Source organism: Bacillus sp. lyk4-R2A-2, assembly GCF_030209735.1.
GTDB lineage: Bacteria > Bacillota > Bacilli > Bacillales > Bacillaceae > Bacillus > Bacillus pumilus.
In genome coordinates this window covers 115,344-173,014 of record NZ_JARVRK010000001.1, presented here as the reverse complement: position 1 = coordinate 173,014, position 57,671 = coordinate 115,344, and the positions used below count along the sequence as shown (strand labels likewise).

Below are 57,671 nucleotides of genomic sequence, written 5' to 3'. Positions count from 1 at the left end.
GAACGTGGTGACGTCGCAGCAGTTCCATATTGGGATGGACGAGCATTTGCACTTGAAGAAGAAGGAATGAATATTGGTTTCTCATATCCGAAAGAAGGCGCTGTTGCAGCAGTTGCGAGCTGGGCTTTAACGAAGGGAAGTCAGCATGAAGAAGCGGCTTACAAACTATTAAACTATTTAAGTGGAAAAGAAGCTCAAGAGGCTTTCTCGGCAGTATCTTATTATGGCATGTCGAATTCTGATGTGAAATACGGTGACAAGATTAAGGGGAAGGTCAAGGTTGGAGAGAATTATTATAGCAAGCTGACTTGGGTAGATTACGAAACAGCAACTTCGGAGCTGGGCAATTGGACAAATCGATGGAACGAAGTATTAGGCGGAGGAAAATAGGTGATCGTATGAGTGGAATCCATTTAGAACATATTAGCCAGCATTTCGGCGAGCAGATTGCTCTTAACGATGTCAGTCTTACGGTGAATGAGGGAGAGTTTTTCTCCCTTCTTGGTCCTAGTGGCTGCGGGAAATCAACGTTATTAAACATCATTGGCGGTTTTTTAGAGTCAACAAAAGGTGTCGTCTATATTGGTGATCAGAATGTGACGAATTTACCGCCTTATCAAAGAAAAACGGGTATGGTTTTTCAAAGCTATGCACTCTTTCCGCATCTGACCGTATTTGATAATGTGGCGTATGGGTTAAAGGTTCAAAAGAAAAAGAAGGCAGAAATTAAAGAGAAGGTAATGGAGAGTTTGTCTCTTGTGCAATTAGAAGCGTTTGCGAAACGTATGCCGCATCAATTAAGTGGTGGACAGCAGCAGCGGGTAGCGATTGCAAGGGCGCTTGCGATTCAGCCATCTGTTCTTCTTCTTGATGAACCGCTCAGCAACCTAGATGCAAAACTAAGAAAAAATATGCAGACAGAGCTTCGAAATATTCAAAGGAATGTCGGAATTACCACCATTCTCGTGACCCATGATCAAGAGGAAGCATTAAGTCTTTCTGATCGGGTTGGGATTTTAGGAGAGGGGAAAATCCAGCAGATTGGGACGCCTTTAGAGGTGTACCGCCAGCCGAACAATCGATTTGTTGCTGAATTTATCGGACAAGTGAACCTATTTGAGGCGGTCTATGATGAAGCGAAAGCTGCATTTATCGTTCCTCATTTAATCCAGTCAAACGGGCAGGAAGTTCAATTAAAGGCAGCGGCACACCAAGAGAAGAAGGAGAAGCATTTACTCATGCTCCGTCCGGAAAGAATCAACATATCTTCTGAGCGGGAAGACATTCAGTCCAACCATGTATCAGGTGTGCTGACTGATGTCAGTTATATTGGTCACTCATTACGTTTGGTGGTGGGGCTCGATAGCGGTGAAATGATTGTTCATGCTTCTGATGCAGCATTTCCAGAGCTGCCGAAAGCTGGAGAAGCTATTCATATCAATTGGCAGCCTGAAGATATCGTTTTCCTAGATTCGAAGGTGCATACGTGATGCGTATCAAGAAAAAGAATCAGCGATTTCATTGGTTCATGCTGCTGCCGGCGTGTTTGTTTCTTGTTGTATTTCTTCTAGCGCCGCTTGTGATGATGTTCGTGCTCAGTTTTCGTGATGTGGATTCAATGATGAACACATTACAAACGTATAGCTTTTCTCAATATATTCATGTGTTCACGACAGATGCGTATGTGAAGGCGATTGGAAGTACAGTGTGGGTAGCCTTACAGACAACGGTGATTTGTTTATTGATGGCATACCCTGCAGCATACGTGCTCGTCAAGGCACCTCATCCGCGTCTGCGGGCATTTTTCTATATCCTACTTGTCTCGCCGCTTTTGACAAGCGTTGTGATTCGGACATTTGCATGGATTGTCCTTCTTTCACAAAATGGTCTGATCAATGGCATGTTATTAGATTTACATGTGATTGAGAAGCCGCTCTCTATGCTGTGGAATATGAATGCGGTGATTATTGCTTATGTCCAGGTCATGCTGCCTTTTGCAGTGCTGCCTATTGCGACGAGCTTAACTGATATGGATCGTCATTTACGATCGGCTTCTATGAGTCTAGGAGCTGGACGAATTCGAACCTTCTTTCATGTGACCTTTCCATTGACCATTCCAGGGATGGTGACTGGGGCTATTATTGTCTTTTCGCTGGCGGCTGGGAGCTATATCACTCCGCTCTTAGTCGGCGGAAGAATGCAGCCGCTGCTACCGCTGTCTATTTATCAGCAGGTCATGCAGGTGTATAACTTGCCTCTTGCTGCAGCGATGTCCTTTACGTTATTGGTTTGTGTGCTTGTGGTGGTCAGTTTATTAAGCTATCTATTGAAGCGCTGGGAGGCGAGGATGCATGCGTAAAAAATCATTAGGTGATCGCTTGCTTTCCATCCTGATTTGGACTGCTGGGTCATTGGTTTATCTCTTTTTGACCATACCTGTTCTTGTCATTGTCCTATCTGCTTTTAGTCCAAATGCCTTTCCTGAATTTCCGCCGACTTCGTTCTCTGTTCGTTGGTTTCAAGAGGTCGTGTCGAATCCAGAATGGATGGAGTCTCTGCGTATCAGTGTGATTTTGCTATTCATCGTAACGCCTCTCACGGTTCTTTTAGGCACGATGGCTTCGTATGCTTTAGCAAGGCTTTCCTTTAAGGGAAAAGAGGCGATTCAAGCCTTCATTTTGTCACCTCTTATGATTCCTCAAGTAGTGTTAGGGATTGCCATGCTCTATTTGTTTACGGCTATGGGGTTTACGGGATCTTTGTGGGCGCTTGTCATAGGTCATGTCATCATTGGCTTTCCCTATGTGGTTCGAACAGTAGGTGTCAGTGTCTCGAATTTGGATCCGCGGCTTGAGCTAGCTTCAATGAATCTTGGCGCAGGACCCATTCGCACATTCTTTCGAGTGACGCTGCCTTTGATAAAGCCAGGAATTATTGCAGGTGGGGTATTTTCTGCCGTGACGTCATTTGGGGAAATATCGATCAGTTTGTTCGTTTCCTCTCCCCAAACGATTACGATTCCCGTCAGGACGTTTAATTACATTGAGCAAACCTTTGATCCGAGTGTCAATGCGATATCTGTCATATTTATTATCATTTCTATCATTGCGTTGCTCATTATTGAAAAAACAATTGGCTTGTCTAAGGTGATGTAAATATAATGAAGAAACAAGGGAGCTGTCATTTGAAATGGCAGCTCTTTTTGTGTTGTTTTTACGGTAAATATTTTCAATTTTTTAGGGAATATAGTTCTTAAGATTTAAGAAATTGTGGAGGGTGGAAGGAGACCTCTATCCTACATTTTCGGTCATATTTGCAAAATTTAAGGGAAAACATGAAATTTTTGCGGTATTTAGTCGATTCTTTTCGGTTGAACGCAACTATTATTAGTTATTTTCGGTAAATATCGTAAATTATTATGTGATTCATTCGGCATAACGCATGAATCTTTACACCCATTTTTCGGTGAAAAAAACAATAATTTCATATAAAGTGGACGTAATATAGAAAATATTTAAAAAGAAGAAAAAGGCAAATCTATGGAAACGTAGAGACGCAAAGCCATGTCCTAAGGTAAATGTTGCTTTTTTACTAAGGTCGCCAGGTTACCGAATCAAAATGGGAGTCCCTCCGTTTTATTCGGGGTGGGCTTCTTTCCGTATTCTGTCTATTTTAATGAAATAGACTTGGTTCTTTTGATATAGAGGGTGCAGGGTTGTCACATTGGTGGAAAAAACATAGAAGAGGCGGAGGATGAAAATGAATACAGTTTATTACCCCTTAACACATGCGCAAAAGCGAGTATTCTACACGGAAAGATTTTATCCAGGTACAAGTATTTCTAATTTGGGTGGATTCGCCAGATTGAGATCGGTATCAGGTTTAGATCCATCTTTGGTCGTTGACGTGCTTCAAGCGTACATTCGCCAAACTGACTCCCTTCGGTTGAGGCTGGTGTATCGACATGAGCAGGAGGAGCCTGTTCAATATATCAAGCCTTATGAAGAACAGCCGATTCGCATGGAAAAGGGCTGGAGTGAAGAAAAAGTGAGGGCTTGGGCGAATGAGCAAATCCGTGAGCCGATGCCGTTGATTGACAGTCCCTTGATTGAATTTACGGTCTTTCAAATCAGTGATCAAGAGTGCTGGCTGTTTTGTAAAGCACATCATATTGTGGCGGATGGCATCTCCATTATCTTAATGGGAAATCGCATCATCGACTTATACCAGGACATGCTGCAGGAGGTAGACATCTCACCGGTTGAGGAGATTTCCTTCGTTGACCACATCATGAGTGAGCAAAGCTATGAAACTTCTAAACGATTTCAAAAAGACCAAGCTTTTTGGAATGAGCAATTTGCCAATATTCCAGATTTCGCTTCATTAAAACCGCATAAGGGATACGAGATGAGTTTACATGCGGAGCGATTTTCAGGGGATATTCCAGATTCTTTGAAGGAGAAACTTCGTGCGTTTTGTGAGGAGCAGAAAGTCAGTATGCTCTCGATGTTTATGTCCACTGTTTATGTATATTTACATCGTTTTAGCGGCATGGGGGATGTTGTTCTTGGAACCTTTATGGGCAACCGAACAAACGCCAAAGAAAAAAAGATGATTGGTATGTTTGTTTCCACGATTCCGATGCGTGCATCTGTTCAGGGGTCGCAAACATTTCTTGATTTTGTCAAACAGGTCATGGCGGATCAAATGAAGATCTTGCGTCACCAAAAGTACCCTTACAATCTCCTCATGAATGATTTGCGAGAAAGAGAAGGGTTTACAGGACGCCTTTTTGATATTTCTTTAGAATACCAGGTCATGCAGTGGCAGAAAAAAGAGAATCTGTCTTTCATTACTGAACCGATCTTTAGCGGGAGCGGAATGAATGATATTTCCATTCATGTAAAGGACCGCTGGGATACTGATACATTGACCATTGATTTGGACTACCGTACAGATGTATTCACCGAAGAAGAAATCAGTAAGATGTTTGATCGATTCTTAATCATACTAGAAGCGGCAGTCTCCCAGCCTGACCAGCTGATCGGGAAACTCCCTTTACTTCCACCAGATGAACAAAAGGAACTGCTTCAATTATCTGAGAGAAAACCTTTTGAAAAGCCAGCTGAAAAGCCGGTTCACCACCTGTTTGATGAGACAGCCAATAAGTATGCAGAGCGAACAGCTGTTGTAGCAGAAAATGGAGCATTTACTTATGGAGAACTGTTTCAAAAGGCAGAAAAGCTGGCGCGTTTTTTACAAATGAAAGGTGTCTCGCGTGATGTGCCTGTTGCTGTCCTAATGGATCGGAAGGCAGAGGCTATGGTGTCGATCTTCGGCATATTAAAGGCTGGCGGGGCGTATGTACCGATTGACCCGGCATTACCTGAGGAGCGTATTCAATATATTGTGGAGGATTCTGGTGCTTCCATTGTGTTAACTGAGGAATCGTTCGTTTCAACATACCGTGCTCTCTCGGAAAAAATGGTCGTGCAGCAGCAAATCGCATTAGATGATGAACTGCTGCCTCAGCTTGTAGATCAGTCGGTACCAGAGGATTTGGCTTATATGATTTATACATCGGGGACGACTGGAAAGCCGAAGGGCGTCATGATTGAGCATCTTCAGCTGCATCATTTGGTCCATGCCTTGCATCATGAGATTTATGAAGAGGCGAGTGAGCTTCAAATGGCGCTTCTTGCACCATTCCATTTTGATGCATCGGTGAAACAAATCTTTGCTGCGCTATTATTTGGGCATACGCTTCATATCATCCCGCGAGAAACAACGAGAAATGGTGTTCAATTAGCGGCTTATTATAAAAAACATCAAATTGAAGCAGCAGACGGAACACCGGCGCATGTGCAGCTTTTACTTGCAACGGAATTAGATGGGCTGTCCTTGAGGCATATGTTAGTTGGGGGAGAAGCATTGCCTGCGAAAGCAGCATATTCTCTTATCGAAGCGGTTCGGATGAGTGAGCCTGATTTTACTTTGTGGAATGTGTATGGTCCGACTGAGACGTGTGTCGATGCGGCGGTTCATCGCCTAGAACTAAGTGAGCTGCGCGAATCCTCTGAACAGCAGCGTTATGTGTCAATCGGAAAGCCGCTCGGTCATCACCGTCTTTACATTTTAAATGACCATGATCAATTACAGGTACAGGGGGCTGCTGGAGAACTGTGCGTTGCAGGGATAGGTGTTGGACGAGGCTATGTGAATCAGCCTGAATTGACGGAGAAAGTATTTACGGCAGATCCATTTTCTCCAGATGAGCGGATGTATCGAACAGGGGATCTAGTCAGATGGCTTCCTGATGGCACAATTGATTATCTTGGCAGAATGGATGATCAAGTGAAAATTAGGGGTTACCGCATAGAAACAGGCGAAATTGAAGCAGTGATGGAGCAGGTAGATGGAGTGGATCAAGCTGTCGTACTTGTTGTCGAAGAAGCGGACGGGGAAAAGGCGTTAAGTGCTTACTATCAAGCTCGTCATGAAAATGTGTCAGTTGACATACTTCAAGCCGCTATCAAACATCAGCTACCAGCTTACATGATGCCGCTCTATTTCAAAGAGCTCGATGCATTTCCACTCACAGTCAGTGGCAAAGTCGATCGTCGTGCGCTTGCTGCCTTAAAAGGTGATAAAGCCGTCCAAGCTGTTTATGCTGCGCCTAGAAACGGTCTCGAAACGAAGCTTGTACGTTTGTGGGAAGAAATTCTTGGTCAAGAGAAGATTGGTATATATGATTCCTTCTTCGAACGAGGGGGGCATTCACTGAAAGCAATGACTGTACTCACACATGTGCAGCGAGATTTTCAGGTGGAGGTGCCGCTGTCCGTTTTATTTGAACAGCAGACCATTGCCGCTTTGGCTGCCTACATTGAGCAAGCGGAAACATCTTCTGAAACGGTGATACCTAAAGCACCTGCCTTAGACCATTACCCATTGTCACCTCCACAGCAGCGTGTTTATATGGTGAGTCAATTAGAGCAAAGCACTGCATACCATATGCCAGCTGTTGTGAGGTTAAAAGGAACGCTGCATCAAGAGAAGCTGACGGAAGCCTTTGAAAAACTCATCACACGTCATGATATGCTGCGTACGTCTTTTCATACGTTGAAAGGTGTTCCGCGTCAACGGGTAGCTCCATCCGTGCCTTTTCAAATAGAGCAGCTAACAGGCGGTACGATGGAAGAAAATATGCAGCAATTTGTCAGACCCTTTGACCTTGAGTGTGCACCACTTCTTCGCATTGGGTTGAAGTCATTACATGATCAGGAGCACCTGCTCTTTTTCGATATGCATCACCTGATTTCAGATGGTCTTTCGATTGATTTGATGCTGCGTGAGCTGTCAGATGCTTACGAGGGATCGGTCAAAGACCCATTGAAGCTTCAATATCAGGACTATGCTGTTTGGCAAGAACAACAAGATTTTCAAAAAGAAGAAGCATTCTGGCTGCAGGAATTTTCGGGTGATCTTCCTGCTTTACAGCTGCTGACCGATTATCAGCGCCCAGCGGTCCAGTCGTTTGCAGGGGATCGTGTGATCAAAGAAATCAATGAAACGTTAAAGCGGCAATTACAGGAGCTAGCGGCAAAACACCATACGACACTGTATACGGTTCTGCTTTCTGCTTACTATACATTGCTTGCGAAGTACACGGGTCAAAAGGAATTCGTGGTTGGAACACCGGCGGCGGGGCGTGTGCATGCAGACTTGGATGACATGATTGGCATGTTTGTCCAGACACTTGCTTTGCGGTCCGAGGTTGATCCGAATGGAACCATGTCGCAGTTGATCGAGCAAGTGAAGGAAAAGACGATGCATGCATTTGAGCATCAGCAATATCCATTTGAACGACTGCTTGAAAAACTGAATGTGCCAAGGGATTTTAGCCGTCATCCATTATTCGATACCGTTTTTACACTCATGCCAGATCATGAATCAGCCCAGCATATAGGAGAAATGCAAGTTGAAATCGAAGAAACCAATTTCCATATTGCAAAGTTTGATTTAACGCTGCAAGCGATGGAGTCAGATCAAGGGTTATCCTTTGTCCTCGATTACAGTACGGCGCTATTTAAACGAAGTACAGCTGAGCAGATGCTACATCATTATATGTATTTGCTGAAGCAGATGGTTCAAGCGCCGGAGGAGGCGATTCGATCTTATCGATTACTCTCTGAACAAGAAGCAGAAGCTCAACTGAATCTGTGGAATCCGTTACCGACGCCTTATCCGTCAGAAGAAACCATTGTGACGCAGTTTGAAGCACAGGTGCAGGCGCACGGTCATAAGTCTGCCCTCCAATGTGAAGGTGTGATTCTTTCTTACCAAGAACTAAATGACCGTGTGAATCAGCTGGCTCATTATTTACGTGAACATGGGTTTGAAAGAGGGATGAAAGCAGCCTTATTCTTTGAACGATCTAATGAGATGGTACTCTCTGTTCTAGCTATACTTAAGGCGGGCGGCGTCTATGTACCAATTGATCCTGATTTCCCTGATGAACGCGTGAAGCACTTTTTAACAGACAGCGGTGCGCAATTCTTACTGACACATCAAGTGCTGCGCCATCGTTCGGTGCTTGCTTCTTTCGAGGGAACCATCATCGAAACAGAAGATCGTGGAATTGTTCAGCAATCAGACAGCAATATAGATATTCGGGTATTGCCAGAGGATTTGGCGAATTTGACCTATACATCTGGTACAACTGGAAAACCTAAAGGAAATATGGTGACACACCGGAACATTTTGAGAACAGTGAAGCAATCAAATTATCTTGCCATTCATCATGAAGACACGGTGATGAGCCTATCAAACTATGTATTTGATGCTTTTATGTTCGATGTGTTTGGTGCTTTATTAAACGGTGCGAAACTGATTGTTCTGCCAAAGGATCATATCTTAAACATGAATGAGCTTTCTGGAGCGATTGAGAAGGAGAAAGTCAGTATTTTAATGATCACGACAGCTCTTTTTCACTTACTTATCGATATGAAAAAAGACAGCCTAAAGAACGTCAGAAAAGTTCTATTTGGCGGAGAACGTGCTTCCGTACCTCATGTCATGACTGCACTTGAAACGGTAGGGGAAGGCAAGCTTGTTCATATGTACGGTCCTTCTGAAAGTACGATTTTCACTACGTATTATCCAGTGAATCACATTGAGGAGCAGGCGTTATCCATTCCAATCGGAAAGCCAGTGAGTCAAACGGCTGTTTATATTGTAGATGAATTTGGACAGCTGCAACCGCCAGGTGTAGCAGGAGAGCTATGTGTCGCTGGTGATGGACTGGTAAAAGGATATTATGGGCAGCCAAAACTCACAAGTGAAAAATTCGTGGAAAATCCTTTCCGCCCTGGTGAGGTCATGTATAAAACGGGTGATCTTGCCCGCTGGCTGTCAAATGGAGAGATTGAATTCATTGGACGAATCGATCATCAAGTGAAGATTCGTGGTCAGCGTATTGAACTTGGAGAAATTGAGCATCAGCTGCTGCGCCATCCGCAATTAAAGGAAGCCGTCGTCATTGCAGCCCCAAATGACACATTATGTGCATATTTTACAGCCGAAGGATCCGTCTCATTAACTGATTTGCGCGAGCAAGCAGGACGTGAACTGCCTGTGTATATGATGCCGTCATTCTTCATGCAATTAGACGAGCTTCCGTTGACGAATAACGGCAAGGTAGATAGGCGAGCGTTGCCGGTGCCTGACCTAAGTGAGCAGGGGATAAATGAGTATTTCCCTCCTCAAACCGAAACAGAGCATCACGTAGCGCGCATTTGGGAGGAAGTTCTTGAAGTGCCGCGAATCGGCAGGAACGATCATTTCTTTGAATGCGGCGGCCATTCGCTACGCGGCATGAAAATGCTGAACAAGCTGTATGAAGAGATGCATGTGGAGCTCACTTTGAAGTCTTTATTTGAATCACCAACATTAGAGGCGTTTGCCTTGGCGGTTGATCAAGCGGATCAAACGGAGATCAAGCGAGTGGAGATCGCAGAAGAAGCGGCCTATTATCCAGTGACATCTGCTCAGAAAAGACTGTTTGTATTGGAGAAAATGACCGATGCGGAGCAAAGCTATCATATGCCGGCTGCTTTAAAGCTAGAAGGTGCTTTTGATGAAAAACGATTTAAAAAAGCGATTGAACAGCTTGTCCATCGTCATGAAGCATTCCGAACGAGCTTTGATTTTGTTCAGAATGAACCTGTTCAACGGATTGAACCAAACATCTCCGTAGACATTGAGACAATCGAAGGGAACGGAAGAGACATACAGGAATTGATGAATGATTTTATCCGTCCTTTTGATATAGAAAAGGCGCCTCTACTCAGAGTAGGTCTAGTTTCTGCTTCCGTAAATGTCCATTATTTACTGATTGATATGCATCATATCATTTCAGATGGTGCATCTGTGGGCATTTTAATTGAAGAGCTTTCAGCCTTGTATCGAGGAGACAAGCTAGAGGAATTACCTGTTCAATATAAGGATTATGCGGTTTGGTCAAAAAGCGAGACGTTTGCTGCACAAAAAAGAGCTGAAGAGGCGTTTTGGCTGGAGCAATTAGAAGGAGAACTGCCTGTACTGGCACTCCCAGAAGATCTGCCAAGACCAAAAGTGCAAACATTCGCAGGAGATCGTGTCTCATTTACAATCAATGGGCCGCTTAAAGCGAAATTGGATGAGCTGGTCAGAGCACTCAACAGTACGACGTATACAGTGCTACTCACTTGCTACAGTACCCTTCTAAGCAAGCTATCAAGACAAGAAGATATCATCATCGGTTCGCCGATTGTAGGCAGAACTCATCCTGATATTCAATCTGTCATTGGTATGTTTGTGAACACGCTGGCACTTAGAACAAAGCCAGCAGGACATCTGACAGCCGCAGAATTTGCGTCAAATGTTCATCAGCTTGTGTTAGAGGCAAATGAGCATCAGTTGTACCCATTTGAAGAATTGGTAGACCGAGTACAAGCGGTTCGAGACACTAGCCGTCATCCAATCTTTGATGTGGTGTTCTCGATGGAAAATGCGGATATCCGTAATTTAACGATGGATGGACTTCATATTGTTCCGGAGCCATTCGAAGAGAATATCGCCAAATTTGATTTGACCTTAACTGGAAACGAATCGGCTGATCACATTGAGCTTGTGTTCGATTTTAATACTTCTATCTTTCAACAGTCGTCGATTGAAAAGTGGAAGGAGTTTTTCCTTCATTTATTAGAACAAATGGTATCAGCGCCAGAACAATCGCTAGATCAAATGCAGCTATTATCACCGAAGCAGCAGCAAAAAATGCTCAACGAATGGTCAGGTCCTGTCCTAGACGTTCCGTCAGATCAAACGGTTTATGAACTGATCGAGGCTAAGGCATTTGAAGCACCTCATCAAAAAGCGGCGACCTTCTGCGGAACGAGCTGGACGTATGAAGAGCTGAACAGCCGGGCGAATAGAGTCGCTTCAAGACTTATCTCAAGGGGCATAAAACGAGGAGATCGTGTCGGCATTCTCACCCGTCCGTCCCTTGACATGACGGCAGCCGTCCTTGGCGTCCTCAAGACAGGTGCGACATTCGTTCCAATTGATGCGGATTATCCGGATCAGCGTATTGCCTACATGCTGGAAGACTGCGGGGCAGAGGTTCTTCTCATGCAAAAAGGATTAACTGCACCAACTTCCTTTGCAGGTCATGTCCTGTTGATAGAAGATACCGTAGAAGGCGAAGCACAAGACATTCAGGTTCATGTCAAACCAACAGATCTCGCCTATATGATTTACACATCTGGAACGACAGGACAGCCGAAGGGTGTCATGGTTGAGCACCAGTCCCTTGTGAATCTTGCGTTCTGGCACAATGATGCCTTCCAAGTGACCAATGCGGATCGAACCGCTAAATATGCCGGCTTTGGCTTTGATGCTTCCATTTGGGAAATGTTCCCGACATGGATCGCCGGCGCAGAGCTGCACATCATTGATGAAGCGATTCGTCTCGATATGATCAAGCTCAATGCGTATTTCAATGACGAAAATATCACCATTGCATTCCTGCCGACTCAGCTATGCGAGCAGTTTATGTCGATGGACAATCACTCCTTGCGTTACTTACTAACAGGAGGAGACAAGCTGAAACAGGTAAAGCCTGTTCCATATCAACTCGTGAATAACTACGGTCCAACTGAAAACACAGTCGTAGCGACAAGCGGGATCATCGAGCCAGATCAAGGCACGCTTCCGATCGGAACAGCGATTGCCAATACTCGTTTTTACATTATGGGTTCGTTATATGATCTCTCGCCGCCAGGCGTACCGGGTGAGCTTGTGATCGCAGGAAAAGGACTGGCAAGAGGGTACTGGAATCTTCCAGAGGAAACAGAGAAAAGCTTTGTCCCAGATCCATTTTATCCAGGTGAGCGCATGTACCTGACAGGCGATTTAGTGAAATGGACGGAGGATGGTGAGCTGATCTATCTCGGCAGAAAAGACCATCAGGTCAACATCCGCGGCTTCCGGATTGAGCTGTCAGAAATTGAAGCGCAGCTTCTTGCACTTTCGGAAATCAAAGAAGCAGTCGTGACAACGGTCAAAGATGCCAGCGAACAGGATGCCCTTGCCGCTTACGTCATCACAGATGAAGAAACGACCGACCTGAAAGAAAGTCTAAAACGCACGTTGCCAGACTATATGGTGCCTTCTTGGATCATTAAGCTTGACCAACTGCCGATGACGGCAAATGGCAAGGTCGATCTGAAAGCATTGCCAGCACCAAATATGGAAGCGAACCAAACAGCATACGAAGCACCAAGAGACGAAGTGGAAACACTACTATGCGGCATTTGGGAAGACGTGCTTGGCGTCAGCCAAGTCGGCATTCACGATCACTTCTTCTTCCTTGGCGGAGATTCGATTAAAGGCATTCAAATGGCAAGCAGGCTCACACAAGCGGGCTGGAAGCTTGATATGAAACTGCTTTTCCAATACCCAACGATTGCGGAGCTGCGCCCATATATCGAAGAAGCTGATCAACTGACAGCCGACCAATCACCTGTCGAAGGGGAAGTCATTTTCACACCAATTCAGCGCTGGTTCTTTGAACGAAACTTTACGAGTCAGCACCATTGGAACCAATCAGTTATGCTCCAAGCGCCAAATGGCTTGGATGAAACCATCGTTCAGCAAGTGTTGGAGCAGCTCATGATCCATCATGATGCCTTGCGAATGGTGTATCCGCTTGAAGAAGGACGCGTAATCCAGCGTCATCGAAAAATCGAAGAAAATTTGGTGGCTGTTGATGTGGTAGAAGTACAAGGGGAACTGTCGCAGCAAATCCAGCAGGTAGAAAACCTGGCAAATGAAGTGCAGGCGAGTATATCGCTAGCGGAAGGACCTTTAGTAAAGCCAGCCATTTTCCGAACGGATCAAGGGGATCATTTACTGCTCGCTGTACATCATCTTGTCATCGATGGTGTGTCATGGCGTATTTTCCTTGAAGATTTTATGGCTCTTTATGAACAGTCGAAGCGCGGGGAAATCCTGACACTTCCTGAAAAAACACACTCTTTCCAAGAATATGCCCAGAAGCTGACGGAATACGCGATGTCAGATGAGTTGCTGTCGGAAAGAGCTTATTGGAAAAAGGTACTTGCGCATTCTGTTACACCGCTTCAAAAGGATCATGTGACGGAGGATCAGCGGATGCTTCATACACAGACCATTCGTTTTACATTGTCTGAGGAGGAAACGCGCAGTCTGCTGACAGATGTACATGAAGCATATCAAACAGACATCAATGATATTTTGCTGACAGCACTCGGATTGTCCATGAAAGAGTGGACTGGTGAAGACAGACACTTTATTCATCTTGAAGGACACGGAAGAGAGAACATCCTCCCTGCGGTCAATGTATCACGGACGATTGGCTGGTTTACAAGTATGTATCCTGTGTTACTGGATATGTCGCATGCAGACGATCTTTCTTATCAGATCAAGCATTTAAAAGAGGAACTCAGGCACATTCCGAACAAGGGAATCGGCTATGGCATATTAAAATATTTAACCCCTGACAAGATGAAGGACGATATCTCATTTGAGCTCGCGCCACATATCAGCTTTAACTATCTTGGTCAGTTTGATGAACAGATCAGCGGTGAGTTAAGCCGTTCAACGTGGCATCCAGGACAATCGCTGAGTCCTGAATCAGAGAAACCTCATGCACTTGATATTGTTGGTTTCGTCGAACAAGCCATGCTCCATGTGACGATTTCTTATCATCATCTTGAATTTGAAGAACGTACGATGGAACAATTCAAGGACCTTCTTGAAAAGAATGTGAAGGCGCTGATCTCACATTGCGTATCACAGGAGGAAACCCAGATGACACCTAGTGATGTAGGGGATGAAGATCTCACGATGGATGAACTTGAAAAGCTAATGGATATATTTTAAGCAAACGAAGAGGTGGACATATGAGCAAGCAGAAGATTCAAAAGGTATATCCTTTAACACCCATGCAGGAGGGCATGCTGTATCATGCCATGCTAGACCCTAATTCCTCCTCTTATTTCACACAGCTTGAGCTTGGAATAAGCGGAGAATTTGATCACGCTCTTTTTGAAAAAAGTCTCAATGAGCTCATACGGACATATGACATTCTCCGTACAGCCTTTGTTTATCAACAATTACAAAAGCCTCGTCAGGTTGTACTTGCTGAACGTCATCTCGATGTGTATCGAGAGGATCTATCACATCTGAATCATCAAGAGCAGCAAAAGGTATTGGATCAATATAAAAAACAAGTGAGAAAGCAAGGATTTCATTTAACAAATGATCTGTTATTGAAGGTCGCTGTTTTTCAACTAAATGAAACAAATTGGCATCTAATTTGGAGCAACCATCACATCATCATGGATGGTTGGTCCATGGGTGTTTTAATGAAAAAACTGTTTCATTACTATGAATCTTTTCGGAACGGTCGAACGCCGGATCGCTCACAGGGTAAGCCTTATGCAGATTATATCCAGTGGCTTGGAAAGCAAAATAAACAAGAAGCGGAAAGCTATTGGCAGGAGCGTCTAGATGGAGCGGTTCAGCATCAAGGGCTGCTGCAGCAAAAAGAAGCGAACGGACAATACGACCATCAGGAATGGACGTTTACATGGGATGCTCAAACGGTACAAGCCATTCAAAATGTAGCAAGACAATGCCAAGTGACAGCCCCGAACCTGTTTCAGGCTGTCTGGTCTGTTCTTTTAGGCACCTATCATGCAGCTGATGACGTCACATTCGGCACCGTTGTATCGGGCAGACCTCCAAGTGTATCTGGAATTGAGCGCATGGCAGGGCTGTTTATCAATACGATACCCGTTCGAGTGACATTGGATCAGAAACAGACGTTTAAACAGCTGTTTCAAAAGGTTCAGCAGCACGCACTGGAAGCGGAAAACTATGATTTTATGCCGCTTTATGACATTCAGCAGAAGACAGCTGCTGGAGGGCAGCTTTTTGATCATTTGGTTGGGTTTGAAAACTATCCTTTAGATCAGGAGCTGTCTGGTGACACCATGTCTGCACGTCTTGGTTTTTCCATTGATGTAAAGGACGGATTTGAACAAACGAATTTTGACCTAAATATCCTTGTGTATCCAGGTGAAACATGGACATTGAAAATCAAATACAACGCCATAGCTTTTGAAGAAAAGATCATTGAAAACATATCGAAACATCTAACCAATCTCATGAAGCAAATCATCCAAAACCCTGAAGTACGCCTTCAGGACGTGACGTGTATCACGGAAGAGGAGAAGCAGCAGATCAAAGCGTGGAATCAGACGGAGCGAGATTATCCGAAGCATCTGTCTATTCCTGAGCTGCTCAATGAACGTGTGAAGGCGCAGCCTGACCATCTGGCATTAGTTGAAGGCGATCAAACATTCACGTACGAGGAGCTCGGACAAGAAATCAGTCGTTTAGCTGGCAGTCTTATTGAGAAAGGCGTACAGCCAGGAGATGCTGTTGCAGTGTATATGAACCGATCAGCTGATGCGGTGATTGCCATTTTAGCAGTTCTGCACGCAGGGGCAGCTTATGTGCCGATTGATCCTTCGCAGCCTGAAGAAAGAATCCGATTTATGCTTGAGGACAGTGGCGCATCCATTTTGCTTCATGCTGATAGTCAGCCGCCAGTTGATGAACAGATCAAGGCTGTACATGTGACGAGTCAGCCTCATCACTCACACATGGATGTATCAGTCAGGATGTCTCCATCTCACTTGGCGTATATCATGTATACATCGGGATCAACTGGACAGCCAAAAGGGGTTCAAATTGAGCATCAGCATATTGTGAGATTGGCTTGCTCTCAGGAGAAATTAGGCTTGAATAAGTCGGATCGTATGGCTCATACAGGGGCCGTCAGCTTTGACGCCATTACCTTTGAAATCTTTACCACGCTGCTGGGTGGGGCGACGCTGTATCCTGTTGACCGCGATACTTTATTGGATATTCATCGATTTGAACAATTTATCCAAACACATCAGATCACGACGCTCTTTTTAACGACTGGATTATTTAATCAGCTCGCTCAGCAGCGGCCACAAATGTTCAAAGGATTAACCACATTAATTACAGGCGGTGACGTGATCAATGTGAAGAGTGCGGAGCTTGTGAAACAGCATCATCCAGCACTTGTCTTGCTGAATGCCTATGGTCCAACAGAAAATACAACCATCTCGACCATTTACGAAGTAAGAGGAGATGAAACGGGTCCAATTCCAATTGGCCAGCCGATTAACCATTCGTCGGCTTATATTTTAGATGATGATCAACGATTGCAGCCAATTGGAGCGCCAGGAGAGCTGTATGTTGGCGGGGATGGTGTCGCAAGAGGGTATCTCCATCGTCCAGATTTGACCAATCAAGTATTCATGGCAAATCCTTTTAAGCCGTCAGGCCGTTTGTATCGAACAGGGGATTTGGCTCGGTATGGCGCGGATGGCCAAATCGAATTCCTCGGCCGGACAGATGATCAGGTGAAAATTCGAGGCTTCCGTATTGAGCTTGGTGAAATTGAATCAGTGCTTCAGCAAAAAGCGGGCATAGATGATGCGGTTGTGCTTGTCCATTCGTTTTCCTCAGATGAAAAGGAAATCACCGCTTACTTCACAGGGACAATGACAGAAGAAGAAGTGCGAGATTTATTTAATCAAGAGCTGCCAGCTTATATGGTGCCGCACCATGTGATGAAACTGGAGGCTTTTACGCTCACATCGAACGGCAAGGTAGATCGAAAAGCTTTACCAAAGCCGGACGAAGCGTATCAGGAGAAAAAGGAAATCATTCCGCCTGAGACGGAGACAGAAAAGGCACTCGCTCAAATTTGGGAGGAGCTTCTTGGAAAAACGGTAGGAGTAGATGAACATTTCTTCATGGCTGGCGGGCACTCTCTTAAAGCGATGATGATGTCCGCGAAGATTCAAGAGGTGCTTCAAAAGGAAATGCCGATTCAAGTAATTTTTGAGAAGCCGACGATTCGTTCATTAGCGGCATATATCGATCAGGATGGTCAAGAAGAAATGGGGCATCCGATTTTACCAGCAGAGCAGGCGGACGAGTATCCGGTATCACCAGCTCAGCGCCGTTTATACATTTTGCAGACACTTGAACCAGACAGCACGAATTATCATATTCCAATCGTCTTAACGCTTGAAGGAACGCTCGAATATCAGCGGCTCAAATCGGCGTTCGATCAGTTGATCCAAACGCACGAAATCCTAAGAACGAGTTTTCATATGAATGGAGAAGATATTGTTCAAAGAGTGAATGAATGGACGGGATTTGACCTTCCTGTTCATGATATCAAGGAAGAAGAGGCGGAGGCATTTCTTTCTGAACATCAATCACCATTTGATTTAACAACTGCGCCTTTATTACGAGCCCAGTTGTTGAAGATCAGTGAAAACCGTCATCTTCTCGTCTTGGAAGCGCATCATCTCATTACAGATGGCAGCTCCATGAAGACGTTCATACAAGATTTGGCGAAGGCCTATGATGGCGAAGCTCTTGCAGAAAGAACCATTCATTATAAAGATTACGCTGTCTGGCAGTTAAGTGAAGAAGAGACGGAGAAACAGAAGGAGCATGAAGCCTATTGGCTGAAGCAATTCGAAGGAGACTTGCCAGTATTAGAGCTGCCAACGGATTATTCGCGTCCAGCGGAACGTGATTTTTCAGGAGAACGATTCATGTTTGGCTGTGATCAAGCGACGACTCAGCGGATTCATGACCTGCTTCAGAAAACAGATACGACCATGTACATGTTCTTGTTATCTGCTTTTCAGGTGCTGCTTGCCACCTATAGCGGTCAGGAAGATATCATCGTTGGTTCCCCTGTTGCAGGACGGACACATCCTGATATACAGGACATGCCGGGGATGTTTATCAACACCGTTGCGATGCGCGGAAAACCAGAGCAAACGAAAACATTTTTACAGCTGCTTGAAGAAATAAAAGAAACGAGTGTTGATGCTTTTGCTCATCAAAGCTATCCGCTTGAAGAGTTAATTGCACGTCTTCCGTTAGATCGTGATACAACCCGAAGCCCGCTCTTTAGCGTGTCATTTAACATGCAGAACATGGAGGTTCCCGCACTAAAGCTCGGCGACCTGCACATTTCGCCTTATGCCATACAGCATCACTCAGTCAAATTTGATTTGTCTCTAGAAGCATTTGAACGAGAGGGAGCATTAAAGCTGAGCTTTGACTATGCAGCGGCGTTATTTAAAGAAGAGACGGTCCGCAGATTCGGAACGCATCTTCTTGCGATTATTCATGAAGCGGTCCAACACCCGGAGGAACAGATCGGCTTGCTCCCTATTCTTGAACAGCATGAGCAAATAGAGCGGTTGGAGAAAAAAGACGAAGTGCAAACAAATCATCATGAGCCTTTCCACGTCCAATTTTCACGTCAGGCAAAGGAAACACCAGATGCCATTGCGGTGATGGATGATCAACGGAAGCTCACTTACCGCGAGCTGGAAAACATGTCAAATGCGCTTGGCAGTGAACTGAAGATACGTGGCGTCGAGAAAGAAAAGACTGTAGCGCTGATTCTTGATCGCTCTGTCTATGTCATCGTTTCAATGCTTGGTGTGATGAAAGCAGGAGGTGCATTTGTGCCAATTGATCCGGCCTTCCCTGCGGAACGTATCAATTACACGTTAGAAGATTCAGGTGCACAAGTGATCGTAACAAATGAGTCTCTTGCAGGGTCCTATCAACATCACAAGTCGATTCAGGTCGTGCAGGTTGAAAAAGCAGTACTTCAAAGCCGCATGTTAGATTTACCGGAAGCATCAGCCAATCAACTTTCGTATGTGATTTACACATCTGGGACAACAGGAAAACCGAAGGGTGTTCAGCTCACGCATCGTAATCTATCACACTACGTTAACTGGCTGACAAATGAGGTGACATTGCAAGAATGCGATCGGACGGCACTTCTTTCTTCTTATGCATATGATCTTGGTTACACAAGCATTTTCCCTGTCTTAAAGGCAGGAGGAACCCTGTATGTGCCTCGTGAAGATGTGTATACAGACCCGGTACGACTCATGCGTTTAATTGATGAACAAGAGCTGACTTATATCAAAATGACACCATCCTTATTTCATATGATGGCAGATTCGAAGGATCATGCATTTAACGCTTTACGCCTTGTCATACTTGGAGGAGAACCGATTGTCTCTGAGGACGTTGAGACATTTATGGAGCAGCATCCATGTGTGGCTGTGATGAACCACTACGGCCCGACAGAGACAACCATTGGAATTGTGACCAAGCTGATCACAAAGCAAGAGCTAGGCACACTCAAGGATCGCTCTGTGATCGGGCAGCCAATTGCTCATACAAGAGCGCTCGTACTCAATCGTCAGCAGCGCCTCGTCCCTTATGGCGCACCTGGAGAGCTTTATATATCAGGGGAAGGTGTATCGAGAGGGTATTTGAATCAGCCTGAGTTAACGGCAGAGCGTTTTCTAGAAAATCCGTATTTTTCTGAAGAGCGGATGTATCGTACAGGAGATTTGGTCAGACAGCAGGCAAATGGAGACATTGAATTTCTCGGAAGAATAGATGATCAGGTGAAAATCCGCGGCTATCGTATTGAGAAGCAGGAAATTGAGCATGCCGCACGTGCACGATTATCCATTCAAGAGGTGTATGTCAAAGTACTTCATATGTCCCGTTTACCAGAGCTTGCCCTTTATTACACGTCGCCTGAACCGATTGGAACACTGACGTTTAGAGAAAAGCTTGCGGAGACACTGCCGGATTATATGATCCCAACGTACTTTGTCAAAGTCGACCACATCCCGCTCGCGCAAAACGGAAAGGTAGATGCGAAGTCTCTGCCGCTTCCGCACGAGGTGCATATGAATCGCGCGGTGCATGTAGCACCAAAAACGGCACTTGAGCAGACGCTTTGCGATATTTGGTCAGAAGTACTTGCGGTTGAACAAATAGGTGTGCATGATCACTTCTTTGAATTGGGAGGTCATTCCCTCAAAGGCATGGTGCTCATTTCAAAAATGCAAGCCAAGCTGAACAAGCATGTGCCGCTCAAAGTCCTTTTTGAAAAGCCAACGATACGCGCTATGGCAGCTTATTTAGAAGAAGTGGGTTCCTCGGACATGACATCCATTCAGCCGGCGGAGAAGCAAGATTTCTATCCTGTCTCTTCTGCTCAAAAGCGGATGTATGTGTTGCAGCAGCTGCATCCAGAAGCAGTGACTTACCATATGCCTGCCGTATTGATGATGGAAGGCAGTCTAGATGTAAAGCAGCTAGAAGAAGCGCTGCAAGCCTTGATCGAACGACATGAATCATTGCGGACAGCCTTTGTAGAAATTGACGGCGTACCCGTTCAAAAAGTGTATCGCCGAGTGCCGTTTACGTTAGAGGTTGTTGAAGTAGAGAAAGGTCATGAGCAACCTGTCATAGACGCATTCATCACCCCATTCTCATTACATCAAGCACCATTAATGAGGGCGAAGATGGCGAAGCTTTCTGAAGAAAAATATGTGTTCATGATGGATATGCACCATATCATCGCAGATGGTGTCACACGCAGTCTGCTCATTCAAGAATTGGCAGAGCTGTATGAGAAAAAGACGTTACCGCCAGTTCAGCTGCACTACAAGGATTATGCGGTGTGGCAGCAGGAAGAAAAGCAGCAAGCGCTGCACCAGAAACAGCGTCAATATTGGCTGGAGCAATACGCAGAGCCACCTGAAGATTTGGCACTGCCACTTGATTTTCCGCGCCCTCATGTCCAGTCATTTGAAGGAGACCGAGTCGATAGATGGTTATCTCCTGAGAAGGTGCAGACCATTAAAGCACTCATGGCTGAAAAAGGTGTAAGCATGAACATGGTCATGCAAACGGCATTTGCTATTTTCCTTTCCAAATTAACTGGGCAGACAGATATCGTTATAGGCGCTGTCACAGCAGGACGTACACATGCTTCAATCGAACGGGTTCCAGGCATGTTTGTGAATACACTGGCTCTTCGACATGAAGTGCAGCTCGAGGAAACGACAGCACAATTGCTTGAAAAAATGAAAGATCGAAGTCTATCAGCCTATGAACATCAAGAATTTCCGTTTGAGGAATTGGTAGCACAGTTAGATCTTCCGAAAGACACTAGCCGCAACCCATTGTTTAGTGTCATGCTGACAACGGATGACCGTGATATGACGTTACCGAAACTAAATGGATTCAAGCTTTCGCAAAAACAGCAAGAGACAGTTCATGCAAAATTTGATGTAACGCTCGGTATATTCGAAGAAAAGAACAAAGTGGGCTTACGCTTTGAATATGCAACGGCGCTGTTTAAAAAGAAGACCATTCAGCGTTGGAGTCGATATTATGAACAAATCATAGACGAGATGCTGGCGAAGCTAAATGAACCAATTTCATCGCTTTCGATCTTAAATGAAGAGGAAAAACAAGAACTGATCAATGAATGGTCAGGCCCTGTGCTACATGTACCGTCAGATCAAACGGTTCATGCACTGATTGAGGCTAAGGCATACCAGACACCTCATCAAAAAGCGGCGACCTTCCGCGGAACGAGCTGGACGTATGAGGAACTGAACAATCGGGCAAATACAGTCGCTTCAAGGCTCATCTCAAACGGCATAAAAAGAGGAGACCGCGTCGGCATTCTCACCCGTCCGTCCCTTGACATGACGGCAGCCGTCCTTGGCGTCCTGAAGTCAGGTGCGGCATTCGTTCCAATTGATGCGGATTATCCGGAGCAGCGTATTGCCTACATGCTGGAAGACTGCGGGGCAGAGGTGCTTCTCATGCAAAAAGGATTAACTGCACCAACTTCCTTTGCAGGTCATGTCCTGTTGATAGAAGATATCGTAGAAGGCGAAGCGCAAGAAATTCAGGTTCATGTCAAACCAACAGATCTCGCCTATATGATTTACACATCTGGAACGACAGGACAGCCGAAGGGTGTCATGGTTGAGCACCATTCTCTTGTCAATCTTGCGTTCTGGCACAATGATGCCTTCCAAGTGACAAACGCGGATCGAACCGCTAAATATGCCGGCTTTGGCTTTGACGCCTCCGTTTGGGAAATGTTCCCGACATGGATTGCCGGCGCAGAGCTGCACATCATTGATGAAGCGATTCGTCTCGATATGATCAAGCTCAATGCGTATTTCAATGACGAAAATATCACCATTGCATTCCTGCCAACTCAGCTATGCGAGCAGTTTATGTCTATGGAGAACCATTCTCTGCGTTACTTACTAACAGGCGGAGACAAGCTGAAACAGGTGAAGCCTGTTCCGTATCAACTCGTGAATAACTACGGTCCGACAGAAAACACCGTCGTGGCGACAAGCGGGATCATCGATCCAGATCAAGGTACGCTTCCGATTGGAACAGCGATTGCCAATACCCGTTTTCACATTATGGGTTCGTTATATGATCTCTCGCCGCCAGGCGTACCGGGTGAGCTTGTGATCGCAGGAAAAGGACTGGCAAGAGGGTACTGGAATCTTCCGGAGGAAACAGAGAAAAGCTTTGTCCCAGATCCATTTTATCCAGGTGAGCGTATGTACCTGACAGGCGACTTAGTGAAATGGACAGAGGATGGCGAGCTAATCTATCTCGGCAGAAAAGATCATCAGGTCAACATCCGCGGCTTCCGGATTGAGCTGTCAGAAATTGAGGCGCAGCTCCTTGCGCTGGCAGAAGTCAAAGAAGCAGTTGTGACAACGGTGAAAGATGCCAGCGAACAGGATGCCCTTGCCGCTTACGTCATCACAGATGAAGAAACGACCGACCTAAAAGAAAGTCTAAAACGAACGTTGCCAGACTATATGGTGCCTTCATGGATCATTAAGCTTGACCAACTGCCGATGACGGCAAATGGCAAGGTCGATCTGAAAGCATTGCCAGCACCTGATATGGAAGCGAACCAAACAGCATACGAAGCGCCAAGAGACGAAGTGGAAACACTACTATGCGGCATTTGGGAAGACGTGCTTGGCGTCAGCCAAGTCGGCATTCACGATCACTTCTTCTTCCTTGGCGGAGATTCGATTAAAGGCATTCAAATGGCAAGCAGGCTCACACAAGCGGGCTGGAAGCTTGATATGAAGCTATTATTCCAGTACCCAACCATTGCCGAGCTCCGTCCATATATCGAAGAAGCTGATCAACTGTCAGCCGACCAATCATCGGTTGAAGGGGAAGTCATGTTGACTCCAATTCAACGCTGGTTCTTTGAACGAACATTCACTGACCAGCATCATTGGAATCTCTCGATGATGCTTCATGCGCCAAATGGATTTGACCTTTTGATGACAGAACAAGTGATGCAGAAATTACTTTCACATCATGATGCACTGCGCATGGTGTACAGGCAAGAGGATGGCAGCATCCTGCAATACAATCAGCGGGAGCTCACTGAACCGATTGCGGTTATTTCTCATGATGTCTCTAAAGAGCACGACGTGAAAAAAGCCATTTCCACCTATGCCAACGAGTATCAGCGTCAGTTGAACCTCGAAACAGGTCCGCTCATGAAAGTGATCTGTTTCCGTGCAAAAGATGGCGATCACTTACTTATCGTGACACACCATCTTGTGATTGATGGTGTCTCATGCCGAATTTTACTAGAGGACTTTATGTCTCTTTATCAACAGGCAGCCCAAGGACAAACGCTCGTCCTACCGCCTAAAACCCACTCCTTTAAAGAATGGGCAGAGGCGATCGAACGATACGCACAGTCCAAGCCGTTAAAAAGCCAAAGTGAGTACTGGAATGAGATTGACAGGACGCCAATGACCACTTTACCTGTTGATCATGAAGTAACGAAAAGAAAAGTTGCTCAAACAAAAGCAGTACAGATGCAGCTTTCAGAGTCTGAAACCCAGCATCTTTTAACAGACATTCATCTACCGTACACAACGGAAATGAACGATATTCTTCTATGTGCGCTCGGTCTTGCCGTTCAGGAGTGGACAGGTGAATCCCATGTACATGTGCAGCTTGAAGGTCATGGAAGAGAGGATATTTTATCAGGGCTGGATGTCTCCCGCACGGTTGGCTGGTTTACGAGTATGTATCCAGTTGTACTGAAAGCAAAGCCGGATCAGACCGTAGCTGAGGCTATTAAAGGAACGAAAGAGATGCTGCGGCGTGTCCCGAATAAAGGGATCGGCTACGGGATTTTAAAATACCTCACAGCCACTGAATCGTCAGGACAGCATGTACAACCTGAAATCAGCTTGAACTATCTGGGGCAGATTGATCAAGAAGTGACGACAGAACTCTTTAGACCGTCCGCCTATGATATGGGACGACAAGCAAGCTCTGATTCAGAAGCTGTCTATAAGCTGAATCTCAGTGGTCTTGTTCAACATAATCGATTCATGATGTCGTGTTCCTATTGTACAGATGAATATGAAGAACAAACGATACAGCAGTTCATGGCATTGCTAAAAGAAAAAATCCAATCCATCATGACTCATTGTTTAGCACAGCACGAACGAGAATTTACGCCAAGTGATTTCTCTGCTGGTGACCTTGAAATGGATGAAATGGACGATATATTTGACATGCTTGAGGAGAAATTGACCTAACAACATGAGATCAGTCATAAAAACGGGAAGGGAGGATGGAATAGATGAGTTCATTTAAAAGGGATCAAGTTCAAGACATGTATTATTTGTCACCGATGCAAGAAGGCATGCTGTTTCATACCCTCCATCACCAAGAAAAGGGCTTTTATGTAGAGCAAATGGATATGAACGTAAAGGGTACACTGCGTCATGACTTACTTGAGAAAAGCATGAATGTCATCGTGGAGCGGTACGATATTTTTCGTACCGTATTTCTCCACGAAAAAGTGAAGCGCCCTGTCCAAGTTGTGCTGAAGAAACGTCCTTTTACGCTTGATGTGGTGGACATGCAGAATCTTTCTGAAGACGAACAGCTTGTACGTCTTGAGACATTTAAACAACAGGATCGCCTGAGAGGATTTGACCTTTCGAAGGATGCTCTCATGCGGGCAACAGTTTTCCAAACGGGCCCTGCCAGCTATCGCTGGATATGGAGCTATCATCATATCCTTCTTGATGGCTGGTGCTTTGGGCTTGTGGTGCAGGAGTTATTTGCGATTTATCATGCCCTTTTACATGACATCCCTTACAAACTGGAACCGGTTAAACCGTACAAAGAATATATTCAATGGCTTGAAAAACAAGATAAACAAGCATCACTTCAATATTGGCAGCAATCATTAGCCGGGTTTGATGGACAATCTACCTTTAAAGAACAGAGAAAGCAAACGAATGAACATGAATTAGGCGAATTGGAATGGTCGATGAGCAAGGGAGAAACAGCTGCTTTATCAGAGTTAGCGTTCCAGCAAAATGCAACGTTAAGCAGTGTGCTGCAATCGGTCTGGTCAATTCTGCTGAGCAGATATCAGCGGTCAAATGATGTGCTGTTTGGCACGGTTGTGTCGGGACGTCCGGCAGATTTGGCTGGTGTTGACAGAATGGTTGGCTTGTTCATCAATGTCATCCCAAGAAGAATTCAGCTGACAGATGACATGACATTCCGTTCTCTTCTGTCAGAAACGCAGCAGCAGTCTCTTGCAGCCGAGCCGCATCAATATATTCCGATTTATGATATTCAGGCAAAGACAGGTCATCAGCCACTCATTGATCATATTGTCGTGTTTGAAAATGTCCCAGCCGCAAAGAAGGACGAGCAAGAGGCGCGGTTAGGATTTACTGTGGAAAACATGAATGTGTATGAAAAATCGAACTATGATCTCAATTTGCTGGCATCACCAGGAGAACAATTGCAATTGAAGCTGGCCTTTAACAAAAAAGCATTTGATCCTCAATTTGTTCAACGGTTAAAGGAGCAGATGAGTTTATTGATGAGCGAGGCGATCAAGCATCCTGATCAATCGGTTCATACACTTACACTTGTCACGAAACAGGAAAAGCAGCTGATTCTTGAGGAATGGAATGCGCCCGAGCTTGAGCATGACCAGCTATATTTGTCGAAATGGTTTGAGCATAATGTCCGCAAACAGCCGAATGCGGTCGCATTATCAGCAGGTGAGCACACGATGACATATGCGGAGCTGAATGAACAAGCTAACCGATTGGCAAGACATTTGCAAAAAAATGGGGTCACGCATCAAACGGTCATCGCCATTTTAGCGGGCCGCACGCCTGAACTGATTGTCAGTCTACTTGCTGTCTTAAAAGCAGGTGCAATCTATGTGCCAATTGATCCCGATTATCCAGAAAGCCGCATTCAATACATGCTTAAAGACAGCGGGGCAACGCATCTACTGACTCACTCATCCTTTATCGGTCAAGTGAAGGGACTTGCGTTTGATGGAAAGTATCTGTTTGCAGATGATCAAGAAATTTCACTGATGAGCTCAGAGAATCTGCCGCTTGAAGCAGGCTTACACGATACGGCTTACATCATGTATACGTCTGGTACAACAGGTCAGCCAAAAGGCATCATGACGACCCATTCCAATATTGCCCGGGTGGTCAAAAATACAAACTACTTAACCATTTCAGAAACAGATACACTGCTGTCATTATCCAACAGCGTATTTGATGGCTTTACATTTGATGTGTATGGCGCACTTTTAAACGGAGCGAAGCTTGTCTTGCCGAAAAAAGAGACCATTTTAAACATGGGCGAGCTGACGGGATTGATTAAAAGGGAAAACATTTCTGTCATGTTTGTTCCAACGGCATTATTTAATCTCCTTGTTGATGAAGAAACCGACTGGATGCGTAGTGTGCGCAAGGTGCTATTCGGAGGAGAGCGGGCATCGGTGCAGCATGTGAGGAAAGCCTTTGCTGTCATGGGGAAAGGCAGACTCATCAATGTCTATGGCCCAACCGAATCAACAGTATTCGCCACTTATTATCCAGTCGATGAGGCTCTGCCGATGGAAGCCCGTTCGATTCCAATCGGAAAGCCGCTCAACCAGACGGGTGCTTATATATTGAGTCAGCACAGGCAGCTTCAGCCGATTGGAATGGTCGGAGAGCTTTGTCTGAGCGGCAAAGGGCTTGCGAAGGGGTATTTGAATCGTCCTGATCTGACAAAACAAGCCTTTATCGCGCATCCATTCGCTGCGGGAGAAAGGCTGTATCGTACAGGAGACTTGGCTTATTTTCGAACGGACGGTTTGATTGAGTATGCAGGCAGAGTGGATGATCAGGTGAAAATTCGCGGTCACCGAATTGAGCTGACAGAAATTGAAGCCCACCTTCTCATGCATCCAGGTGTAAAACAAGCGGCTCTTATAGCTGATCAGCATAACACGCAGCATACAAGGCTGCTCGCCTATATGACGTGTGAGGAGGAGTGGAAGGATAAACTGGATGTGATCAAATCAGGGCTGAAGGAAAAACTTCCGGCTTACATGCAGCCTCATGACCTGATCAGACTTGAGAAAATACCACTTACGCCAAATGGAAAGGTTGATAAACGTCAGCTGCCAAAGCCAGCGTTGCCTCAAGGAAACCGTCATGTGAAGCTTCCGGTAAATGAGGTAGAACAAAAGCTACTTGTGATGTGGCGGGAAGTGCTTGAACGAGAAGATATCAGCACAGATGACCATTTCTTTGAGCTTGGCGGGCATTCATTAAAAGCGATGTCGCTTTTATCCAAGATGTCGAAGGAATTCGATGTTCAGGTGCCTATTCACTTGCTGTTTGAGACGCCTACCATTGAAGCAATCAGCCGTTATATTCAACAGCAGGATCAGGAAGCAGCCGGCTATCTTGTATTCAATGAATCTCAAACGCCAACAGTCTTTGCTCTACCCCCATTACCAGGCTATGGCTTTATCTATCAGGAAGCCGCAAAAACGCTCGATGGTGTTCGTTTGATCGCCTTTGACTTTATTGAAGCTGATCACCGAATCACGCAATACGTTCAGCATATCCAGCACCTTCAGCCTGAAGGACCGCTGACTTTGATGGGTTACTCTGGCGGGTGCTACCTAGCCTTTGAGCTTGTTCAATCGCTCGAACAAGCAGGGCGGACCGTCGAAAAAGTCATCATGATCGATTCCTATAAGAAAATAGGAGAAAGTGATTTAGAAGGACGATCCATTGATGACGATATTGCAGCGATCGTCCATCAGTCGAAGCAAAGTGAACTTGCCCAAGCGGAGCTCATTCAAGACGCGCTTGCTCAAAAAACGAGGGCTTACTATGAAACTTTTGTTAAGGGGGTGAACCAAGGAGAGATACAAGCAAACATTGATTTCATCCAATCCGAAGAAAACATTGCGATACCAGAATGGATGGAACATTGGGAAACTGCGACGACCGGCGCTTATCGACAATATCAAGGCTATGGTCAGCACGCCGACATGTTCAAAAACAAAGAATGTGCCGCCCGAAATGCACAGCTAATTAAAGAAATAGTCCATCATAAAAATAGAGAAACAGTCTTGTAAACTTTAGATGAGGCAGGGGTGCACATTGGCAGCCCTGCCTGACAAAAAAGGGAAGGAACTCATATGAAACCATCAACCATTAATCAATCGAATGTACATGAATCAATGGATACGATTTTACAAGATGTACAGAAAACCATTTTACAAACCAACGAAATCGAACGCTTCGCTGTTTTTTCTCGTGAAAAAACCATTCGACCACGGCCATATCACCTCTCTCATTTATTTCTAGACCAACACATGGAGCAGGAGGCCGCAGCTGAATGGATACAAACGCAAATGGCTTCACCTGCTTTAGCGGACATGCCCCCAGCCATTTCCTATGGAGGGGATATAGATGTTCGTGCAGGAGCTCAAACCTTGCAGGACGCTCTAACTGAGGCAGCCAAAACAACAAATGGGCTGACTTATATCATCAATAGTGAAAACGAGCTCACGCAATCCTACGCGCAGTTAAAGGAGGATGCCGAGCGGGTGTTGACGGGTTTAAGGGCACTAGGGCTTGAGCCAGGAGATCCTGTGTTCTTTCAATTTTCATCGAATCATGCGATGGTCACGGCTTTTTGGGCATGTGTGTTAGGCGGATTTGTCCCAACACTTGTGTCGGCAGCCCCGACCTATCGGGAAATGAATGCCTCAGTGAAGAAGCTTCATCACGCTTGGGACCTGCTGGAGCATCCGCTCATTCTCACGGATGACTCGCTGATTGATGAGGTGCAAGGCTTGGCTTTACTGTGGCATACAGATCAATTACGTGTGGCAGCCGTTGAACCAATGCTTACTTTAGAAAGAGATCTAGAAGCACACCCAGTCACGCCCGATGATTCCGTCTTTTTTATCTTAACGTCTGGAAGTACGGGGATGCCTAAATGCGTAGAGCATTCTCATAGAAGTGTGCTGGCGAATGTCAAAGGAACAGTGGCAGCCAATGGGTTTACACAAGAGGATGTCTCGTTAGACTGGATGCCATTAGATCATATTGGCGGCATTGTCATGTTCCATCTTGTCAATGTGTACACAGGCTGTGAGCAAATTCGAGCAAGAACAGATGACTTCATCGCTCAGCCGCTGCGCTGGCTTGACTGGATAGACCGCTATCGTGCAACGAAGACATGGGCACCTAACTTCGCATTTGCGATGATCAATGATTATGAGAAAGAAATCTCTTCGGGATCGTGGGATCTTTCTGCTATGACTTGTATGATCAATGGGGCAGAAGCGGTCGTACCGAAGACGATTCACCGGTTTTTACACCTGCTCGCTCCGCACGGCTTAAAAGGAGACGTCATCAGACCAGCTTTCGGCATGTCAGAAATCTCATCAGCCGTGGTCTTCTCTTTTGCGATTGAGCGGGGAGATGAAAACAGCGGGGTACTGACCTTTGAGGAAACATCGCTGACAGAGCAGCTAAGACCAGCAGAGGCACGCGAAACTGGAACCGTCAGCTTTACAGAGCTCGGGAAACCGATTCCGGGTATCACGATTCGTATCGTCAACCATGAGCATGAGCTTCTTCCCGAAGATCATATTGGCAGCGTGCAAATCAAAGGGCCGACGACAATGAAGGGCTATTACAAGAATGACGAAGCGAATCAAGAGGTTTTTCAAACAGAGGGCTGGTTCCACACGGGTGATTTAGGTTTTCTGCATGAAGGAAGACTGACATTAACCGGTAGAGAAAAAGACATGATCATCATCAACGGGAAAAATTATCACAACTATGAAATTGAAGCCATGGCAGAGGAAGTACCCGGCGTAGAAACAAGCTTTGTGGCAGCTTGCTCCGTGCGGATGGAGGCATCTGCATCCGATGAACTGATTCTCTTTTTTACACCGAAGCTGTATGAGCCTGCTTATATCATGAGGGCTAGCCAGCACATTAAAACCCATATTGCGACAAAAATGGGTCTTTATGCATCAAGGATTATTCCTGTCCAGAAGCATGCCTTTCCGAAAACAAGCTCTGGAAAAATAGAAAGGGCACAGCTCAAGACAAGGTGGCAGGAAGGTGAATTTGACGAAATCATCAAGGAACTGGACATCAGACTTGAAAATGAACATACCTTGCCTGATTGGAGTTATCAAAAGAAGTGGACACCCGCTCCGCTTCATGAAACGGAAAAGCAAACAGAAGGGGACATGGTGATCTTTGCAGATGAGTTAGGGCTGGCAGATCAATTGAAATTCCTCTCAAACCATGAACAAACCTATATCACGGTTGAACCGGGTCAAGCATTCACACAACTCACACCCACTCACTTCATCATCCACCCGAATCGGCCGTCAGACTACGAACAACTCTTTGAGACGCTCCGTTCGTATGGCGTTTCGGTGAAACAAATCATTCACCTTTGGAACTACACAAACAAGAAAGACACACTTCAAGCGGCAATGGCGAAGGAAGCGCAGAAAGCTGGCAGCATGAGTGCATTGTATGTAACAAAAGCGATCGCCGCCTATGAGGAACCTGTAGAGATGACCTTTGTCTCCGCTCATGCGATGAATTTGCCAGAAGACAAAGTACATCATGTGGAAAAAGCAACAACAGCGGGATTGATGACAGCTGTTCAGCATGAATGGCCGTTTATCAAGGTGCGATGTCTTGATTTTTCTCTCACAGAATCGGTTGGTCATTCTCATGTATCGGCGATCATGACAGAGCTCATCCATGGCACAAGTCAGCATGTCGCTGCTTATCGTGAAGGTGTTCGTTATATTCCTCTTATAGCGCCGCTTCATCTGGAAAGTGAACAAAAGAGGAAAAAACCGCCATTTGAATCATCGGGGCTTTACGTGATGACAGGCGGGCTTGGCGGAATAGGACGGATGCTAAGTGAACATCTTCTAACATCCTATCACGCGCATCTTGTGCTGCTTGGAAGAAAGGCACGAGAAGCTTTAAGTGCGGAGCAGCAAGACGTATTGACCTCACTTGAGAAACAAGCGGAAAAACGCGGCGGCACTGTTCATTATGAAGAAGTGGACTTGACGGATGCAAAAGCCCTTGAAGCCCTTATCTCGAGACAAGAGGTGGTTCATGGAAAAAGGCTGCATGGTGTGATTCATTTCGCTGGCATCATTCAAGAAGGGCTGCTTGCGGACATGACGTCTGCGTCCTTACATGCGATGTACGAAGCAAAGGTATATGGCACGATTGCGCTTCATGAAGCGGCTTCTAAACGGCAGAATGTCTTATTTCTTTCTAGCTCATCAGCACGAACGTTAAAGGGTGGGATGACCGTAGGCGCTTATTGCGCTGCCAATGAGTTCGTTGAACAATTTGCTCATTATCAGAGGCTGACTTCTACCGTGAAGCCGTACTGCTTTAGCTTTAGCATGTGGGATGAGATCGGCATGAGCGAGGGTTCGATGATCAAAGGCATGTTAAAAGAAAGAGGCTATCTTCCGATTCCGAAGCGGGCGGGCTTGCAGTCGATGCTGGCATGTTTGATGACAGATTCACCTCTCATTTATATGGGATTAGATCGGTCGAAGCAGGACATTCAAGAGATGCTCCATGCGAAGAGCCGAACAGAGAAAGCCGTGTATGTCTTTTTCAAAACCGACAAAACAAAGGCCATTGAAGAACGTCTGTATCAGTCCATTTATACGTGTTTGCAGTCTCATCTATCTGATGAATATTCCGTCCATCTATTTCCTGAGGAATATTGGAAAGAATCAGAGGATGGCATGCCGGATGAACCGCATTTCAAAGCACTCATTGAGGATAGTGGACAGGAAGCCGAGGACAGAGCGCCTCAAACGGAGACGGAGAAACTTTTGGCAAGCATTTGGTCCGAGCTGCTTGATGTCTCAAATGTCAGCTGTGGTGATCATTTCTTTCTAATCGGGGGTCATTCGCTCAAGGCAACGCAAATGCTGTCTGCGGTGAGACAAAGAATGGGATTTGATGTGCCTCTCACTGTTCTTTTTGAGCATACGAGACTTGGGGAATTAGCGGCATGGATCGATTCGCATGCAAAAGTGGATGAAGCGGTACAGGTGCGGAAAATGGCAAAGGGTCAGAAGATTCCGATGTCCTATGCCCAGCAAAGACAGTGGTTTCTCTATCAATTACAGCCTGATCTGCCATTTTACAATAATACAATTTCCTTTCGGGTGAATGGATCTTTAGATGTGAAGGTGCTTCAGCGCAGTCTTCAGCAAATGGTGCAAAGGCATGAGGCGCTTAGAACTTCCTTTACCATGAGCGGCGATGAACCGGTGCAGATCATCCATGAGCATATGACCCTTCCAGAGCTTGAAGTGGTGGATCTATCAGATCTGACGTCACAGGAAGAAAAAGAACAAAAAGCGGCTGAGTGGGCAAAAAGAGAGGCAAGCACAGCTTTCCGCTTAGAGCATGATCCGCTCTTTCGGGTAAAACTGATTCGGTTGTCGGAAACAGATCATTTGCTGCTGATGTCCATTCATCACATTGTGTCAGATGGCTGGTCGGTTGGGATTGCCGCAAGAGAGCTGTCTGAATGGTATACAGCGATGATTGACAAGAGAGAGCCTGATCTTTCGCCGCTGCCAATACAATATGCGGATTACGCCCTATGGCAGAAGGAGTATTTGACTGGAGAGACGCTCCAAAAGCAGGTTTCCTATTGGAAGGAGCAATTTGCTGTCCCTGTAGAAGATTTGGTTTTGCCGTATGACTACCCGCGGCCAGCCGTTCAATCCTACAAGGGAAAAACGAAAAAATACCACCTGTCGAAGTCGCTGTCTGAGCAGTTGGCAGCTCTTTCTAAAAAAACAGACAGCACCCTTTATATGACGCTACTGACTGCCTTTTCTACCTTGCTGCACCGTTTGTCTTCACAGGATGAGTTTGTGATTGGATCAGTCATTGCTGGGAGAAATCGGACGGAGATGGAGCAGCTCATCGGATTTTTCGTCAATACGCTGGCACTTCGGATCGATCATAGCGGGAATCCTGCTTTCACTGACCTATTAGAACGGGTGAAAGAAACAACAATGGGCGCTTATGCGCATCAGGATGTGCCGTTTGAGATGGTCGTAGATGAGCTGAATATTGTACGTGAGGCTGGCAAACAGCCGCTGTTTCAGGTCATGTTCGTTTTGCAAAATCTGCCTCTTGAGGCTTCTCCGATGGGGGAGGCGACATCTGTTTTAGCCATTGAAGATAACGATACCGCCAAATTCGATCTATCCCTGTTTGTTTTTGAAGGAGCGGAGGGTCTTCAACTAAAACTGGAGTATGATGTGGACTTATTTTCTGACGATACGATGGACCGGTTCCTTCGGTACTACGAGCAGCTGCTTGAGCGTATTTGTGAAAATCCAGCACAGCCGATTAGACTAATGAATTACCTGCCAGAAAAAGAGAAGCATCAGCTGCTCTATGAATGGAGCGGCAAAACAGATCAGCCTGCAGGCCCGCTTCTCATCACTGAACGGTTTGAAGCGCAGGTGAGAAAGTCACCCGATGCCATCGCTCTCGAATTCGGGGAAGAGCAGTGGACGTATCGTGTGTTACAAGAGAAAGTCGACCGGCTTGCGGCTTCTCTGCAGCAGCGAGGTGTGACGCCGCATGAACCAGTAGGGCTGCTCATCGACAGGTCGCCTGAAATGATTCTTGGGGTGCTGGCGATTGTGAAAGCAGGAGGCGCCTATGTGCCAATTGATCCTGAATATCCAGATGCCCGCATTGATTATATGCTGAGGGATACAGGTATTCAGCTGTTACTGACAAAAAATAAATGGCTGAAAAAGGTGTCCATCAGTCAAACCGAACTCATTTGTCTTGATGAAGGATATGAAGAATTTTTATCAGAAGCAGAACTCATACCTGCTGCCTTAAAACCTGATGGACTCGCTTATATCAATTACACCTCAGGATCAACTGGACAGCCAAAAGGGGTATTGATCCCGCATCAAGCAGTCATCCGGCTTGTCTGTGAAACAGATTATGTCACCCTTGATGAACATACACGTATTTTACAAATTGCCAGCTTCTCCTTTGATGCCTTTACGTATGAAATATGGGGAGCCCTGCTAAACGGGGGAAGACTGATCCTGACCGATCGAAATACGATTTTATCAATGGATACACTGGCTGATACACTGACATCATACAAGATCACAACAGGATTTCTGACGGTGCCGCTGTTCAACCGATTGACAGAGGAACATCCAGAAGCTTTATCTGGATTCGATGCATTATTGGTCGGTGGTGACGCGCTCTCAACTGCTCATATCCGCAAGGCACTGCCGTATTTACCGGAAGGGCTTTTAAACGGCTATGGACCAACTGAGAATACGACGTTCTCCTGTGTGCATCACATTCGCTCATTAGACGAAGGGCAGACGACCGTTCCTATCGGTCAGCCAATTGCTTTTTCACAAGCCTATGTATTAGACGACCAGCTGCAGCCGGTTCCGCAGGGTGTCATTGGAGAAATCTACGTTGGCGGAACAGGGATGGCACTCGGCTACCTTGGAGATGAAGAAAAAACATCGCAATCATTTATCCCGCATCCTTTCCATAAAGGAGAGCGTTTATATAAAACAGGTGATATGGGCCGCTGGCTCCCAAATGGCATCATCGACTGCCTTGGAAGAATGGATCATCAAGTGAAAATACGCGGACATCGCGTCGAATGCGGAGAAATTGAAGCCGCTATGCTGAGTGTTGAAGACATCGTAGAATGTGCGGTTATTCCGCATCAGCACGAGAGTGGTCATAAGCGCCTGATCGGTTACTTTGTCCAAAAAGGTGCATGGACCCAGCAAGACCTTCGACGCAAGTTAAAAGATAGACTGCCAGATTATATGGTACCGAGCCTATTCATAGAGCTCGAGGAACTGCCGCTCACGCCAAACGGCAAGGTAGATCAAAAGCATCTCCCGCCGCCAATGTGGAGACAGGAAGAAGCAGACAAACCAGCAGATCAGGCACTCAGTGAGGAAGAACGAGTGCTGGAAAAGGTGTGGACTCAGCTTCTTGGCACTCCTTCAATCGGTGTTCATGATAACTACTTTGAGCTTGGCGGAGATTCTATTATTGTCATACAAATGGTGGCACGCCTAGCACAGGAAGGCTACATCATACAGCCGAGAGATGTATTTGAAAAACAGACCATTTCACAGCTGGCACGCGCTATGAAAAAAGCAGATGTATCTGTGTCCTATGATCAATCACCTGTTACAGGAAATGTTCGTCTGCTTCCAATCCAATCTTGGTTCCTTGAACAATCGATGACAAACCAAGATTATTGGAATCTATCAGCGCATATTGAATTCAAGCAATCGATACAACCCGAGCAGTTAACACAAGTTCTTTCAAAGCTTGTCGATCATCACGATATGCTGAGAGCCATTTATACAAAAGCAGCAGACGGTACATGGATTCAAACCGTTCGTGCGCCTGGCATCATTCCTTGTGTCACTTTCGTTGATTTGACGGATATTTCTCACGAGGAAGCGCTAGAGCAAATTCGCTTGGAGACAAGCGCTTGTCAAGGAACATTGTCATTAGAGCGGGGAGAAGTGATCAAAGCCATTCTTTTTCAGACAAGTGATCGTACGTCTGAACTCTTTATCGCAGCCCACCATCTTGTGATGGATGGAATATCGTGGCGCATCATACAGGAAGATGTATTAAACGGGTTGAAGCAGGCTGCGGCAGGGCAGGAGATCACGCTTGCAAAGAAAACCGCTTCCTATCAGCAGTGGGCAGAGGCACTCTATGAATATGCACAAACCGATCAATTACAAGAGCAGGTTTCTTTTTGGGAAAAGATCATGAATCAAGAGGAAGAAGGTTCTCCTTTTCAACCACCTGCGCTTTTCAATATAGAAGAACATGCAGAGATCCTGACTGTTCAATTGACGAAGGATCAAACAGACATTTTACTAAGGCACGCATCACAAGCGTACCGAACAGAGGTCAACGATTTACTCCTGTCAGCACTTGCGCAAGCTGTTGGAAAGCCACTACTGATTACGTTAGAAGGGCATGGACGCGAGGATTTATTTGAACAGATGGATTTGTCACGGACAGTCGGCTGGTTTACAAGCTCTTATCCTATTTTTATTCCTTTTATTCAAACCGATGTTGAGAGACAAATTAAAGATGTCAAAGAAACCTTAAGAGCTGTGCCGCAAAAGGGGATCGGCTATGGCTTACTTCAATACATGACAGCATCTCGTTTACTTAAAACGGCAGCGCCGCAGGTGAGCTTTAATTACCTTGGACAGTTAGATCAAATAGATGGTGAGGCAAATCTGTATATAGCAGATGAACGAAATGGACATGTACATGACCCAAAAGCAGAAAGACAGCATTTGATCGATGTGTACGGATACGTTGTCAGTGGTCAGCTTCAGATGAATTTTATGATCAATCGTGAACTGCTTCAGGAGGAAGAGGTGCGTCAGTTACCTGAACGATTTAAAGAAAAAATGGAGGGCATTTTGACGCATTGTGTAGAGGCAAAAGGCGGCTTTACGCCATCTGATTTTCCAATGGTCCAGCTAACGCAAAAGCAAATAGATGAGCTTCCAGACAATGTGGTAGATGTGTATCCATTATCTCCGATGCAGCAAGGGATGCTGTTTCATGCACTGTTAGATCAAGCATCACAGGCGTATTTTGGTCAGGTGCATATGACACTCGAAGGCTTAACGGACGGCGAAGCCTATGAAAAAGCATGGAATCTGCTTGTGGAACGTCATTCGATTTTACGGACAAGATTTGCTTGGGAGGGGCTAAAGGAGCCTGTCCAATTGATTCAATCAGAAGGAAGCATTCACCTCACTCAGCACGATGTGCGCCACCTGAGTGAAATGGATCAGAAGAAAACTATTGAGCGTTATTTACAATCCGATCGTTCAAAGGATTTTGATTTGGAAAATACGGCTGAACCGCTCATTCGTATCGCTTTGTTCCATCGTGACGAGAAAACTTGCACGTTTGTTTTTAGCTTTCATCATATTTTAATTGATGGCTGGAGCCTGTTCGGCTTGATTGAGGAATCCTTTTCAATGTATCGCTCGCTTGTGGATGAACGAGAGATGAACCTTCCTGCTGTGCGTCCATACAAAGATTTTATTGAGTGGCTGCAAAAGCAGGATCAAGAGAAGGCACAAGAGTTCTGGAAACATTATATGTCAGGAGTAGAGGAAGCCACACCACTTCCAGGAGACGGAGAGCAAGCCTCGGATGAAGGAGCAGGTATTGATCAAATTAGTATCAAACTGACGCCTGAAATGCAGCAGAAGCTGGAGAAAATGACAGGGACACAGAAGGTCACGATGAGCACACTGATTCAGGCGGCATGGGGTCTGCTCTTGCACCTTCATTCAGGCTCAGAGGATGTCGTGTTCGGTGTCACAGTATCTGGCCGGCCGGCGGACTTACCAGAGGTTGAAAGCATGACAGGGCTCTTTATTAACACCTTGCCGCTTCGTTTGCCGATCACACCAGACAGGACCATTGCCGAACTGCTTACGCAGACGCAGGAAACGGTTTTTCACATGCGAGAATTCGAGTATACCGTACTCCCAGATATTCAGCAGATGACCCAAATTTCGAATGGAGAATCATTGTTTAACAGCATTGTCGTGTTTGAAAACTACCCGATTGAATCTGTAGAGCCGTATGGTGTACGGATCTTAGACATAGCCAGTCATGAAGAAACCAACTATGACCTGACCCTTGTGGCTGTCCCGGGAGATACGATGGAGCTTCGGGTCACATACCGCTTCAATCAATATAAAGAAAAACAAATACAATCGCTGATGCAGCAGCTGATCGACACACTTGAAGCTATGACAGAACAAATGGAGACGCCCCTCTCTTCCTTCACAATCGTCACGAATGAAGAAAAAGAGCGGATGATCACCGATTGGGCGAAAAATGCACAAGTCAGCGTGCTGTACCCAGATCAAGAAGAGGTCTATTCAGTTATTCATGATCCTTCGTGTGAGACGGAAATCTATGTTCTGAGCGAAGAGCATCAGCTCATGCCGGTAGGATTTCCTGGAGATATTTTTATCGGTGCAAAGGATATCAAGGCACTTTGCGGAGAGCTTGCCGATTGGATGGAGACGCATAAAATTCCGCATCCATTCAAACATCAAACAGGCGAATACCTCTATCCGACAGGGGATGTCGGCGTTTGGACTGAAAAAAACAAGATTCAGATTTTGGATTGGGTGTAGGAGGAGAAGAACGATGTTAATGAGTAGAAGAAAAGGACATGCAGCAAATCATATCGTCAGAATCAACGGAAAACGAATCGATCTCAAAGCATTAGAACAGGTCGTGATGCTTCATTTTCCGTTAAAGGAATGTGCATTCATCCCGAAGAAAAATGAAGAAGGCAGCCTCTCGCTTGTGCTATTTGCACAGGCGAAGGACCCTTTGCTAGCAAGAGAGGATCTGATGACAGGCGCGCTTCACCCTGATGAAGTGCCAGCCGCTCTCGTCTTATTGCCTTCCTTGCCAAGGACAGAAAGTGGAGCGGTCGATACAGAAGCACTGCTTTCGATTGACATCATTGATGAAGAGAGTTTGAGAAAGATAGAAGATCGTACGAAAGCTATAGATGGAGTAGAGGAAGCGGCTGCTCTCATTGAAAGTCAGACAGAAAAACAAACGCCTTATCACCTAGATGATCTGTTTCCTAATCGGCAGCGTGCGCAAGGGAACGAATCGATCTCGAAGGATGAAGAGGGCGAAACAAAGCAAGCATCTTCTCATGAAAAGCCGCCTGCACTTGTGTATGGCGGGGATGTCATCAAAAAACCAGGCACACCTGTCACACTGACAGAGGTGCTGATTCGATCAGCCTTTATGTCACCTGACCGCGGGGTGACCTATATCAAAGAAGGCGGGCATACGTTGACCCAAACCTACCCTGAGTTACTCACAAACGCAGAACGGGTTCTGTCTGGTTTAAGGAAAGCAGGGCTGACAAACGGCGATCAAGTGTTACTACAATTGAAAGATCATCAAGATTTCATCACTGCGTTTTGGGGCTGTATTCTCGGTGGTATCATTCCGACTCCGGTTTCTGTACCGCCTGTTTATGATGAAACGAATCAAGCTGTGAACAAGCTGAAAGGCGTGTTTCGGCTGCAAAATGAACCGTTTATTATGACGAATGAAGCAAGTGCTGAGGACATTGCTGGGCTGCGTGAGTCATTTGAGGCAAAAGACATACCTATTTTAACAATCGAAACATTGCTCTCGTGTGAACCTGATGAACAGCATTATGAGCCAGAGCCAGATGAGCCTGTGCTTCAGCTGCTCTCTTCAGGAAGTACGGGTGTGCCAAAGTGTATCCGTCACAACCATCAAAGTATTTTATCTCGAATCATCTCCTTTGAGCAGACAAATGGCTTTACGCATGAGGATGTGTCGCTTAACTGGATGCCGCTTGATCATGTAGGAGGCATTGTCATGTTTCATGTGCATGACGTCTACTTTGGCTGCCAGCAGATTAGTCCATCCATCGATCAATTTATCGAGCGGCCGATGGTGTGGCTGGATTGGGTAGAAACATACGGCGTCACAAGGACATGGGCACCGAATTTTGCTTTTGCGATGATGAATGAATATGAGGACGACATTCGCAAGGGGAGCTGGGATCTCTCCACACTGACTTATATCATGAATGCAGCCGAAGCGGTTGTGCCAAAAGTAACGCAGCGCTTCATGCATATGATGGGTCAGCACGGATTAAGCCGTCATGCGATGGTGCCGGCGTACGGCATGTCTGAAACATCCTCAGCCATTGTTCAATCAAAGAAATTCATGCGGCATGGTGATCAGGATGGACAGCTGACGATTGATCAGACTTCGTTAACAGGTGAAATTCAATACGTGGCGCAAGATCATCCGCACAAAATGACGTTTACCGAAGTCGGTGCACCGATTCCGTCTGTATGGATTCGGATTGTAGACGAGCATCATCATGTGCTGTCAGAAGATCAGGTCGGGCGCTTGCAGGTGAAGAGTCCGACGATTATGATGGGCTATGATCAAAATGAGGAAGCCAATCAAGAGGTATTTGTGGAAAATGGCTGGTTTCACACGGGGGATTTAGGATTTATCCACGAAGGGCGTCTTGTTCTAACAGGCCGGGAAAAGGATATCATCGTCATCAACGGAGCCAACTATTTGAATTACGAAATTGAAGCAGTTGTGGAAGAGGTGGACGGGGTGGAAGTCACCTTTGCCGCTGCGTACGGCATCTACAATCCCGAATCAAGCAACGACACGCTTGCCGTCTTCTTTGTGACACAAAAGGATTCGCTAGAGGAACAAATCACGATGATTCAGCAGATCAGAGAGGCCATCATTCGTAAAATTGGCATAGAGCCCGATCACATCATTCCAGTGAAAAAAGACCAATTTCCGAAAACAGAAAGTGGAAAGATCCAACGTGCTCAGTTAGGCGCGGCGCTAAAAGAAGGGATATTCCGTGACATTGAAAGGGCACTGGACCTTGCTTCTGAAAATGAACAAACACTGCCAGATTGGTTTTTCAAACGCACTTGGGCAAAGGAGCGTATTGGTCCGTCTCAGCCTGCTGCTGATCATGTACTCGTTTTCGAGGATGAAAAAGGGCTTTACCAATCACTTTACGCCCATTTTGAAAAAAGAAATCAGCCCTATGTTTCTGTGAAAAAAGGACATGAATTTTTGCGTCTGTCCAAAGGGATGTACCAGATGAATCCGAGAATCAAGGGGGATTATGTCAGGCTCGTTGCAGCACTTGAAGCAGATGAATTAAAGACAGGGTGCATACTCCATTTGTGGAATGTGGCAGACAAAGAAGCCATTGTTGAGCCTGCGCAGTTCACAGAAATGCATGCGAGGTCCAATCAATCGATTTTGTACTTGTATCAAGCATGGAGGCAAGAAAACAAAGAGCCTGTCCGGCTTGTTGTGGTGACAAAGGGTGGTCAATTTGTAAGCCCTGAAGACGATCTTCATGTGGAGAAAACGTCGCTCGTTGGTTTATTAAAAACCATCCCGCAAGAATGGGAAGGAGCAGAGGTGTCCCATATTGATATTGAAGCGGAGCAAGTGGAGCAGGATGCAAAGCACATTGCTGATGAGCTGTCGGCGATTCATATAAAAGCAGAGGTGGCATACCGAAAAGGGCACAGGCTCGTACCAAAGCTGGAAAAAGTCAATATGATGAACGCACCTCAAACAGAAGGATTTTTAGAATATGAAGGACTTTATTTGCTGACCGGAGGACTCGGCGGTATTGGATTTGAACTGTCTAAGCAGATGCTCCAATTTGGCCTAAAGCTTGTATTGATTGGAAGGACTTCTTTGGAAGACAGCTTGGAAAAGAAAGAAGCGTTCTTACAGCTAAAAAGTCTCGGTGACGTTATCTATGTACAAGCGGATGTGACCGATTTAGCTGACGTGGAGCGGGCGATTTACAAAGCAGAAAAACATTTTGGTCAAACCATCCGGGGTGTGCTGCATTTAGCCGGTGCTGGCAATGTGTCAGAGCATTTTCAGCATGCGGATAAGTATACATTGGCGCATACGTCAGAAGAGGATTTTACAAAGGAACTGTCAGGGAAAGCAGACGGAGCGTTTGTCCTGCAGGAAGCCTTCAAGCATGATCCGGCAGTACCACTCGTCTTTTTTGGATCAGTAAATGGCTTTTTTGGCGGTACAACATTCGGGGCTTACTCTGCGGCCAACAGCTTTTTAGATGGACTTGCGCACACGCTCACCTTTCAAGAAGGAAGACGGGCGATCTCTTTAAACTTTAGTATGTGGGATAATCTCGGTTTGTCTAAGGGGCATACCGGCGCAGCCCTTACCGTCCGCAAGGGATTTCAATTGATTGGAAAGAAGCAAGGTCTCCATTCATTATGTCTAGGTGCTCGGGTGAATGAAGCGCATCTATTTATCGGACTAGATGGAGCCAATCCAGAAATCGCAGCGTATCTTCAGCCAGCGCCAATACCGACTTTTGAGAAAAAGCTTTTTTACACAGTTCAGCCTGGCAAAGAAGTGCATGTGGAAGATATCGCAGGCGGAACAAAAGGTGACTGGGATATTCAGCAAGTACAGGAAATACCGAAAAAACTAGATGGCTCTATTGATCATGAAGCCGTTAAGCTGAATCATCACAAAAATGGACAACCCCTTGAAAAACAATTGCCAGAAACGAAAACAGAGCAAATGCTTGCTGCCATATGGGAGGACATTTTAGACGTTGATCGTGTGTACAAAGAGGATCAATTCTTTGACCTTGGCGGACATTCATTAAAGGCGACTCAAACCATTTCTCGGATCAATCATGAGTTTTCAATCAAGGCGCCTTTAAAAATATTATTTGAAAGCAAGCATCTGGCACATTTGGCGCAAATGGTTGATGACATCAAAGAGGCACCTGCTGTTCAGGAAGCCAATATTCCAAAGCTGGAAAAGCGAACAAGCTATGAACTGTCACATGCTCAGAAGCGTATTTGGTTCTTATCCACATTGGAAAAGAGCCATCATTACAATATATTAGGTGCTTGGAAGCTGACAGGACAATTGCACATTCAAGCGTTAACAAAAGCGATTGGTCTCTTAACGAAACGTCATGAAGCACTACGCGCAACTTTTCAATCGCTTGGCGGCAAGCCAGTTCAACTGATACGTGAAGACCTTCCGCCATCTGTCACAGTTGCGAACTTCTCATTATTTAATGAAAAAACAAGAACGAGAAGACTCAAGCAGCTTATTCAGCAAGAAGCGAACCGCATTTATGATTTAGAAAGAGGGCCTCTTGCGCAGTGGACGATTGTGGATATGGGCAATGAAGAATTTTATCTTCTTTGCGCGCAGCACCATATCATTTCAGATGCATGGTCGCTCAGTCTGCTCATTCAGGAGTTAGAAATGGCATATGACGGGCTTCTTGCAGATGAAGCGCCGCAGCTCCCAGCGCTGGAAATTGAATGGACAGATTATGTCCATTGGGAAAATGAGCAAGTAATGCATCATCAAGTAGACCAAGCCTATTGGCTCGATCATTTACAAGGTGATCTTCCGGTGTTAGAGCTGCCGTTTGACCGTCCTCGCCCGCCAGTTCAAACATTTAACGGCGCTACAGAGCAAATCGTCTTGGAAGATACGCTTATCCGCCGTTTGCAGGCTTTGTCCAAGCAGCAGGGCACAACGCTGTTCATGACGATGCTGTCAGCGTACTACGTCCTGCTTCACAAGCTGTCCGGACAGACAGATATCATCATTGGTTCGCCGATCGCAGGGCGAGGTGCCAAGCAATCAGAGAAGCTTGTTGGAATGTTTGTGAATACACTCGCGCTGAGACAGGATATCTCCACAGCAGATACGTTTGCTGATGTCATGGAAAACGTGAAGGAGATGACATTAAAAGCCTTCGAGCATCAGCGTTATCCATTTGATAAGCTTGTCGATGATCTTTCATTAGATAGAGATTTAAGTCGATCGCCTATTTTCCAAGTGGCCATGGGCTATGTAACAGATTCGCTCCATGTCAATCTCAAAGGGCTGACAAGTGAACATGTGATGGTTCATCATACAGTGTCTAAATTTGATCTCACCTTACATGTATTTGAACAGGGGGATCAGCTGTCGATCCATGTGGAATACAATACAGATTTATTTGATCAAGAGACCATTCATCGTTATATGAATTATTATCTTCATCTGCTAGATGGTATGACAGCTCAGCCTGAACGTACATTTTCTGATTATTGCTTAATGGACAAAGCGGAACAGGCTGCGATGATCATAGGGAAAAACCAAACGGCTACGCCCTATCCAAAGCGCACCATTCAAGAGCTGTTTGAAGAACAGGTGCAGCGTGATCCGCACTGCATTGCCTTGTCTTATTTGGAAGAGCACATGACGTATCAAGAGTTGGATGAGAAGGCAACACAGCTTGCTGCTTACTTGCAATCAAAAGGAGTTGGACCAGGTTCACTTGTACCGATGCTTTTTGATCGTTCCTTTGACATGATTGTCTCAGTGCTAGGCATTGTCAAATCTGGTGCTGCATATGTTCCAATGTCACCAGAATATCCAGATGCGCGAATCCGCCTCATTGTTCGCGATACGCAAAGTGATGTGATCATCACTCAGTCTCATTTAATAGAGCGTCTAGTAGACTTTACAGGTACAAAGATTGAGATGGACAAGCCATTACCAGTAACAGATGCAGTGTATCAAAGAGAACAATCAATCATTGGAGAAGACCAGTTAGCCTATGTCAACTACACATCAGGCTCAACAGGTACACCAAAAGGCGTCATGCTCCCCCATGCAGGAGTTGTCCGTCTGGTTCGAAAAACAAACTATATAAAACTAGGTCCAGATGATAAGATGCTTCAGCTCTCAAACTATGCTTTTGATGCCTTTACATTTGAGTTGTGGGGCATGCTGCTGAATGGCGGTCAGCTCATTCTGATTCCGAAATATGCCGCACTGAATATGGATGAATTATCACGGCTGATCAAAGTGCATCAAGTGACAGCCAACTGTCTGCCAACCGCTTTATTCAATCGGCTGGTGGAGCACGATCCAAAAAGTGTAGCAGGCTACCGCACATTACTCGTTGGCGGAGAAGCGATGTCCAGTGAGCATGCACGAAAGGCACTGCCACATATGGAGGGTGTACTCATCAATGCTTACGGCCCAACAGAAAACACGACCTTAGCCACAACACATCAAGTCATGCACATGCCAGAGGAAGCAAGGTCAGTTCCGATTGGTGTCCCAGTATCGAATTCAACTGTTGTCATACTAGATGATGCGCTCAACCCAGTGCCAGCAGGCGTCAAAGGAGAAATTTACATCGGCGGCACAGGGCTGGCAAAAGGCTACCTTCATGATCCAGAGCGGACGCATGAACGGTTTATAGACAATCCATTCCCTGAACTAGGGGGAGACAGGCTGTATCGTTCAGGTGATCTAGGTACATGGCGTTCAGATGGCACCATTGAATATCTCGGCCGAAAAGACAACCTCGTGAAAATTAGAGGCTACCGGATTGAATGTGGAGAAATAGAGACAGCTCTCCTCAAGCATCCACAAGTAAAAGAATGTACAGTCATCGCCAAAACGTATGGCAGCTCAAAACGGCTGGCGGCCTACCTTGTCACAGACGGAGAGAATCCTGTTTCAGGCTGGAAAGCATTTTTACAGGAAAGCCTGCCAGGCTACATGATTCCAAGTTACTTTATTGTAATGGACGAAATGCCAGTCACAACAAACGGAAAGGTTGATCAAAAAGCACTGCCAGACCCAGCAGAAACGATCTCTCTTTCTCAAGGGGATGACAAACCAGTCACCGAAACACAGCAGCTGATTGTCACAGCTTTCAAGGACGTGCTTGGTGTCAAACAAGTAGGCATACATGACTCATTTTTTGATTTAGGCGGCGATTCAATTATGAGTATCCAAGCTGTTGCCAAATTAAAAGAACAGGGGATTCGTGTGGATCCAAAATGGATTTTCATGCATCCAGCGCCGGCTCAGCTAGCCGCACATGTGGACGCAATGCCAGAGGCCGGAGAGCACGTAGAAAGGTCTCCAAAGGACTACGTGATTGAGCTGAAAAAAGGCGATCCAGCCGTACCGAGGATTTTCTTTGCACCGCCTGCCGGTGGAACGGTGATGGGCTATATCGATGTGGCTAAGCTGATGACACATCAAGGCGCTGTGTACGCCTTGCAGTCTCCTGGCTTATATGAGGATGAAGAACCGCAATTCCTCCATTACACAGAGCTTGTGTCCATATTTGTTGAAGCCATTGAGACCTTCTATCGACCTGGTGTTGACTATCTAGCAGGGCATTCAATGGGCGGGCACCTTGCCTACGGAATGAATCAGCGGCTCTGCCATGCAGGAAAAGCGCCGAAAGGACTCATCATTTTAGATACCGTCCCTGTGTTAAGAGATGAGGCAGATCAGGCGCTCCATGCGGATATGAACGAAGAAGAAGTGAAAATGCTTGCGCTTGTCCTTGGAATGGGGAATCTTGTCGGCATCCAGCCAGAAGCATTACAAGGGCTGAGCTTCCAAGAAGTGAAGCAAAAAATACTCAAAGAGGCAGAAAAGGATGAAGTGGTTCATCAATTTATGAATGATCAGTATTTAGATAAATATTTGCAAATGCAAACGCATAATACAATCATGTCACAAGCCATTGAATTAGAAAAAGAACCATTCGATGTGCCGTTTTATATTGTACAAAGCAGTGATCACGCCATTGATTTTCAGAAGAAGTTCTCAGACTGGGAGGCTTATACGAAAGGATCATGCTCGTATTATCACATCAAAGGAGACCATGTCACCATGATGAAAAGGCCGCAGGCAGATGAACTGGCACGGATTCTTCAAACGATGATAAAGGGGTAAGAACATATGAACCATTTATTTAAAACCTTTGAAAAAAAATCAGACCTTATTCAACTTATTTGTTTTCCTTTTGCAGGCGGTTATTCCGCCTCGTACCGCCCGCTTTTTGAACAGCTAAAAGGCACTGCCGAAGTAACAGCAGCAGAGCCCCCAGGTCATGGAACCAATCTCATGCCGCTCGAAACGAGCATTGACCGATTGGCTGAGCTATACAAAGAAGGGCTCATGGGTAACTTGAACCGCCCATTTATCCTGTTCGGACATTCCATGGGAGGACTTGTTGTGTATAGACTGGCTCAGCTGCTAGAAAAGGAAGGAATCGATCCTGCAGCAGTCGTGATCTCGGCTATTCAGCCGCCGCAAACAAAACGACAGATCCTGACCCATTTATCGAATGAAGCATTTGTTCAGCATATTGCCGAAATGGGCGGGATTCCAAAGGAATTATTAGAGAACAAACCAATGATGGATTACTTTACGCCGTCCTTACGTGCAGACTATCAGGCGCTGGAAACCTTCCAGCACAAAGATCAATCCATCATCGAAACACCCGTTTATTTATTCAATGGAACAAAAGATGAAAAATGCATGAAAGATGCAAATGGCTGGCTGCCATGGGCAAAAACCATCGAACGCACCAATTTCGAAGGAGGGCACATGTATATCAACACACACCTCGAGCCCTTCGCAGAACAGATGAGACATGTGATTGACGTTGCAAGCAAACAACAATTAATGAAACTTTAAAAGAAAGCGGTCCTCCTTAAAGGGACCGCTTTTTCTTATGAATTCCGCTTTTTCACCACATTCCCGCCAATCACTCCGCCAATGACCAGCACACCTCCGATGAGATGATACCAATCGATTGTTTCATGTAAAATGAGAACCCCAGCGGCAACTGTAATAAACGCAGATAAATTGTTAAAGATGCTGACCTTTGCCGCTTCAAGCTGAGAAAGGGCATAGTTTGATAAATATGCCGTGAGAAGTGATGAAAGAATGCCTAAAAAGAGCATTGACCATACAAAGGATGGTTGTGTAAATGGGCTGAAAAATTGCGGCATTGTCCCGTTTACTGAATGCTGGATGAGCGCAGCGGCATTGAAGAAGACAAATCCAAAGAATGTCATCACGAAAGTGAGTTCAATCACATGGAAGCGCCGTGTAATCACTCGGGCAAATACACTGTATGCACTGGAGGATAAGGCTGAAAGTAATATCAGTCCATAGCCGATCATGTGTGAATGCTTCACATCAATTCCCTTCATGACAAAGAGAAGCATCACCCCGCACACTGAAAGAATGGTAAACAGCACTTGGATCCATGTCGCGCGTTCCTTTAAAAACCACGCGGCAAGCACCATCGTCAGAATGGGGATCGTTGCCTGAATAATACCAGCCTCTGACGAAGAGGTATACATCAGCCCCCATACTTGAAAAGCAAAAAACAACACAGGATAAAGCAAGGAAAACGGTACGATGTAGAGAAGATCACGCCATTGAATGGAGAGGCGGATCTTCTTTCGTAAAAATGGATAAAGCAATAGTGCGGCTGCAAAAGAAACTGTAAAGCGGTGTGCCAATAAATCAATCGGATTTGCTGATTCTAATGCAACTTTGACAAACAAAAATGAAAAACCAATGATCGTGGCGTAGCCTATCGCGGCAGCATACGCTTTCTGTTTTGAAATGTCCACAATTTGACTCCTTATACAAGCATGCATGCTTCAGTTGAATTGACCGGTTCTGTTCTTCTATCGTAATCGGATCATCTAAAGTGTACAATAAGAGAACATGATATCTGTACCGGTACAAGGAGGAAGTGGTGTGAGGAAATATGATCAGCTTGTTCTCAGCTTAAAAGAGAAGATGACGTCTGGTGAATACCATGCAGGCATGAAGATCCCCTCCATTCGCCATTTGGCGGCTCAATATGCAGTGAGTAAAAGCACTGTCATCAAAGCACTAGACACATTAGAACGTGAACATCTGCTGTATTCTGTAGAAAGAAGTGGCTATTATGTCGTGAAAACAAAGCAGTCAGCGGGGAAACAGGATAGCACATGGATTGATTTTGCTTCATCTGCACCTGATCCCGTCGTGTTTCCATATGTTGATTTCCAGCACTGCATCAACCAAGCCATCGATTTGTATCAAAATGACTTGTTTATATACGGCACATCCAACGGATTACCCTCGCTGCTGCCAGTCATTTCTAAGCGATTAATGGATTATCAAGTGTTTGCAAATCCAGAACAGATCGTTATGACTTCTGGTATTCAGCTGGCGTTATCCATTTTAAGCACCATCCCTTTTCCGAATGGCAAACAGACCATATTAGTCGAACAGCCAGGCTATCATCTATACCTTCAATATTTAGAAAAAAATCAACTGCCTGTACGGGGGGTTCAGCGGACGGAAAAGGGGATTGATCTTCAAGAATTGGAGCGTATCTTTCGAGAAGAGGAGATTCGTTTTTTCTATACGATGCCAAGGTTTCAAAACCCGCTTGGAACGAGCTTGTCAAAGCAGGAGAAAAGAGCGATTGCAGCTCTTGCCGAGACATATGACGTCTATATCGTTGAAGATGATTACATAGCCGATTTAGAATTCGACGCAAAAAGAGACCCGATCTATTCGTACGATCAGGCGGGGAAGGTCATTTATTTAAAAAGCTTCTCCAAAATCATCTTTCCAGGACTTCGAACAGGAGCGGTCGTCTTACCTGAGGAACTGATTAGACCTTTTAGCGAACACAAACGGCTCATTGACATCGACAGCTCCATGCTGTCACAGGCAGCCTTAGAAATATATTTAAAAAGCGGGATGTTTGAACGGCATCGAGACAGGATGCGGGCGACCTATCGCAACCGATCCAAACAACTAGTGACATGCCTGAAAAGCGATCAAATCGCTTATCAACTGGGAGAAGAGGAGCCAGCTACTCATACACATGTACGTTTCGATCGGTCAATTCCGATGAACCAGCTCATTCAGCAGCTGAAAAAGGCATCTGTTTCCATTCAGTCAATCGACCGCCATTATCTGTCGACTTATCAAAAAGACCCCATTCTTCAGTTGAACATTTGGCATGTGAAAGAAGAGCAAATCACACGTGGAGTCGATTTGATAAAGACAGCATTTCAGCAAATTGGGCGATATTAAAGACGAGACAGTACATCACTACAAGAGAGTATCTCAACACGTTCAGCCGCAGAAGGCTTTCGTGTACACACCGCCATTTGGTAGGTAGGATCGAGTGAGTATATTTGAACAAAGCAGGGCGCTTCATGATCAGGTAATGCAAGCGTCGCCTGTCCATCCTCTGACAGGCGGGCTGTAAAGGACGAAAGACCATAAGATAATCCCTTTCCAGTCAGCTTGATAAAGGCCTCCTTCATTGACCATAAATGAAAGAAGTAGGCTTCCTGCCGTTCTGCCGGTTGTGAAAGTAAATCCTCATACTCATCTGCTGAAAAAAATCGTTTAGCAATCGCTAGATCAATCGGTTTGATCTCCTCAATATCAATACCTACAGGTGCATCATCTATTGCGCATACGACCCAATCACCAGAGTGAGAAAGATTAAAATGAAAAGAAGGAATGTGACGGACGACAGGCTTACCATTGCCCTCTGTTTCAAAAACGATCTCATCAAAAGGCAGATCGTACATATCATGGATCATCTGACGAACCAGCACCTCACCTAACAAGGTCCTTCTTGCATCGACCAAAAAGCGAAAGCGCTCAGCCGCGGCACGTTTTTCAGCTGAAACAAAGGGTTTCAATTGATCGATTTGTTTTCGTGCATGGATGTCATCTAAATGCTGTAATTGGATAGCGAAAATCTTCATAATGAACCTCTAATTTTTTACATTGATTGTACCATTGGAGAGCGCCGTACAAAAGGGAAACAGACCTCCTTTTCAGCGAAAGCTCAAAATGACAGGAAGTGGAAGGGGTGGGTTGATTTCCTCTTATGAATATAAGAATATTCTGTTTATTTATTTTAACACAAGAAAAGCCATTCCTTATGTAGAATGGCTTGTTCTTATCGGATAAGCGTCTGAACAGGTTTCTCTGCTGTTTTTGTAATAAGCAGCTGCAGGAGCCGTGTCGATTGCGGCAAGGAGAACCGAAGGACGAGGCCTGTGAAAATAGCCGTCAGAATCGTGCCAACGCCAATCGGCCCGCCGAGCATCCATGCAAATAAAAGCACTGTTAACTCAATGCCATTTCGCACCCACTGCACGTTCAATCCTGTTTTCGCTGAGATGAGCAGCATTAATGAATCCCTTGGCCCGGCGCCAAGGTTCGCTGAGACATAAATGCCAACACCATAACCTGAAACCACAACGCCCGTAATAAACACATATAAAGCGGGTAAATATCCATGTGGTGCAGGTAAAACCGCATTAAAGAAATCTATAAACATACCAATCAGCACCATGTTTAGTAATGCGCCGATCTTTGGAAATGATTTTGTAAAGACAGAAGTCAGTGTCACAATGAGTGCACCAATAATGATGGACCATTGTCCAATCGTGAGTCCAAAGTGCTGAAACAGTCCGTAGTGGAAAGCGTCCCAAGGACCAATGCCTAGAATCTTTCCTTTCACTGTCAGCGATAGTCCAAAAGCTAGTACGATCAATCCAACAAAATAAAAAAACCAACGTAAAAGATGTTCCCGCTTCAAAAGCTTTCCCTTCTTTCTTAAACACTCGAATTCAATCGTAACATACTCCCATGCCCCTTTAAATGGCTTTGCTCAATTGTAATCGCTTACTTATAAAAAGAATTTTTTCGCATCGTAAAAGGTCAAAACAAGAGCAAGACTTTCGACTTGTTTTTTTTAACAAAGTGAACCAATCATTCCCTTTTTTTAAGATAAAATGAAAAAAATTCAATATATACTGACAAAAAAATAAGCATCACCCAATTAAAGAATATTTATCTTTAAATAGAAAGGATTGTATGTAATTCACATTATAAGACCTGTTTGGAAAATAGATAGATGAGGAATTTCGGGATGGAAAAAGGTTATTTTATTGGAAAAACATAAGCAAATCAATCATCGGGAGGTATTTAGTTCAAAATGTCTATTTTTGTCGAAAATAGTCATTTAGTCCTGTTGAGGCTTTTGAAATCTTACTGATATTCTTTACCAAAGTGTGGGAGGTGAACTGGTACATACCATTATGATTAAAGCAGGGAAAAGGGGATGTCAAAAAATGAATATATTAAAAAGAACGAGTCAATTATTTCTTATATTGGTGTTGATTGCTGGAAATTTATTAACAGTCTCACCACCTGTTACGAAAGCCGCTGGGACGGTGGTTGTCAATAACACAGATTCCTACATGATTGGAAATGGTAAGTTAGTTCTTTATCAGCTTGATGGGCAAAACCCAACAAACGTAAAGGCTAGTGTACAGGTGAAGGGAATTAATTCGTCTGTAGTGAACGGTGTTGCTGTGAATGATCAAGAAAACACAGTGTATGCAACTACGACAGCAAGTGGAGAGCCAGTTCTTTATAAAATAAATGCGACCACTGGACAAGCAGAGCGTGTAGGTGTTTTAGGCGGAAGAGCGCCAAATGCCGTTGTTTATAACGGTAAATATATTCATTCGTATGCGGTTGGTGGAGAACCCTACCTTGCAACGTACGACTTAGCAACTGGTCAAAAAACGGCCAAGAAAATTGCCGGTTATGACGTTGGCCCTGGCATTGGCGGAGACATTGGCGGAGACCTTGTAGTCGATAAGGATGGCTATCTTTGGTTCGCATCTAATACCAGTGGGTCCATTGCGCAAATGAATCCTGAAACAGCTGAAGTCATTCGAGTGATTCCAATCACAAATGCAGATGGTAAACCTATTGAGGGAGGAGTACGAGGAATTAGCTTTTTGCCAAATGGACAAATGCTATTACAATCAGGAAAAGATGACTCTATCGGTCATTCTACTCTTTTCACACTTGATGCGAAAACATTAAGTACAACATATATGGGCACTGCAGGTGATTCATTATCTTACGACTTAGCTTCAAGGGTGAAGCCCGAATTTGATCCATATCCTCCTAACCTTGAATCAGAAAAATCTGTTGCCTTACAGAAAAAAGCAGAAGGCAACACAGATGAAAAGAATCCAGAAGTAGGCGACACTTTGCTTTATACAATTAGAGCAAAAAATACGGTGCAATACGGTATTCTTAAAAATCTGACCATATCAGATAACCTTCCGAGCAGCTTAGCCTATGTTCCAGGCTCACTTAAGGTGGATGGCGCAGGCGTAACAGATGCGAAAGACCAAGACAAAGGTGATTTTACAAACGGTACTGTTACAGGTCAAATAGGTGATGTGAAAGACACCGATTGGCACACCGTGACATTTGAAGCGAAAGTAGCAAAAGGTCAAGCTGGCAAAGATATTCAAAATACAGCCAATGTCAAAGGGGAAAACACACCGCCAGACAAACCAACAACAAACATAGAAATTTATCCTCGTGATCCAAAGCTTGAATCAGAAAAATCAGCGGTCTTACAGAAAAAAGCAGATGGTAATACAGATGAGAAGCACCCAGAAGTAGGCGACACATTACTGTATACCATTCAAGCCCGTAACACTGTTGAAGACAGCTTCATTGAAGATCTTGTGATTTCTGACAAGTTACCTCAAGGGTTATCATATGTACCAAATTCTCTACAGATAGATGGGAATCCAGTCACAGATGCAAAAGATGGCGACAACGGTGATATGACAGATGGAACTGTCACTGGAACGTTCGGTGAAGTGAAAGATGCGAAATGGCATACCGTGACGTTTGAAGTCGCAGTTGAAAAAGGTCAGGCAGGCAAAGACATTCAAAATACAGCGAGTGTCACAACCGGCAACACACCGCCAGACGAGCCGACAACGAATGTAGAAATCTATCCTCGTGACCCGAAGCTGACTTCTGAAAAATCAGCCGTCCTGCAGAAAAAAGCAGATGGTAATACAGATGAGAAGCATCCAGAGGTCGGTGATACCCTTCTTTATACGATTAAAACAAAGAATACGATAGAAGACAGTCTCGTTAAAAACTTAGTGATCTCAGATGAACTGCCAGAAGGATTAGCATATGTGCCAAATTCACTTGAAGTAGACGGACAAGCGGTGACAGATGAGCAAGATCAAGACAATGGGGATGTCACAAACAGAACCGTATCAGGACAATTCGGTGACATTCAGGATACAAATTGGCATACCGTGACGTTTGAAGTGACGGTTGAAAAAGGACAGTCTGGTAAAGACATTCAAAATACAGCGAGTGTCACAGGTGAAAATACACCACCAGACGATCCAACAACAAAAACAGAAATCTATCCGCGTGATCCAAAGCTTGAATCAGAAAAATCAGCGGTTTTGCAGAAAAAAGCAGAAGGTAACAAAGATGAGAAACATCCAGAAGTAGGGGACACCCTTCTTTATACGATTAAAACAAAGAACACGATAGAAGACAGTCTTGTTGAAAATCTAGTGATCTCAGATCAATTACCAAAAGGGTTGGAGTATGTCGCTGGTTCTCTTGAGATTGATGGAGAATCCGTCACAGATGTGAAAGATGACGATAGCGGTGAGTACACAGATGGAAAGGTCACGGGGTATTTTGGCGATGTGAAGGACACGGACTGGCACACTGTGACGTTTGAAGTGACAGTTGAAAAGGGACAGGCTGGTCAAGACATTCAAAACACAGCCGAAGTAACAGGTGAAAACACGCCGCCAGATGATCCAACAACGAAAACAGAAATTTACCCTCGTGAACCAAAACTAGCATCAGAAAAGGATGCAAGCATTCAGAAAAAAGCTGAAGGTAACACAGATGAAAAGACACCTCAGGTAGGAGATACCCTTCTTTATACGATCAAAACAAAGAATCTTGAAGAAGACAGCATCGTTAATAATTTAGTCATCGCAGATCAACTGCCAGAAGGTCTTGAATACGTCGAAGGGTCATTAAAAGTAGATGACCAAGCCGTCACAGATGCAAAAGATGACGACAACGGAGACTACACAAAAGGCACAGTAACCGGTCAATTTGGCGATATCAAAGACACGGACTGGCATACAGTGACGTTTGAAGCGAAAGTCGCTAAAGGCCAATCAGGTAAAAGCATTCAAAACACAGCGAAAGTAACAGGCGAAAACACACCGCCAGATGAGCCGACAACCGAAACAAAAATTAATCCAAGAGATCCAAAGCTTGAATCAGAAAAAACATCTGAGATCTCTCAAAAAGCAAAAGGTAATACAGATGAAAAACAAGTTCAAGTAGGCGACACCCTTCTTTACACCATCAAAACAAAAAATAGTGTAGAAGATAGTGTCATCAAAGATCTAGTCATCGCAGATCAACTGCCAGAAGGTCTTGAGTATGTCGAAGGGTCATTAAAAGTAGATGGACAAGCTGTCACAGATGCAAAAGATGACGACAACGGAGACTACACAAAAGGCACAGTAACTGGCCAATTTGGCGATATCAAAGATACGGACTGGCATACGATTACTTTTGAAGCGAAGGTCGCTAAAGGATATGAAGGTAAAACCATTCAAAATATCGCAGTTGTGAAGGGTGAGAATGTGGACGAACCAGACAAACCTGAAAACTCCACAACGGTAGAACCGCCGCATGTGCCAGAGGTGCCAGGGAATCCAGAACAGCCTTCTCATTCAGAACCGGATACACCTGGTCATCATCTTCCGAACACTGCAACAGCGATGTACAACCTTTTACTAGCAGGATTTGCACTTGTGCTAATAGGTGCCTCCCTTATTGTATGGAAAAGAAGAAAAAGAAACGAATAATTGTCCATGTTTCAAAAAATCATCTCAACTCTATTGATCACAGCAGGTATTTGTCTTGTAATGATAGGATATATGAGGATCGTTGATGGGCAAAGGCAAGTAGATCAATCTTTCCAGTCTGCACAAGCAGCCATCCAGCAAAAGGGGCAAACAGATTCCCCTTTTGTCCCGAAGGCTGGTGAAACCATTGGGCTCTTGCACATTCCAAAGTTAAATGCTGAGTTACCAATTGTAGAAGGAACAGAAGCGGAGGATTTAGCAAAGGGCGTTGGTCATTATCACGAAAGCTATTTACCTAATGAACAAGGACAAATCGTTTTATCTGGGCATCGTGATACTGTGTTTAGACGAACAGGAGAACTGGTGAAAGGGGATCAACTCGTCATTGAGCTTTCATACGGTCGATTTACCTATGAAATTGAGAAAACAAAGATTGTGAAGAAAGATGATCAAAGTATTATTACACTACAACAGGAAAAGGAAGAACTTGTCCTCACAACATGCTATCCTTTTTCTTTCATTGGTCCTGCACCAAACAGATATATCATATATGGGAAGCGTGTTTAGCCACTGGATCAGCCTGCAGCTTATCCTTTCATGAACCGATTGGAGCGCTTCATTCCTTGATAAAGAGGGAATTGCCTATATCTAGAGATGCAGGAGGGGGTCAATTTGTTAAATCAAGACTATGTAAGATATATAGATAACTTTGGAAGAATTGTTCTTCCGACAGATATAAGAAAACGGTTGAAAATTCATCCGCGCGATTTTATGGAGATTTATCGAGAAGAAGACCAAATTGTCATGAAGCCGTATTGGCAGGATAAACCTTGTATCGTCACAGGGGAAGTGACAGGCTCCAACAAAGTGCTATCGGGTGGAGTGGTTATCAGTCCAGAGGGAGCGAGACTGCTCCTGCAAGATTTACTGGCGCTTCGCCTGCAAAAGGAAATATAAAAAAAGGCTGTTCTCACCACGTGAGAACAGCCTTTTTTCATCATACTGGATTCAAAATCCGGTTTAAGAATTGTTTTGTTCGTTCTTCCTTTGGTCGTTTGAAAATTTCTTCGGGAGGACCTTGTTCGACGATGACGCCGCCATCAATAAAAATCACTTCGTCTGCCACTTCTTGGGCAAACTTGATTTCATGTGTGACAACTGCCATGGTCCAGCCTTCTTTCGCTAAATCCTTCATGACCTTTAAGACTTCCCCGACAAGCTCTGGGTCAAGTGCAGAGGTGGGCTCATCAAAAAGCATGAGCTCTGGCTGAATGGCAAGTGCACGGGCAATCCCGACACGCTGCTTTTGACCGCCTGAGAGCTGGAATGGATACAGATCCTTTTTATCTTCCAGACCGAC

At 45.1% G+C, this 57,671-nt stretch carries 18 protein-coding genes and 1 riboswitch (2 of these 19 cut by a window edge); of the genes, 14 read left to right on the top strand and 4 right to left on the bottom strand.

Annotated features, from left to right (window positions below):
- The 10 genes from QRN39_RS00650 to QRN39_RS00605 form a co-directional block, all read left to right on the top strand.
- A protein-coding gene (locus tag QRN39_RS00650; RefSeq protein ID WP_050943226.1) for an ABC transporter substrate-binding protein crosses the window boundary here: on the top strand, window positions 1–390 show its end. It extends 696 nt beyond the left edge of the window; 390 of the gene's 1,086 nt are visible here — the last part of the coding sequence; the start codon falls outside the window, past its left edge; the stop codon is at window positions 388–390.
- Window positions 391–398: 8 nt separating this feature from the next.
- Window positions 399–1,490, top strand: a complete 1,092-nt coding sequence (locus tag QRN39_RS00645; protein WP_106032970.1) for an ABC transporter ATP-binding protein — start codon at window positions 399–401, stop codon at window positions 1,488–1,490.
- The gene (locus tag QRN39_RS00640; protein ID WP_003214329.1) at window positions 1,490–2,359 is read left to right on the top strand and encodes an ABC transporter permease; all 870 of its coding nucleotides are present in this window, start codon (window positions 1,490–1,492) and stop codon (window positions 2,357–2,359) included. The genes QRN39_RS00645 and QRN39_RS00640 overlap by 1 nt, the downstream gene beginning before the upstream one ends.
- Window positions 2,352–3,155: an ABC transporter permease gene (locus tag QRN39_RS00635; protein WP_003214190.1), complete on the top strand. Its 804-nt coding sequence runs from the start codon at window positions 2,352–2,354 to the stop codon at window positions 3,153–3,155. Before QRN39_RS00640 ends, QRN39_RS00635 begins: the two co-directional genes overlap by 8 nt.
- A 365-nt stretch (window positions 3,156–3,520) precedes the next feature.
- Window positions 3,521–3,613, top strand: a riboswitch (cyclic di-GMP riboswitch).
- A 146-nt stretch (window positions 3,614–3,759) separates the two neighbouring features.
- Window positions 3,760–14,466, top strand: coding sequence for a non-ribosomal peptide synthetase (locus QRN39_RS00630; RefSeq protein WP_284905724.1), 10,707 nt, complete (start codon window positions 3,760–3,762; stop codon window positions 14,464–14,466).
- Between the two features lie 20 nt (window positions 14,467–14,486).
- Complete coding sequence (locus QRN39_RS00625; RefSeq protein ID WP_284905722.1) at window positions 14,487–25,181, top strand: non-ribosomal peptide synthetase; 10,695 nt, start codon at window positions 14,487–14,489, stop codon at window positions 25,179–25,181.
- A gap of 44 nt (window positions 25,182–25,225) precedes the next feature.
- A complete protein-coding gene (locus tag QRN39_RS00620) occupies window positions 25,226–29,059 on the top strand; it encodes a non-ribosomal peptide synthetase (protein WP_284905720.1) in 3,834 nt (1,277 codons plus the stop codon).
- 63 nt (window positions 29,060–29,122) lie between these two features.
- The gene (locus QRN39_RS00615) at window positions 29,123–39,253 is read left to right on the top strand and encodes a non-ribosomal peptide synthetase (RefSeq protein WP_284905719.1); all 10,131 of its coding nucleotides are present in this window, start codon (window positions 29,123–29,125) and stop codon (window positions 39,251–39,253) included.
- A 13-nt stretch (window positions 39,254–39,266) separates the two neighbouring features.
- Window positions 39,267–47,462 (top strand): non-ribosomal peptide synthetase, encoded by an 8,196-nt coding sequence (locus tag QRN39_RS00610; protein WP_284905717.1) that lies wholly within the window; start codon window positions 39,267–39,269, stop codon window positions 47,460–47,462.
- A gap of 6 nt (window positions 47,463–47,468) precedes the next feature.
- Window positions 47,469–48,209 carry a thioesterase II family protein gene (locus tag QRN39_RS00605; RefSeq protein ID WP_212046361.1) on the top strand — a complete coding sequence of 247 codons (741 nt, stop codon included), beginning with the start codon at window positions 47,469–47,471 and terminating at the stop codon, window positions 48,207–48,209.
- A gap of 35 nt (window positions 48,210–48,244) precedes the next feature.
- Here the strand turns inward: QRN39_RS00605 and QRN39_RS00600 are convergent, their stop codons facing one another.
- A complete protein-coding gene (locus QRN39_RS00600; RefSeq protein WP_251191141.1) occupies window positions 48,245–49,159 on the bottom strand; it encodes a DMT family transporter in 915 nt (304 codons plus the stop codon).
- A gap of 130 nt (window positions 49,160–49,289) precedes the next feature.
- Here QRN39_RS00600 and QRN39_RS00595 point away from each other — a divergent pair, with 130 nt between their 5' ends.
- Window positions 49,290–50,627, top strand: coding sequence for an aminotransferase-like domain-containing protein (locus QRN39_RS00595; RefSeq protein ID WP_251191140.1), 1,338 nt, complete (start codon window positions 49,290–49,292; stop codon window positions 50,625–50,627).
- Here the strand turns inward: QRN39_RS00595 and QRN39_RS00590 are convergent.
- Together QRN39_RS00590 and QRN39_RS00585 are read right to left on the bottom strand one after the other, a co-directional pair.
- Window positions 50,624–51,316, bottom strand: a complete 693-nt coding sequence (locus QRN39_RS00590; protein WP_251191139.1) for a 4'-phosphopantetheinyl transferase family protein — start codon at window positions 51,314–51,316, stop codon at window positions 50,624–50,626. The two genes, QRN39_RS00595 and QRN39_RS00590, sit on opposite strands and share 4 nt — an antisense overlap.
- Before the next feature lie 197 nt (window positions 51,317–51,513).
- Complete coding sequence (locus tag QRN39_RS00585; protein WP_044140485.1) at window positions 51,514–52,158, bottom strand: YczE/YyaS/YitT family protein; 645 nt, start codon at window positions 52,156–52,158, stop codon at window positions 51,514–51,516.
- 535 nt (window positions 52,159–52,693) lie between these two features.
- Between QRN39_RS00585 and QRN39_RS00580 the strand changes: the two genes are divergently transcribed.
- The 3 genes from QRN39_RS00580 to QRN39_RS00570 all read left to right on the top strand — a co-directional run bounded on the left by QRN39_RS00580 (window position 52,694) and on the right by QRN39_RS00570 (window position 57,268).
- Window positions 52,694–56,311, top strand: a complete 3,618-nt coding sequence (locus tag QRN39_RS00580) for an isopeptide-forming domain-containing fimbrial protein (protein ID WP_284905714.1) — start codon at window positions 52,694–52,696, stop codon at window positions 56,309–56,311.
- Between the two features lie 6 nt (window positions 56,312–56,317).
- On the top strand, window positions 56,318–56,878 hold the full coding sequence (locus tag QRN39_RS00575) for a class D sortase (RefSeq protein WP_284905958.1): 561 nt from the start codon (window positions 56,318–56,320) through the stop codon (window positions 56,876–56,878).
- A gap of 105 nt (window positions 56,879–56,983) precedes the next feature.
- Window positions 56,984–57,268 carry an AbrB/MazE/SpoVT family DNA-binding domain-containing protein gene (locus tag QRN39_RS00570; protein WP_050945487.1) on the top strand — a complete coding sequence of 95 codons (285 nt, stop codon included), beginning with the start codon at window positions 56,984–56,986 and terminating at the stop codon, window positions 57,266–57,268.
- A gap of 40 nt (window positions 57,269–57,308) precedes the next feature.
- Here the strand turns inward: QRN39_RS00570 and QRN39_RS00565 are convergent, their stop codons facing one another.
- A protein-coding gene (locus QRN39_RS00565; RefSeq protein WP_050945488.1) for an amino acid ABC transporter ATP-binding protein crosses the window boundary here: on the bottom strand, window positions 57,309–57,671 show its 3' portion. It continues 381 nt past the right edge of the window; only the last 363 of its 744 coding nucleotides appear in the window; its start codon lies beyond the right edge, outside the window; its stop codon occupies window positions 57,309–57,311.

What these genes read in the sequence shown, in the direction of transcription:
- QRN39_RS00645 (WP_106032970.1), top strand. Translation starts at nt 399, where the DNA reads ATGAGTGGAATCCATTTAGAACATATTAGCCAGCATTTCGGCGAGCAG.
- QRN39_RS00640 (WP_003214329.1), top strand. Translation starts at nt 1,490, where the DNA reads ATGCGTATCAAGAAAAAGAATCAGCGATTTCATTGGTTCATGCTGCTG.
- QRN39_RS00635 (WP_003214190.1), top strand. Translation starts at nt 2,352, where the DNA reads ATGCGTAAAAAATCATTAGGTGATCGCTTGCTTTCCATCCTGATTTGG.
- QRN39_RS00630 (WP_284905724.1), top strand. Translation starts at nt 3,760, where the DNA reads ATGAATACAGTTTATTACCCCTTAACACATGCGCAAAAGCGAGTATTC.
- QRN39_RS00625 (WP_284905722.1), top strand. Translation starts at nt 14,487, where the DNA reads ATGAGCAAGCAGAAGATTCAAAAGGTATATCCTTTAACACCCATGCAG.
- QRN39_RS00620 (WP_284905720.1), top strand. Translation starts at nt 25,226, where the DNA reads ATGAGTTCATTTAAAAGGGATCAAGTTCAAGACATGTATTATTTGTCA.
- QRN39_RS00615 (WP_284905719.1), top strand. Translation starts at nt 29,123, where the DNA reads ATGAAACCATCAACCATTAATCAATCGAATGTACATGAATCAATGGAT.
- QRN39_RS00610 (WP_284905717.1), top strand. Translation starts at nt 39,267, where the DNA reads ATGTTAATGAGTAGAAGAAAAGGACATGCAGCAAATCATATCGTCAGA.
- QRN39_RS00605 (WP_212046361.1), top strand. Translation starts at nt 47,469, where the DNA reads ATGAACCATTTATTTAAAACCTTTGAAAAAAAATCAGACCTTATTCAA.
- QRN39_RS00590 (WP_251191139.1), bottom strand. Translation starts at nt 51,316, where the DNA reads ATGAAGATTTTCGCTATCCAATTACAGCATTTAGATGACATCCATGCA.
- QRN39_RS00580 (WP_284905714.1), top strand. Translation starts at nt 52,694, where the DNA reads ATGAATATATTAAAAAGAACGAGTCAATTATTTCTTATATTGGTGTTG.
- QRN39_RS00575 (WP_284905958.1), top strand. Translation starts at nt 56,318, where the DNA reads ATGTTTCAAAAAATCATCTCAACTCTATTGATCACAGCAGGTATTTGT.